Here is a 56828-nt window from a genome sequence, read left to right as displayed (position 1 = left end):
CAACAAATTACGTTACCGGGGAGGTATACGGCTACACCCACTCAAGCAGCAACGCAAACCGTTAATAATTATGGTGAAATTACCAGCGTAACGAATTTCCTTGGTTACACAACGAGTTACAGCTATGATGCCATCGGTCGACTGGCTTCTATTACTCCCCCCTCACCGTGGGCACCGACAACAATAAGCTACAGCAATCAGAGTGGTCGTTTTATTCAAACGATAAGGCGCGGCGCCTATGAAAAGCGCATCGAAATGGATGCGTTATTCAGGCCATTGTTAACTCGTGAGCGTGATACAGCGCGTAATATTAATGTGTACGTACGTCAGCAGTTTGATGCCTATAACCAGCCCGTATTTAAGTCGTTTCCAAGTGAAAATGATTATGAATCAAATGGTCAGGCAACCCTGTACGATGGGTTGCAACGGGTTAAGCGGCAGTACTCCACCGTCGATAATACGGGGGTTGATTATTATTATTTAACGAACAATCGTGTAGAAACAGTTGATGCGTTAGGTAACCGTACCACTACCACCTATCGAGCATTTGGTTCGCCAGAGCAAAAACTCCCCTCGCTTATCAGTCAACCTGAGAATGTCACAACAACAATTAGCTATAACGTGTTCGACAATGTCTCAAGTATTGTTCAGGGTGGCGTAACAGAGTCACGCTACTACAATGCGCAGCAGCGGCTATGCCGTCTGTACCGTCCGGATGTTGGAGCAACGGCATACGATTATAATGCGGTTGGCGATATTCTTTGGGAAGCAAAAGGGGCGTCCGGTGCCAATAACACCTGTGCTACGGCGAGTGTGCTCGCGAGTGAGAAAACCAGTTTTAGCTATGACAATATCGGCAATATTCGGCAAATTACCTATCCGGATAGTAGCGGCAATAGCCTTTATACCTACGATGCGCAGGGTAACCTGAGTAGTCTGACTTCAGGAAGTACTGCGTGGGAGTATCAATACAATTCACTTGGCCTGATAGAGAAAGAATTACTTAATGTCGACAACCTAACCTTTGTGCTAGACCCTGGATACAATGCACTGGGGCAGTTAACGTCCTTAAGTTATCCATCTGGCAGAAGTGTGACCTTTACCGTTGATGCCTTAGGTCGAACACTCAGCAGTGGTAGTTATGCGACCAATGCCCAGTACTTCCCAAATGGCCAACTTAAAAGCTTCAACTATGGCAACGCATTAACCTTTACACAAACACTAGATAGTCAGCAACGACCAGAGCAGCGCCGGGTAAGTCTATCGGCTAACTTACTGTCACAGCAGTACAGTTATGATGCTAACAGTAATCTTACCTCGATAACCGATTCAGTCTCGCCGTCCAATAGTGTTACCAACATGACATATGACGGACTTGGCCGCTTAAAAACCGCGAACGGTTTTTGGGGTGCCGGCAGCTTTAACTATGACGCTCTTGGCAATATCACGCGTAAAACGTTGGGTACCCAGGATATCAGTTACACCTACAATAGCAGTAACCGACTTACTAGCATCAGTGGCAGTTTTAGCCAGAGCTTTAGCTACGACAGTCGTGGAAATGTCATTAATAATGGGGTAAGAGCCTTTACATTTAACAGGGCAAACCGTTTAGCCAGCTCGGGTATTAATAGCTATGTTTATGATGGCCATGGTCGGCGGATAATCAAAAACAAAAACGGCGCAAAAACCTATAGTCTGTATAACAGCGCTGGTGTTTTGATGAGTACGTACGAAAGCAATGGTTATACCGACTATTACTACTTAGGCAGCCAGCTCGTAGCCAAGTATGCAGATCCTCGGACTCAATCGGATGAGCCAGGTTATACCGGCCATGTAGAAGATAATGACCTGCAGTTAACCTATATGCAGCAGCGGTATTATGATCCAATTATTGGTCGGTTTTACAGCAATGACCCGGTAGATTTTCTGGGGCATATGCAACGTGGTAATCTGGCTATGGGGTTTAATCGGTATGCTTATGCCAATAATAATCCATATAAATATGTTGATCCTGATGGCGAATTTGTAAACTTTGCTATAGGAGCATTGATCGGGGCTGCTGCAGAAATCGCTGTTCAAGTTATGGTTGAGGGAAAAGGCTTTTCTCAGTTAGATCCGGGAAGAATTGGTCAGTCTGCCGCTATTGGTGCTGTTTCTGGTGGAGTGGGAGGAGCAGCTTCTAGACTAGCATCCGCTGCAGGAAATGCAGCTGTTAGAGGTACGGGCACTGCTTTAAGCTCACCTGCTTCAAGAGTTCTCACTGAAGGTGGGAAAGGACTAGTTTCAGGGGCTGCTTCAGGTGCCACTTCCAGCGCTCTGACACAGTATGCAGATACAGGCGCTGTTGATGGAGGAAAACTTTTGAAGGATACTGCTGCCGGTGCGGTTATCGGAGGAGTTGCTGGCGGAGTAAATGGTGCAGTGCAAGCGGATGCTGCTCAAAGAATTTTAGGGGATAGCCGAGCGAATGCTATTTTCGGCTCGCAGCCAGGAGCGAGCGTAGGTGCTGCTGCAGGTGTAGCAACAGAGGCATCAATTACAATAGCGACAGATTTATATGAAAAACAAAATTAATGATAGAAGTATGAGCTCTTTAAGAGCCCTTCTCAGATTTATATTGTATTGCGCTTTCGGAAGCGTAATTGGCACCTTACTTCTCAGCGTTATTTATAGTTGGGATTTGAGTATGAGCTATTATTATTTCTGGGTGTTACTTTTCGTTCTGCTTTTCATAGTAGTGCTAGTTAACTTAAGACTGTTCATATATTTATTTATTGATCTAATAAAAGGGATAAATAAAAAAGGCAGCTGATCACTAGAGGCTGTTGATCTTTGCTCAAACTTTATTCAGCAATGCATTGGTAGCCAGACCATGACAAAGGCTAACGCGACATTACTGGCGTAGTTTCTTGCCAGTTTGTCGTAGCGAGTAGCAATAGCCCGATATTTTTTAATCTTTAAAACGGCGTTCTCAACCAAGTGCCGGTACTTATAAAGGCACCAGTCCATATGGCCATTCCCTGTTTTGCTGTTCTCTTTCCTCGGAATATTGGCCACGCAACCTTGAGCTTCAATAAATGCTCGTAAACTATAAATTAAACAAATGGACACCCATAAACCGGTGTCCTTTTTTCTATCCAACATGTGCAAAACCAACAGCTGCCTGGTCAGTGAATTTCAGTAGAAGTGATCAGTCATCACCAGCAGGGCTGTCAATGTGGTGCAGCGCCAGCAACCAAACCTAACTGTACTTATTTCAACAACCGCTGAAATAAGCGCTTTAATGCTGCTGGCTTTAACGGTTTTAGTAAAAAGTAATAACCGCTATTTAGCGCTAACTCGCGGATCTGTTGGTCATGATCGGCAGAGTGGATAATCACCGGTGCGGTTAAAGCTAAATGGGCGCTGAGTTGATTGGCGACCTCGATGCCGGTGGCGTTATTGTCCAAATGGTAGTCAAATAAACACAGGTCCGGGACAAAGCCCTGTTGCAGTGCCGTCAGCGCCTCGGCGGGTTGGCTTACGGCCTTTACTTCGCAGTGCCAGCTTTGCAGCAGACTCTGTACGGCCTTTAATAGCTGGGGTTCGTTATCCAGCAGCAGGATCTTTTTATCAGAAAAGCTGGCGCTGACTTCATTTGGCAGCAGGGCACTGCTGGCGGCGGTCTGGCTGGCTGCGCTGAGCGGCACCGCGACACTAAAGCAGCTGCCATGGCCTTCTATCGACTGCAGCTGTAACGGATGCTGCAGCATGGTACTAATCCGATGCGCAATGGCCAGCCCTAAGCCGAGGCCCTTTTGGTCGGGTTGGCTGCCTTGCTGGAATTCTTCAAAAATACGCTGCTGATCGGCAGCGGCAATGCCAACACCGGTATCCAGCACACAAATTCTGAGCTGGCCGCCGCTACGTTTCACCCCCAGTACCACCCGGCCGCTTGGCGTATAACGAATCGCATTGGCCAGCAGGTTTTGCAGCACCCGCTTTAGCAGCTTGCGGTCGGTATTAACCGTTAGCTTGCTGCTATGTAACCTGAAACTCAGCCCTTTGCGCTCGGCCAACACTGCAGCGTCACGCGCCAGATCCTGCAGCAGTTGCGTGACCGCTACCGGCTGATAATGCGGTTTCACAATACCGGAGTCGAGCTTGGTCAGATCGAGAATGGCCGTCAGTAATTCTTCAGCTGAGTCCAGTGACTGACTAAGGTTACTGCTTAGCTGCTGCAGCTCAGGCTCTGTACACTTTTGCCGCAATAAGCTGGCAAAGAGGGCGGCGGCATTAAAAGGCTGCATCAAATCATGGCTGGCAGCAGCAAAAAAGCGGGTCTTGGCCTGGGTACTGGCCTCGAGCTGGCGCTGGGTTTTTTGCAGCTGATTATTCAGCTGCTGCAGCTCGCTGGTGCGCTCCGTTACCCGTTGTTCCAGCAACTGGTTACTTTGCTCCAGCTGTTGCTGTACGGCAATAAAGGAGCTGACATCGGTATAGGTAGTGACAAAGCCGCCACCGGGCAGCGGGTTACCCTGAATTTCCAGCACCCGGCCATCCTGCTGCTGCCGCTGCACCTTATAGGGGCTGCCCTGGCGTAAATAGCCGATACGTTTTTGAATTTCAGCTTCAATATCGGCGCTGTCGATCAGGCCGCGCTGCAAATTAAAGCGGATCAGCTCGGCAACGGGTTTGCCGACTTCGACCATACCGGCCGGGTAGTCAAACATCTCAATATAGCGCCGGTTCCAGGCGATCAGCCGCTGCTCGGCATCCACCACAGCAATGCCCTGGCTGATATTGTCGATGGTTGATAACAGCAAATTTTGGTTAAAGCGAAACACCTGACTGGCCTCATCGACAAAGCGTTCGACCGTTTCCATCGGCAGCGGATGATGGCGGCTCACCGCATCTATTACCAGACGCATCGAGGCTCCACCCAGCACCGCTGCGAGGCTGCGCTCGGTGGCCTGGATCAGATTAGCCGGCGCCTGGCGCTGCAGCTCAGTTGCCGGTTGTTTAAGATTGCGCTGTAACAGCCGCTGCGCTTCGCGCTCGCCGGCAAAGCGCCTGACCAGTAAAACACACTCCTCGCTGGTCAGCTGTAACTGCGGTTTAGTGCCACTGGCACGGCTATGGCGTAAAAAGCGGCTGCCCTGCAGATATTCGCCTAAACCGGTTTTGCTAAACTGGCTCACCAGCAGAATCATCAGACAGTTTACACTCAGGCTTAACACCACCCCCAGCGTAATGCTGTCGCTCTGCCAGCCGAATAATTGCTGCGGTGCCAGCAGGCCGATACCAAAAGGCCCTTGCTGCAGCAAATCACTGTGGAAAACACCGGCTCGTACCAGTTCGGGCAGCAGCAGGATATAGGCCCAGATCAGCGCACCGCTAATCAGGCCGGCAATGGCGCCGCTGCGGTTAATGCGCCGCGATAACAGTCCCAGGATCAGTACCGGTGCCAGTTGGGCGACCAGGGCAAAGGCCATTAAACCCAGCTGTGCCAGCGCCGTGCCACTGCCGACGGCGCGGTAATAAATAAAGCCGATTAACAACACCAGTAGCATTGATAGCCGGCGCAGGGTGGCAATTTTAATCGGGTTCTGGTGAGTTTCGGTCAGCCGGCGGCGCCGGAATAACAGCGGCACCAGTAATTCGTTGGTGATCAGGATCCCCAATACAACCGACGCCACCACCACCATACTGGTCGCTGCCGAAAAGCCGCCCAGATAGGCCAGCAGCGCAATATCAGTGCGGTTAGCCGCCAGCGGCAGTTGTAATACCACCAAATCAATATTGGCCTGACTGCCCAGTAACATTACCCCGGCCAGCCCCAGCGGAAGCGTAAAGATCCCCATTAGGAGCAGATAGAGCGGAAATAGCCAGCGCGCGCTGCGTAAATGGCTCAGGCGCTGGTTTTCGACAAAGCTGACGTGAAACTGCCGCGGTAAACAGAGGGTGGCGGCAAAACCGAGCAGCACATGCACCCAATAGGTATGTGCCGGCAGCGCACGCTGTTGCACCTGCTGCACGGCTTCGCTGTCGGCCGCGCGCTGGAAAATATCGGCAAAGCCATCAAACATGCCCCAAACCACAAAGGCCCCAATGGCCAGCAATGCCAGTAACTTGACCAAAGACTCAAAAGCAATGGCGGTCATCAGGCCGGGGTTAGGCTGGTGTGCCTTGGCACTTTTGCTGACAAACAACATCGCAAATACCGCCATCCACAGGCACACATAGAGCCCGGTATCGGTATACCAATGCTCACCGGTTTCGCTGCCCACCAGCGTATTAATACTGGTGGCCACCGCCTGCAACTGCAGTGCGACATAGGGCATCACCGCCAAAAACAGGATCACGGTGGTTAATACTGCCAGCAGCCGGGAATGACCAAAGCGGGTGGCGATAAAGTCAGCAATGGAGGTAATGCGGTAGCGGCGACAGGCAATGGCGATACGCGCCACCAACTTAAAGCCAAACCAGAACAGGATAAAAGAGCCGATATAGGTTGGCGGCAGCCACCAGCCATTAACCACTGCCTGTGCGGTCACGCCATAGAACGCCCAGGAGGTGCAGTAAATCGACAGTGCTAAACTAAAAACCCAGGGCGCCAGCGGATGGCCGGCACTGACCCGGCGGCCAAATAAGCCCACCGAATACAGCACCAGTAAATACAGCAATGAGATGGCAGCAAGGGTCGCCAGACCGATGCCGCTGGCATTTTGAATCATTTCAGCCGCAGCTTGCATAAAAGATTAAGCTGATTGTGCCGAAGAAGTGGGCAACTTGCTAGCGCGCCGTCCAGCCACCGTCCAATACCAGCGTTTGCGCGGTGATATGTTTGGCGGCGTCCTGGCATAAAAACAGCGCGGTCTGAGCAATTTCACTGACATCAATAAAGGCTTTTTGCGGCATTGGTGCTAGCATAATCTGCTCCACGACCTGTTGTTCGGTCAGATTATGCTCCTTGGCCTGGGCGGCGATCTGTTTTTCTACCAGTGGCGTTTTGACATAAGCCGGACAGATCGTATTGATCGTCAAATTACAGTCAGCATTCTCCAGCGCCACCACCTTACTAAAGCCCAGCAGGCCGTGTTTAGCAGCGACATAGGCCGATTTAAACGGCGAGGCGACCAGCGCATGAATAGAGCCAATATTAATTATCCGACCAAAGTTGTTGGCGCGCATCTGCGGTAGCATGGCGCGGGTCAGCATCGCCGGGCCGGTCAGCATCACGTCAATTAGCAGCTGCCACTTTTCCGGTGGAAAGTCTTCCAGCCGCGCCACATGCTGAATACCGGCATTATTGACCAGAATATCGGCCGGAAAACGCGCGGCACAGGCCGCAATGTGCTCGGCATTGGTCACATCCAGCACGCAGCAGTCGGCCTGATAGCCACGGCTGCGCAACAACAACGCCTTGGTGTTGAGCAAGCCTTCATCCAAATCGGCCAGTACCACCTGATAGCCGGCGGCGGCAAAGGCCTCCGCGACCGCAAAGCCAATACCACCTGTTGCTCCTGTAATCAGTACCCGCATTTTCTCTCTCCGGCAAAGGGTTATGCTGCGATACTAGAAAAGCGTGGCCGCTTCCTCAACGGTACTTTAGTGCTATAACCCGCAGTTTGGTGCTGCTGCCGGCAGGCTAAAGCGCCGGTCAGCTGCGGCAGCGCGCCTTTGCTAAGGCGGCGTCTTATGATAACTTTAGCCACTTTATATAATAATCGGGCCTGGTTGCGCCATGACAAACTGTCGGCATTAGCTTGCTGAGCGTTGTTGTCCACTAAAAACCAGAGCCAGAACAAAGGCCTGCCAAGACAGTGCCTACCGCAGACCAAGAGGATACACCTATGACAACTACCAGCAGGACGCCGCAAGGCGCCCCGGAACAACGTGGCTGGTTTACCCGCTTTCTCGATACCGTAGAATTTTTAGGTAATTTATTACCGCATCCGGTTACGCTGTTTGCCTGCTTTGCGCTGGCTGTGGTGATTGGCAGCGGTATTGCCGGTTACTTTGATTTCAGTGCTGTCGATCCTCGCCCAGAAGGCACTGCCGGTCGCGCCGCCGATGGCATGATCCGGGTAGTCAGCCTGATGAATGTAGATGGCTTGCAGCGTATTGTCTCGAATCTGGTCACCAACTTTACCAACTTCCCGCCACTGGGCGTGGTGCTGGTTGCGTTACTGGGGGTCAGTATTGCCGAACATTCCGGTCTGATTTCTGCCGCCATGCGCGGCCTGGTGATGAATGCCTCTAAGCGCATGGTCACAGTGACTATAGTCTTTGCCGGTATTATCTCGAATACCGCTTCTGAGCTGGGCTATGTGGTACTGATCCCGATGGCGGCAGTAATTTTCCACTCGCTGGGGCGCCATCCGCTGGCGGGTTTAGCGGCGGCCTTTGCCGGCGTATCCGGTGGCTACAGCGCTAACCTCTTTATCGGCACTGTCGATCCGTTACTGGCCGGCTTTACCACCTCGGCAGCGAATCTGATTGACCCGAACTATGTAGTCGGCCCGGAAGCAAACTGGTTCTTTATGATTGTCAGCACCTTTGTTATTGCTGGCCTGGGTGCCTTTGTCACTGAAAAAATTGTTGAGCCGAAACTGGGCAAATATAACGTGAGTGAAGCTGCCGTCGATTTGGGCGAACAAAAGCTGGAGCAGCTTAGCGCGCAGGAGCGTAAGGGTTTAAAGCTGGCCGGTTTAGCTTTTCTCGGTATTTGTTTGCTATTGGCACTTAGCGTGGTGCCGGCCGATGGTGTGCTGCGCCACCCGGATACCGGCTTAGTCGCCGATTCGCCTTTCTTAAAAGGCATAGTGGTGTTTATCTTTGTGTCCTTTGCGATTCCGGGCTTTGTTTATGGCAAGGTGGTCGGCACCATGCAAACCGACCGCGATGTGATTAATGCGATGGCGAAAAGCATCAGCTCGATGGGGCTCTATATCGTGCTGGTATTTTTTGCGGCGCAGTTTGTGGCCTTTTTTGGCTGGTCGAATCTGGGGGCCATTCTGGCGGTGAAAGGCGCGAACTTACTGCAGGATATCGGTTTAACCGGCCCGATGCTGTTTGTGTTCTTTATTGCGATGTGCGCCATTGTTAACCTGTCGCTGGGCTCGGCCTCGGCACAGTGGGCAATTTTTGCGCCCATCTTCGTACCGATGCTAATGATTGTCGGCTACTCGCCCGAAGTGATCCAGGCTGCTTACCGCATTGGCGATTCGGTAACCAACCTGATCACCCCGATGATGAGCTATTTTGGCTTGATCCTGGCGGTGGCTGCCCGCTATAAGAAAGACCTAGGCATAGGTACCCTGATTGCTACCATGCTGCCCTATACCATGATTTTCTTTATCGGTTGGGTGGTGCTGTTTTATATCTGGGTGTTTTTACTGGGGCTGCCGGTTGGTCCGGGCTCACCGACCTATTATGAATTCACGCAGTAATAGGCAACAGGGTCTTACTGTGGTCATAAAGCTGTGATATAACACGGGCAGATTGCGCGGTCAGCTGCTCGCTAAACTGGCCGAAAGCGCTGCCGATCTGCTACAGGTGCCCGCGACCGGCGGGCAATTAGAGAAAAAATTCAGAGAACAGAGTCGTTTATGGAACAGAATAAAGTTGTAGGGCTGCATAAAGAAAAACACGCGAAAACCAAAATCAGCTCAGTGCGGCCGTTAAGTCATATCGCGCAGGAACATATGCTGCCGGTAGTAGTACATGAATTTGTAGTAGCCGGTGCTGAGTTCCCGGTGGTGTTTGTTAAAGACCAACAATCTGAACGCTTCCAACCAGTAGTCTTATTAGGCCTGGCGGCACAACAGAATTTGATCCTGAAAGATGATAAGTGGGGGGCATTGTATGTGCCACGAGTCGTCCGTAACTATCCATTAGTGCTGGTTCAAGACGCACCTGATAGTGATCGTTTAATTGTCGCCATTGATGAAACTTCAGAGCGGGTAAATGAAACCGAAGGTTTCCCGCTGTTTAACGACGATGGCAGCGAGAGCGAGTTTTTAACTGCACGTAAGCAGCAAATGGGTGAGTATGTTGATTATTCCCAGATGACGCAAGTGTTTATGGAAAAACTGAAAAGCCTGGACTTACTGAAAGAGCAGGTACTAACAGTTACCATTAACGGTGAAAAACGCAATATCAACGGCATCCATATGGTTGACGATCAAAAGCTGAATGAGCTGAGCGACGAAACCTTCCTGGAACTGCGTAAGCTGGGTTATCTGACGGCAATTTATGCGCACCTGATGTCACTGCAGCATACGCAGAAGCTGGTACAAAAACTGGCTGAGCGCGAAGAAGCCGCTAAGGCCTAAGCGTTATCGGCAAACAGCAACGGCAGCCTCGGCTGCCGTTTTGCGTTTGATGGCTACCACATACTGTTAAACGCGGCTAAGCGTGACTAAGCGCGGCCAAACTTTGCCAGTAAGGCCTGTTTCACATGCTCGGGGACAAAGCTGGCGACATCGCCGCCATGCCGGCATACTTCTTTGACCAGCGTCGACGAGATAAAGGTATTTTTCTCCGACGGCGTCATAAAAATACTGTCCAGCTCCGGATTTAGCGAGCGGTTCATGCTGGCCAGCTGAAACTCATACTCATAGTCGGCTACCGCCCGTACGCCGCGGATCAGCACCTGCGCCTGTTGGCTTTTGGCAAAATCAGCCAGCAGACCAGAAAACCCAATTACTGACACATTCTGGCAGTCGGCAAAGGCCTGCCGGGCCAGCGCGACCCGCTCATCCAGGCTAAATAACGGCTGTTTGCTGGGGTTAGCCGCTACCGCAACAATTACGGTTTCAAATAGCCGGGCGGCACGCAGTACAATATCAGCGTGGCCATTGGTTAAAGGATCAAAGGTACCGGGGTAAATCGCACGAATATGCATCAAAAGCAGTTCCTGTCAGGGCCAGCGCAGAGCTTGCTGGCATTTAACGTCAATTTGGCGTTACTATAGCAAAATAACCGCCTAAAAAAAGAAGCCTGCAGTTCGCAATGGAAAAGAAGCTCAGAACCAAAGACCGGATTATTCAAGCCAGTATTGCGTTATTTAATGAGGTTGGTGAGCGTCAGGTTACCACTAACCATATTGCAGCCCATCTGGGCATCAGCCCCGGCAACCTGTATTACCACTTCCGCAATAAAGAAGACATTATCCGGCATATTTTCCGTGAATATACCAAGCTGCTGGAAACCCGGATTAAACCGCCTTCAGCCCAGGCCAAGCCGCTGGATGCCCTGACTGATTATCTGGATATCGTATTTGAGCTGATGTGGCGGTTTCATTTTTTCTACGCCAATCTGCCGGATATCCTGTCACGGGATCCGGCGTTGCAACAGGATTACCTGCAGGTGCAGCAGGGCGTACTGGCGCGGGTGATGACGGTAATTAAAGCCTTAAAAGCCCAGGGCGTCATCGCAGTTGATGAAGCCGATATCCGCGATCTGGCGCACAATATCAAACTGCTGGTTACCTTTTGGATCAGCTATCTGAAAACCCAGGCGCCACAGGCTGAAGTGAATCAGGCCAACCTGTACCGTGGCGTACTAAAAGTACTGCTGTTATTTAAGCCCTATGCCACCGCTGCCGCCCGCGCCGATATGCTGCAACTGCAGCACTACTATAGTCAGCTGGTCGGAACAGATCAGGCAGCGGCCGATTTGTAGCCAATTCTTTACAAGCGGGGCAGGCAAGCCCCGCTAATCTTCGGTATAATCGCTGCAGCAAGGGCCGCTAAAAAGTACAATAGCGCGTCAAATCAACTTACCCGCCTACATTGCCAGAGGAGGCTTTATGCGCAATGGCGCTTTTCTGCACCATCTACAACAACAAATCGAAGAGGTGAAAGCAGAAGGTCTGTACAAAGCAGAACGTATTATCAGCTCACAACAACAAGCCAGCGTTACCGTTGGCAGCGAGCAGGTACTAAACTTTTGTGCCAATAACTATCTGGGCCTGGCCAATAACCCCGAACTGATTGCTGTCGCGCAGCAGGGCCTGCAAAGCCACGGCTTTGGTGTCGCCTCAGTGCGGTTTATCTGTGGTACCCAGGATATCCATAAACAGCTGGAAGCGAAAATCAGTGCCTTTTTAGGTACCGAAGATACCATCCTGTACTCTTCCTGCTTTGATGCCAATGGCGGTTTGTTTGAAACCATCCTCGGTGCTGAAGATGCGGTGATCTCGGATGCACTGAATCATGCCTCTATTATTGACGGCGTGCGGCTGTGTAAAGCCAAACGCTACCGTTATGCCAATAACAATATGGCCGAGCTGGAAGCCCAGCTGCAGCAGGCCGATGCCGATGGCGCCCGTTTTAAGCTGATTGCCACTGATGGCGTGTTCTCGATGGATGGCGTGATTGCCGACTTAAAAGCGGTGTGTGATCTGGCCGATAAATACAACGCCATGGTAATGGTTGACGATAGCCATGCCGTGGGTTTTGTGGGTAAAAATGGCCGTGGTACCCACGAATACTGTGAGGTGATGGACAGAGTCGATATTATTACCGGTACCCTGGGCAAGGCGCTGGGCGGTGCCTCCGGTGGTTATACCTCAGGTAAAAAAGAAATTATCGAATGGCTGCGGCAGCGTTCACGGCCTTATCTGTTCTCGAACTCGTTAGCGCCTTCTATTGTTACTGCGTCAATCAAGGTGCTGGAGATGCTGGAGCAGGGCGGCGCGCTGCGGGAAAAGCTGTGGCAAAACGCCAATTATTTCCGCGAGCAGATGACGGCCGCCGGCTTTACGCTGGCCGGTAAAGATCATGCCATTATTCCGGTGATGCTGGGTGATGCCAAGGTGGCCGCCGAAATGGCGAAACGCATGCTGGCCGAGGGCATCTATGTGGTTGGCTTCTCCTTTCCGGTGGTACCGAAAGGGCAGGCGCGGATCCGCACCCAGATTTCGGCGGCACATACAAAAGAGCAGCTGGATAAAGCCATTGCGGCCTTTATCCGCATTGGTAAAGACATGGGCGTGATCGCATAAGGCGGGGCGTAATAATGAAAGCATTAGCAAAATTAAAAGCAGAACCGGGCATCTGGCAAACCGAGGTTGAGAAACCGGAAGTGGGGCCAAACGATGTGCTGATCCGGATTAAAAAAACCGCCATCTGTGGCACAGACGTGCATATCTACAAATGGGATGAATGGGCGCAAAATACCATTCCGCATGGCATGGTGGTTGGTCATGAATATGTCGGCGTCATTGAAGGCATGGGCTCAGAAGTGCGCGGCTTTAAAGTGGGTGACCGTGTCTCCGGCGAAGGCCATATTACCTGCGGCTACTGCCGTAACTGCCGCGCCGGCCGCGTGCATTTATGCCGTAATACCATTGGCGTAGGGGTAAACCGTACCGGCTCTTTTGCTGAATATCTGGTGATCCCGGCTTATAACGCCTTTAAGCTGCCGGACAATATCCCGGATAATATCGCGGCGATCTTTGACCCCTTTGGCAATGCCGTACATACCGCCCTGTCTTTTGATCTGGTGGGTGAAGATGTGCTGATCACCGGGGCCGGCCCTATCGGTATTATGGCAGCCGCGGTAGCGCGCCATGTTGGTGCCCGGCATGTGGTGGTAACAGACGTTAACCCGTACCGGCTTGAGCTGGCGCTAAAAATGGGCGCCAGACGCGCCGTTGATGTCAGCAAACAGAACCTGAAAGACGTGATGCAGGAGCTGGGCATGACCGAGGGCTTTGATGTTGGGTTGGAGATGTCTGGCGTACCGGCAGCCTTTAACAGCATGCTGGATACCATGAACCATGGCGGTAAGATTGCGATGCTGGGCATTCCGCCGTCGACCATGGCGATTGACTGGAATAAGGTCATCTTTAAAGGCCTGGTAATTAAAGGCATTTACGGCCGGGAAATGTTTGAAACCTGGTATAAGATGGCGAGCTTAATTCAGTCTGGTCTGGATTTAAGCCCGATTATTACCCACGAAATGCCAATGGAAAACTATCAAGAAGGCTTTGAGATTATGTGCTCAGGCCAGTCGGGTAAGGTGATCCTAAACTGGTCTTAAGCTAAGGCTGGTTTTAACGAGGGCGTGTTGATAGCTGCAAAAACAAGCAGCAAACATCAACACGCCCTGGCCCCGTCCGCTGTGGCGGGGCAGTACACCTGATTACGTCCCTGCTGTTTGGCCTGATACATAGCTGCATCGGCAGCTGCCAGCAAGGCACTGAGATCATAACCCGCCTGCTGACTGTCGCTAATGCCAAAGCTGGCCGTAACCTTAAATTTTGGCTGATAACCACTGGTATCAATATCTGCCAGTGCGGTACGACAAATATCAGCCAGCATCACCGCCTGCTCGGCCGTGCAGTCTGTCAGCAGGATCACAAACTCTTCGCCACCAATACGGCCAAAAATATCGCTATGCCGGATAAAGTTGCGGCAACTTAGCACCACTTGTTGCAAGGTCCAGTCGCCGGCGGCATGACCAAAGCGGTCATTAATTTGTTTAAAGTGGTCCAAATCAAACAGGATCAGCGCTACCGGCCGCTGCGCCCGGATACAATGGGCAATTTCCCGCTGCGCCTGCTCAGTAAAATGATAACGGTTGCTAATGCCGGTAAGTTGGTCAAACTCGGCCATTTTGCGATAACGCTTACTGCGGGTCAGGCCACGGTAGGTCAGTAAGCCAAGGATTAAACTCAGGCTACCAATCAGTAATAGCATTAAATAGCGATTTTCCGCCTGCTGCTGATATAAATTACGTTCCAGCGTAAGCAGTTCATTATCTTTATCCAATAGCTGGATCCGTTGCTCTTTCAGACGGGCTTCGCCACTGGCCAGCTGGTAAGCCAATTGCTGCGAGGCTTTTTCTCTGGCAATCGCCAGCTCGGTATCACGGCGTTTTTCGCTATAACGCAGCAGGTTGTCAAAGTTACGCTCCGCCTGCGCCAGCAGCGTTAGTACCCGGTAGGTACTCAGCACCGCCGGGTCATTCCGATCACCCGGTAAACTTTGCTCAGCGCGCTGCGCCAGCTCACTGGCTGCAGCCAACTCGCCCTGTTGTAAAAGCGCTTCTGCGGCGGCGGCGTTAAAACCGGCGGTTAAAATCGGATAATTAATCTGTTCAACCTGAGAATAATACTGCTGATAAAACGCCAGGGCAGCAGCGGCTTGCTGTTGTTCCAGTAAATAGAACATATGGTTGCGGATAATTAGTAAATTAAACATTGCCTCTGTAGTGGCCTCGCATAATTCACTTATCTCATTAAATGTCTGTTGATATTCATTAAAAGGCACTGAGTGATACAGGCTTTGTAATCCCAGTGCCTGGAGACGACAGCGCAGAGTCGTATCGCGGGTAATCTTTAAACCATGGCTAATTAATTGTTGGATCTGCTCATAACGCTCAATTTTGCTGTAAAGCAGAATGACTTGCCCGATAGTCTGATAGTAAAGATGCTCATCGTTTATCGATACAGCATAACTGAGCAGTTTCTCAACGCCAGCAAAGGCGTCGATATACTTAAAACTAAGGGTATGAATATTTACAATTAAACTCGAAGCTCTAATGGCCAGTTGTCTATCTGCGCGCTGTTCAATTCCTTCAGCAAGTTGGAGCGCTTGATTGAAGTCGCCTTTTATTACCAGATCCCATGCTGATAATAGTGAAAGTTTATGTTTGTCATGCTCGCTAATTTGCTGATCATTTGTGCTCGCTTTCAAAGAGGCAAGCCTGTCAGTAAACTCAGTACGATTTTTCAGGCGCAGCTCATCAAGCTCTCTGAGCTGTTCTGAAATACTGTTTACGTTAGCCTGTACTGATAGAACCACCAAACTAAACAGAGCTGAGAGTATCGCCTTAGCGAGCGTCATTATCGACCCTGTTTACCCTGCGCGCCGCATCACCGATACAGCAGCAATCGTCAACTTCTCTTCATCAGGTTCTGGTTTATCAGGTTCAGGTTGCTCTGGTTTTTCGGGCTCTTCTGGCTCTGGTGTGAGTACAAAACAGATAATCTTTTCCCGCAATAATGCCTGCTCTGCCGTATTAAGCGTAGCCAGTAGCGCAGCATTATCGGATTCGACGCTGGGTTGCCAGACCGGCGTAAGTGCCAGGCTTAGTAGTTGCTCGGATAAAGAAGGCATTAGCAGGGCTCGGTAATTAAAAGTCGATATGCCTAATGTAGGCAGTTTTTATGACAGCAGCAAGGGGCCTTTGGTTTTATTTTCGGGATTCTTCCGCCGGGTTCAGCTTAAGTGGCCGGCTTAGCCGTAAAAAACCATCCGCTAGTTCGGCACTGACCTTAAACCCCAGCTTGGCTGCCGAATGCAGGGCGGCGAGATTTTGCTGCTGGATCCTTTTGCTCAGGGTTTCAATTCCGCCCAGACTCCCGGCCTGCGCAATCAACAATCGGCTAAGTTGGGTGCCGAGCCCCTGCTGTTGCCAGGCAGGTAACAACATACGGCCAAGCTCAGCCTCGCTGACATTGGCGCCCGGTAATAACATCGCCAGCCCGATAGCGCCCACTCCGGCCAGTTGTACCTGAAAATACGCTGCCGGCCAGCTGGTGGTTGTCGCTGTGGTCACAGGCAAAGAGGCAGGCTGCTGCAGGTGCTGTAGCAGCGTATTAAAACGCGCCCGCGCCTGCGTTATGCTTAGTGCCGGACCGATATGCCGCATTACCTGGGGTTCGCAAAATAACGCCAGAAATAGTGGCTCGGCCGCAGGGTCAAGAGCCTGTAACGTCAGGCCGGGTTGGCTGGTGCCGTTAACGGCTAACATCTGTTGTCTGATCCAGTGCGGCCAATTGTTGCAGCAGTTCCGTATTGGCCTGTAGCGCGCTGCAGGGCGGGATCACCAGTGTGGTTTTACCGCTGACAGTGGCCTGTGCCAGCTCTGATAGAGGCAAATGCTCAATGCGGGCTTGCTGGGTCGGCAGGCTGGCCGCTTCATACAGGGTAACCTGATGTGCCGGCGGATAAAAACGGCATAAATAGTCGCTTAACAGCTGCCGGTATTGGCCGGGGGTGGCAAAGCGTGCCAGACTGCGGTCGCCGGCAACACCCAGTTGCCATAAAATAAGGTAGGCGGCGGTATCGATAGTGCGCTGATAAAACATAAACTGGCTGCATTCGTACAGCTGGCAACCATAGCGGCCCGGATCAATCCCCAGATCGGCATACAGACAGTCTTCGGCTGAGATCGCCGGTAGCATCCGGCTAAAATAGCCTTGTTGCTGTGCCTGCTTCACTGCCTGATGCGGTACCCAGGCAAAGACCCCCGGATGACCATAAAAGGCGCCAACCACCTTCTTACCGGCCGCGACTTCAGCCAGCATCGCCTCAACCATTAGCTGATAGCTATGCTGGCGTGAAGGCCCCTGATGATAATAAGGCTGCAGTGAGCGGGCGTCCGGGTGCATCTCCAGTAACCATTGCTCGGTTAACGCATCGGCCATTAGCACAAAGACCACATCGGCAGCAGCGATATAGTTGCGGCTAAGCGGGTCCAGATGGGCACCCAGCATAATGCCGGTACCCAGGCAAATCAGACTGCCCTGCGTCATGTGGTCTCCTAGTCGCTGCGTTGTTGCTCAAGTAACTGCAAAATATCCCGGCTTTTGGTCAGTAAGCGCAGCTGGCTAAATAACTGCTGCGCCTCGGGGTATTGCAGTTTCAGGTAACTAAACCATTGCTTTACCCGGTTAGCGTAATATTTGCCTTTATCGCCGGCAATTTCAAATTCGGAATAGTGCATCAATAACGCCAGCACCTCTGGCCAGGGCAGTGGAGCGGCCTGATCCCGGATATGCCGCGCCAGATTGGGCATCGCCAGCGCGCCGCGGCCAAGCATAATATCCTGGCATTGACTTTGCTGCTGACAGAGCAGCGCTTGTTCGGCATTCCAGATCTCGCCATTAGCAACCAGCGGTATTTTTACCTGCTGCTTTATTTTGGCAATCCAGGGCCAATACGCCGGTGGCCGGTACCCATCGCTTTTGGTGCGGGCATGGATCGCCAGGCTGCTGGCGCCGGCCTCGGCAATGGCTTTAGCATTGTCAAGCGCCAGACTGGTATCGTCATAACCGAGCCGAATTTTGGCGCTGACCGGGAACTGCGCCGGTACGGCGTCGCGCACGGCTTTTACGATCCGATACAGGGTCTCGGTTTCTTTTAACAGCACGGCGCCGCCGCGGCTCTTATTCACTGCTTTTGCCGGGCAACCAAAATTCAGATCGACGCCGGGTGAGCCCAGTTCCACCGCCCGCGCTGCATTTTCGGCCAGCCAGTGTGGTTCCTGCCCCAATAATTGCACCCGTACCGGGGTGCCGGCGCGGGTTTTACCACCTTGCAGCAGTTCCGGGCACAGCCGGGTAAACACCCGGGCCGGCAGTTTTTGGTCCACCACCCGCACAAATTCGGTAATACACAAGTCATAGCCGCCAATTTGCGTCAGCATTTCGCGCATCAGGTGATCAACCACGCCCTCCATCGGGGCCAGTACGATTTTCATTTAGTTACTGTTTTGCTTCATTTAGTTGCTGTCTTGCGGCGAGGTGGCGTGCGCATGCTGGCGTTGCCGGCGGCAGCGCTCGGAGCAGTAGCGCACGTCATCCCAGTTACGCTGCCACTTTTTGCGCCAGCTAAAAGCTAACTGGCACACCGGGCAGATTTTTTGCGGCAGGGTGGTTTTGTGGTGGGCCATAAAGCCGCCTTAAACGCTATAGATGGTGCGCAGTTCCTGGCGGTGCAACAGCTCGGCCAGCTCCGGTAATTGCAGCGGCTCCAGCTCCAGCACATCCAGAATACGGCTTTGATGCAGCTGCCATTCCGGATCCAGATTAACCTGAAACAGCTGCCGGCTTTCACCACTGAAAAATTCGGCAATTTTTAAAATGGCAAAGCGCTGATGTTCGGTTTGGTTATCGGTTTCCAGCAACAGCGCCGGGCTGTGGTGATAGGCAATAATATTACACAGTGTCTGGGTCAGACCCCAGGATTCGGCAATCAGATAGCCCAGCACTTCATGGCTGGTATGAAAATGCTGCTCTTCAATACTGCTGACCGCCTGCTGTTGCAGCAAACCTTGCTGCAGCACAGTGGCATATTGCGGCGCCTGTTGGCTAATCAGTGCCATGCCGGCGTTGCGAAATAGCCCCAGTGAGTAACAATCGTCCTGGCACTGCTGATCAAAATTCAGCTGTTTCGCCAGTGTCATCGCCAGGGTGGCGGTATGCAGGGCATTGGTCCAGAGCTTGCGGCTAAACTCATCCTGGCGGCCTTCTTCCAGCGTAAAGCGCAGCAGTACACTGCGTACCAGCATGACTACCCGGTTTAATCCCAGATAGCGGCAGGCTTGCTCCACCGAGGTAATTTTATTGCGCAGCCCAAAGTAGGCCGAGTTGACTACCTTGAGCGTAAAGCCGGCAATACCGATATCCAGCGCAATCAGCGAAGCAATACGGTTTAAGTCCGGTTCGGCAGCATTCAGTTGTTGCTGGATATGCCGCAGTACCTGGGGTTGTGGCGGAATGGTAAAGCCCTGCAGCGCATGCTCAACCAGGCTCATATCGATTGCTTTTACCATCTGCTTTACTCCCGGTTGTGCACTTTTGGGTATGCCTTTTGTCGTGCGCCGCTAATCAGAACTAAGGATTTACGAATCGAGGTAAGGCCGGCCCAGCATTAATTGCTGTGCCAGTTGCGTTTCTGCCTGCTGATCAGTGAGCTGCAGGTCGAGAAACTGCACATCAAATTGCAGCAGGTCGTCGTCTGCTAAATGCACCGCCACCAGCTTATCCGGTACCTGATGCACCTGACGGTAGGCATTAATCGCCACCTGGGCGGCTTGCTCCATTAAGGCGAGAAAATGCCCGAGCGGATAGCGCTGAAATACCGGATCATCCAGATGCGCCCAGCCTAATAAGTCACCGCTGATGCTGCCATCGGCATGATCGGTAAACAGCATTGAAACAGCGGCGCAGCTGGGGTTTTCACCCGGGGTAAATTGTTCGGCATCCTGCTCGGAAAACAGCAGCACATAGCCAAAACCCGGGCAGCCTTCGGCATCCATTTCGTCGAACGACGGATCGTACAACAGGAACAAACGATTATCAGACATGGCGACCCCGGCTTGCTAAACAAGCGGCTATTCTACCTGAGGTCGGAGCTGCACTAAAGCCCTCTGGCCGGATCTTGTAGCGATTTAACCGCAATTGCCGGCCCGGCTAGTGGAAATCCGCTGTCAGCGGCACCGGCAGCTCCAGCAGTAACGCCAGCAGGTTAAGTAAGCCCTGCTCTGCGGCCGTTGCCGCCTGATCGGCAGAAACTGCTGCCAGGATGCTCTGCCAGACCTGTTGTTTGATTGCCGGAGCCGCACTCAGTAGCGGCCGCAGTGCCTGATCCAGGCGGCTAAAGTCTACCGGTGGTGCCGTGGTATCCGCCGGCAGTTGCAGCGCATTTAGCGCGGCCTGCCAGGCTTGCTGCTGCTTGTTGCTGTCGCCGGCGGCGCTGGCAACGGCGCTGAGCAAGGGCAGCAGGGCGGGCAACAGGTCGGCCAGGCTTTGGCGGTTATACTGGCGAACCAGTTCTTTGCTGTCGAATTCACTGGCCACCACATGCTCCAGCAAACTTAAGCTAAGCCACTGTGACAGATCCGGCGTGTTACCGGCCAGTTGTCGCAGTAACTTATCAAAGGCACGGAATTCTGACTCACTCAGCTGCTTTAACGCTGGCACCGACATTTGCAACAACTGCACCTGCTGTGGCAGGGCCAGGCGTTGTACCGCATCGGAGAGTTGATCAACTTCGGCCAGCAGTTGGCTGCCGCCATAGGCTTTAATCTGGGCCAGTTGGTTGGCCAGCTGCTCAGTTCTGAGCAATAACGCACAGGCGATAGCCTGTGCCGGACGGGTTTGATGGCTGCTTTGGCTTAGCAGCAGCGGGATAGCGGCCAGCATGGCGCGACGCTGGCGCTCCTGCGGTTGTTCCGGGGTCTGGGATACAGTGGGTTTGACTGGCTGTTGGCTGCTCGGATAACGGCCGTTCCAGCTTGGATCCAGCCGGCGAATGCGTTTTTCAAGCGGCGGATGGGTAGCGAAGATCGCCACCCAGCGGCTTAGCGCTTCGCCAAAAAACAAATGGCTGACTTCATCGGCATTGGCGTGTTGTACTTTGGCGCCGTATTGATGGCCACCGATGCGCTTTAAGGCGCCGGCAATACCGCTTGGATTACGGCTAAACTGTACCGCCGAAGCATCGGCCAGATACTCGCGCTGTCGGCTGACGGCAGCCTTAATCAGATTACCAAAAAACGAACCGAGATAGCCGATCACGACCAGGCCAAGACCCAGCAGCATAATGGCGCCGGCACCATCATTATTATTGCGTCTGGAGCGGGCATAGCTGGCGCCACGACCGGCGCGTAACAGGTAATAACCAAGATGGCCGATAAATAAAATGCCATTCAGCACCGCGATCAGCCGGATATTCATGCGCATATCGCCGTTCAGAATATGGCTGAATTCATGGGCGATCACGCCCTGCAGTTCGTCGCGGCTAAGTTGCTCCAGCGCGCCCTGCGTGACGCCAATAACCGCATCGGCCGGGCTGTAACCGGCAGCAAAGGCGTTAATGCCGCGTTCGGCCAGCAGATAAACCGGTGGCACCGGCAGGTTAGCTGCCAGCGCCATCTCCTCTACCACATTCAGTAACCGGCGCTGCAGCGGATCTTGTGCATCCGGTTTCAGACGCACCCCGCCAAGCGCTTCGGCTACACTGCGGCCACCCAGTTTCAGTTGCTGCCACTTGGCCATAATCGCCAGGCCCACCACGGCAAGGACCACCAGGCTGATGCTGCTGATCACTTCCCACGGCAGTTGTACCGGGCCACCCTGAAACAGGCTGAAACTCAGCATCACCAGCAGATTGGTCAGGATGATCAGCGCCAGCACCGCTAAAGCGAACAGCGTGATCAGGACCCGGGTATTGCGCCGGGCCAGATCCTGTTGCTGGAAGAAATTGCTCGCCATTGCTTAAAAGCTGACTTTGGGTGCCTGTTGAATTTGCGCGCTTTCAGCGAATTCCAGCAGCTTGGCATCCTGTTTGTGGCCAAAGCTGGCGGCAAAGAACATCGGCGGGAAGCTTTGTTTATAGGTGTTATATTCGGTTACCGCATCATTAAAAGCCTGACGGGCAAAAGCAACACGATTCTCGGTGCTGGTCAGCTCTTCCGACAGCTGCTGCATATTGGCGCTGGCTTTCAGGTCCGGATAAGCTTCCATCACCATACTAAAGCGGCTCATTGCACCTTGCAGGGCGCCTTCGGCCTGGGCTAACTGGCTGATGGCACCGGCATCGCCCGGATTATTGGCGGCCACTTTCAGCCCGGCCAACGCGGCATTACGGGCGGCGATCACAGCTTCCAGCGTTTCGCGTTCATGCTGCATATAGGCTTTGGCAGTTTCCACCAGGTTGGGGATCAGATCATAACGGCGCTTAAGTTGTACTTCGATTTGTGCAAAAGCATTCTGAAAACGGTTTTTCAGTTTAACCAGCTGGTTAAAAATGCTGATCAGGTAAAATACCACCGCCGCCAGCAAGGCCAGAATTATCAGTAACGTCATTTTAAGCTCCTTACAGGATATTAACGCCTATTGTTAATGAAAGTTTAACCTTCTGTCCAGTGTCTGCGGCCGGATTTCGCCGGATTAGTACTAAAGTGCGGCAACCTGCGGTATGATAACGGCCTTGTACCGGGAGTAGTTATGAGTGATTTTAAACGTATTTCAGTGGCAGAAACGCTGGAGTTATTAGCCCAGCAGGCAGTAATTGCCGATATCCGCGACGAGCAAAGCTTTGCCAGTGGTCATATGGCGGGCGCCTTTCATTTGACCAACACCAGCCTGGGCCAGTTTATGCGCCAGGTGCCATTTGAACAGCCGGTGGTCGTAGTCTGTTATCACGGTAATTCCAGTCAGGGCGCGGCGCGTTATCTGGCAGAGCAGGGCTACGAACAGGTGTACAGTATGGATGGCGGCGTTGAGAGCTGGCGCACGCAACAGCCTGTTGTCAGCGGGCACAGTGACGCCTGATGCTGACTAAGGTTGCGGAGTTTCGCGCCCAGCCGGCGGCGCTGTTATTTGCCGATTACTGCACCAGTCAGGGGCTGACGGTGCAGCTGCAGCTGGAAGGCGAGCTGACACTGCTGCTGGCCGACAGCGCGCAGTTGCCGCAAGTGGAAGCCCTGTTGACGGAATTTATCCGTGAGCCGGATCATCCGCGCTATCAGGCAGCAGCCTGGCAACAGAGTAACAGTGTGCAACTGGAGCCATCGATCCGGCTGCCGTCCAAGCAGCTATGGCGCCAACTGCCGCTAACCCTGCTGCTGGTTGCGCTGACGCTGGCGGTCTATGGCTGGCAACAGCTGGATTTTCGCGCGGCCGCTCAGGCACTGCTGTTAACCAATAATGCAGAGCTCTGGCGTTGGCTAACTCCGATATTGCTGCATTTCTCACTGACGCATCTGGTGTTTAATCTGGCCTGGTGGGGCTTGTTGGGCGCCAAAATCGAACGCTTCAGAGGCAGTGGCTTTTTATTGCAACTGACCCTGAGCAGTGCGGTGATTTCCAATGGCTTGCAACTGGCACTGGCCGGTCCCAATTTTGGTGGCTTATCCGGGGTGGTGTATGCGCTGGTGGGCTATTGCTACCTGAGTGATGTATTAAGCGGTCGTCAGCGCTATCAGTTGGGGCATGGTCTGTTTGGCTTTATGTTGCTGTGGTTGCTGCTGGGCTTCTTCGATCTGCTGTGGGTTAATATGGCGAACTGGGCGCATCTGGGCGGCTTGGGCTGTGGCTTACTCTGGGCCTGGTTAAGCCGGGACCGGCGGCATCAATAATTCAGCTGGCAGTAACGGCAGGCTCTGCCGTTACTGATACAGATATTTGGTAAACAACACATCCTGCACCATCGGCTGTCCGGTTTCCCGGCGTAGCACCTGTTGCAGCTGTTCCAGAATAATCAGTCGGATCTCTTCGCGCCCATGCAGGGATTTGACCTTCTCTTCCGATTGCTTACTCAGAATGCCAATAATGGTATCCAGGATCAGTGGCTCATGGTACTCGATGGTTTTCAGCATATCCCGGCTGGGTAACATCAGCTCGACTGACACCCGCAAGTAACCCAGGGTGCGGCGGTTTTCGGTGACATAGTTGGTGACGATATCCGGGTCAAAGCCGTAATACACCACCTCAGGCACATTTTGCTGTGCTTGGGCAGGCAGCGCTGTTAATAACAGTAGCGGTGCAAAGATCAGGGGCAGTAATGCGCGCAAGGTTAGCTTTCCTCATCGGAGCGGGTTTCTGATAATCATATCAGTAGTCTCTTAGTTAGGCGAATGGCCGACTAAAAATAGTTAGGCTAATTGCCGCTTAAAAAAATTCCTACCCTTGCTATAATGCGGCAATTTTTGCATTCTGAACCCGACTAACTGATGACAGCAGTATTTTCGCTGGCGGCCTGTGCCGAACCCTGGCAACAGGCTGATGCCAGTAAGGCACCGGCTACCCTGTTACCCTGGCTGTTGGAGCCGGCGTCACTGACCGCCCGTTTAAAAGCGCACTGTCAGCAATTCCGGCTGCAGTTGCTGGCGGAACAATCTTTGCCACTGCCGCAGACCTTACAGTCGCTGCTGCCGGCCAGTAGCCTTTGTACCCGCCGCGAGGTGTTAATGTGGTGCGATCAACAAGCGGCCGTCTATGCCCAGAGTTGGATCCCGCAGTCCAGCCAACAACGCTTGCAGCAGCTGGCTGCCCTCGGGGAACAGCCATTGGGCGAGTTGTTGTTTCAGTATCCGGATTTGCAACGCAGTCCGATTGAAATTGCCCGGCTTAGCCTGCCGTGGCCAAGCGCAGAGATCGCTGCGGGTGAATATTGGGCCAGACGCTCCGTGTTTTCGGTAGCCGGTGCGCCCTTATTAGTGGCAGAGGTTTTTCTGCCGGTGGTGGAGACGCTATGACAACGCTAAGCTGGCAACGACGCCAGGCCTACTGGCAATTGATGCGGCTGGATAAGCCGATCGGCACCTATCTGCTGCTATGGCCTACCTGGTGGGCATTATGGCTTGCTGCGGATGGGATCCCGCCTCTCGATTACTGGCTGATCTTTAGCCTCGGCGTGCTGTTAATGCGCTCAGCAGGTTGTGTGATCAATGATTATGCCGATCGCCATTTTGATGGTCAGGTTAGCCGCACTAAAGCCCGGCCGCTGGCCAGTGGCCAGCTGCAGCCAGTTGAAGCGCTGCAGCTGTTTCTGCTGTTGCTGTTACTGGCCGCCAGCTTATTGCTGTTCTTAAACCGGCAAACCCAACTGCTTGCGCTGGTGGCCGTGCTGCTGGCCAGCAGCTATCCCTTTATGAAACGCTACACCCATCTGCCACAGCTGGTATTGGGTGCGGCCTATAGCTGGGGGATCCCGATGGCCTTTATGGCGCTGCAGGGCGAGGTACCGCTGTATGCCTGGTGGCTGTATCTGGCGAATCTGCTGTGGACAGTGGCCTATGATACCTTTTATGCGCTGGTCGACCGTGACGATGATCTCAAGGCGGGTATTAAATCGACGGCGGTGTTGTTTGGCCGCTATGCCCAGCCGGTGATTGCGCTGTTGCAACTCGGCTTTTTGGGCCTGTTGGCATTGCTTGGGCAAACGCTGGCACTGGGCTGGCCGTTCTTTTTAGCCCTGGCGCTCTGTGTGCCGGCTTTTGCCTGGCAGCACTACCGGGCGACGAAGGGGCCTCAGGGCGCCTTTGCCGCGTTCCTGGATAACCATTATGTTGGTATGCTGCTGTTTGTCGGGGTGGCGGTGGGAGTATAGTGCTCTTTCCAGTTAATTATGACGTGTTCAGCGTTTGCCCGGGCTTTCAAGGCAAGGCGACTCGTCGAAGGCATAGTGGCGCTCTGTCAAGACGAGACAACGCGGCATTGGAAGCCCGGGCAAACGCCCGCAGGGTCGGTTTAAAATGCCCTCAGACGTCGTTGCTTGTTTTTGATTTAGCGCCACTAAACCTGCAAACAAGCGCCTAGCCTGAGGGCATTTTAATTCCGACTGAATCATTCATAATTAACTGGAAAGAGCACTGATATGAAAGCCTATTTACTCAGTTTACTGCTGTTAGCGGGTTGCAGCAGCGTGCAGGCAGAGCCGCCGTTTGGCAGGGCCCAGATCGCCTTTGCCGGGCAGCAAGTTGCGGTGCAACTGGCCGATACACCGGCGTTACGAGCCCGCGGTCTGATGTTTCAGCAAAGTGCCGAGCCTGGTATGCTGCTGTTATACACGGTGCCGGAGCCAATAAGTTTGTGGATGCGCAATACCGGCCTGGAGCTGGATGTCGCCTTTATTGATGCCAACTGGCAGATCCAGAGTATTAAGCCACTTGAGCCTTATGATGAAAGCATTGTCAGCTCGGAAGGCCCGGTGATTGCCGCCCTGGAGAAACCGCGCGGCTGGTTTGCCGCCCGCGGCTTGACGGTCGGCAGTCAGCTCAGCTTAGTTCGCGACTGACAGCCGGCTAGCGGCTGGGATCAATCAGGCCATTCAGGCTGTTATTGCGCCGAAACCAGCCGGCGATGCTAAAGCGCGGGCTGCTGGCCGGCAACACTTCATGTGGAAAGCGCTCACTCTCAAATACAATTAACCCGCCGGCTGCTGGCTGAAACTGCCGGATCAACTGATCCTGCTCGTCATACAATGCCAGAGCGCCACCTTCTCTGACGCTGTTAAGATAGGTAACCGTGGTCAGCACCCGATTGGAGCGGCCCTGAAAGGCGTCCAGATGCTTCTGATAAAAGTCACCGCTTTGATAACGCGCATAATGGCATTCAAAATCAAACAGGCCGAGCAGACAGCGTTGATTAAATACCTGCTGCAACTGCTGCATCAGTGCCAGATACTGCTGTTGTGCCGGCGTACTGCCGTCCAGCCAGGCGGTGTGGTCGCGCCGGATCTGTTGATCCTGCAAATGCGCGGCCTGACGGCCCACGCCTGCCGCGCGTAGCGGTTGCTGCTGTAAATCCTCCAATAACGCAGAGGTTAGCGGTTCGGGTAAAAAAGTGGGTAGCCAAACCCAGCCCTGCTGATAGAAGGGGGTGATAATGCTGTCCCAGTCGGTTGCGGTTGGCGCTGACATAATGACTCCAAAAGCGGTAACGGACATAGTTTGCCATAGCAGTGAGCCAGCTCATAGCGACTCGCGTATCAGCAACATAAGAAACAGGAGGAATGACCATGCGCATCGCTTTACTTGCGGCGACACTGCTGCTGACCGCTTGCAGCAAAACTGTACTGGACTACCGGCAACAAACGCCGGTATTAAAACTGGATGAGTTTTTCGCCGGCAGTGGCCGCGCCTATGGCGTGCTACACGACTGGCGTGGCCGCCAGACGCTACGCTTTACGGCGGATCTGTGTGGCGAATGGCAACAAGGCCGTGGCGACCTGTACGAGGTGTTCTATTTTAGTGACGGCCGTATTGAGCAGCGGCACTGGCGGTTGCAGCAAGACAGTTCAGGCAAAATCAGTGGTACGGCCGGTGACGTGGTAGGGGAAGCCAGCGGCCAACTGGCCGGTAATGCGTTGTATTGGCAATATGTATTGCGCATCCCTTACGACGGTAGCACCCTGGATGTGACAGTTAAAGACTGGCTATATCTGATTGATCCGCAAAATCTGATTAACCGCACAACGATGCATAAGTTTGGGTTGAAGGTGGCGGAGTTGACGTTATCGATCCAGCAAACCGATAGCAGTGCAGACTGTACGCCATTAAAGCAGCAGGTTGCTGAGCTGGCAGCCAAGTTGTAGCAGGATCGGGTGTTGCACTGTTGAGCCCGCTGTGGGCTCAACAATGTTGAATACATTTAGCGGCGGCTTGGAAACTGCTGAAAAATATGATTGACGACCCGCGCAGTGGACTCGCGTGGTTGCTGCAGATCCTGCTGGCTTAATACACCCTCGGCAATCCCTTCCCACACCAGCTGCTTACGGCTGGCATCCACTAAATCAATATTTACGGTGCCAACGCGGTAATGTACCGTTTCGACATCGGTTTGATAATAGGGGAAAGGCGCATACAGACCACGGCGATAATAATAGTAGCTGTACGGATGCAGACTGGGTGAAGTGGTACTGCGCACTTCTGAACGCTGAGCCACGTTAGAGTTAAAGTTAATCAACAGCTGTGGCTCATCGCTTAGCCGGTAACCGCGCGCCGTCATCTCCGCCGTAATAGCGGCTTTCAGGTGCTGGGTCACCAGGCTGGTATAGCCGGCGCGATCAGTTGCCAATTCGGACATAAAGCCAAAGGTTTGATAACTACTCAGGTCGACGTTCGGCGCCTGATCGGTCCGCACTTTAGGGCCTGAGGCACAGGCTGTTAACCACAAGGCTGAGGCGAGCAGAATGCCGCGCCAGAGCCAGGAAGAATGCTGCTTATTCATAACTACCGCCATCTCAATCAACTTAGCCTTGATATCTTACTATACTGCGCCAGCCATTTCTGCGATCAACCCGGCTGCGACTTGCATATTTTGACGCTGGCAAGCAAACTAAGTTCCGGCTGGCACAGCAAATTACCCGGCCAGACAGGAGTCACTGACTTTGTGCTGCTAAGAAGTTAGCATTGCATGCGCGCTGCTATTACACTTAGCATAGTGTATTGCCAGCCTGTAACGGCAGATTTTACGAGATAATAATGAAAACAAAGGATAAAACGCCAACCAGAGCTGAACCTGAAGCAGTCAGTCAACAGGCCTCAGCCGCCCTGTCTGATGCACTGGCCAGCTTTGCCACCCAGTTACAGCAACAGCAGCAACTCTGGCTGCAACAAATGCAAACTGCGCTGGATGCCCAATGGCAACAGCGGCTTATCGCCCACGAACAGGCTTATCAGAAACTGTATAAAGATTGGCAACAAAGCCGGCAGCAGCTGGAGTTGGCTGTGCCGGCACCTGCTGCCGATCCGCGGCTGTTACAGGAACAGGAACGGCAAAATCAGCAATTACGGCAAAGACTGCAGCAATTAGAAGCGCAGTTAGCCGGGTTGCAGCAACAACAAGCCAGTGCGGTAGAACAACACGCCTCAGAACAGCAAATGGCTGGTCAGTTTCAGCAACAGTTAGCCGAGCTGCAACAGGCAATGCAGGTGCAGCAGGAGGCACTGACCGTGGCCGATACCGCTTATGCAGCGGAGCGGCAAAAGGTGGCAGAGCTGGAGCAGCAGCTGGCTGCAGCCAGTGTCGGCACTGCCAGTACGCTAAGTGCTGAACAGCAAAAAGTAACCGAGCTGCAACAACAACTAGCACAGACCACCGCGCAGCTGCAGCAACACGAACAACAGGCTGCCAAGGCCCGGGTAGAAGCCGAACAGAAACTGGCGGCGCTTAGCGAGCAGTTACAGCAGCGCGAACAGCAGGTTACCGCCACCCAGGCAGACGCTGAGCAGAAACTGGTGGAATTAACCGAACAGCTACAGCAGCGTGAGCAGCAAGCGGTAGCCGCCCAGGCAGGCGCTGAGCAGAAACTGGCGGAGTTAACCGAACAGCTACAACAGCGTGAACAGCAAGCGGCAGCCGCCCAGGCAGAAGCCGAACAGAAACTGACCGAACTGACCGAACAGCTGCAGCAACACAAACAACAAGCGGCAGCAGCTGTTGCCGCTGAACAACAAAAGGCTGACGAGCTGGCGGCTCAGGGGGCGTCATTACAGCAGCAACTGGAGCTGGTACAGGCTGAGTTTGAGTCACAACGCCAGCAGATACAGCAATTGACTGAGCAGCAGACAGAGCTGGGGCAGAAACTGCAGTTTAAGCAGCAGATGTATCTGCAATTGCAGGAAGAAAATCAGGTGCTGAATCAGCAACAAAGCGAGCAGCTTGCCCAATTACAGCAACTGGCCGCCAGTGAGCAGCAATTACGGGAACAGCTGGAGCGGCAGGATTTACTGCTGCAACAGGCCCGCTTGCGGCTGGAGGTCACAGTCGAGAAACAGCAGTTGGAAGCGGATCAGGCCCGGGAGACCATTCGGGTGCTGCGGCAGGAATTAGCCAAAGGCCAGGAAGAGCATCAGGCGACCTTATCCGATCTGCAAAGCCGGCTGACCGAATATAAGCTGAAATTTGAATATGCACAGCGTCAGCTGTCGACTATGCCATAATAGGCGCCAAAGCAGGCCGGCTAGCCTGCTATTTTTTTGACAGGAATACTCTTTTTTAGGAATGCTATGAAACAAAAAGCCAATAACTTTCAGCAGATGCGCGAACTTAATCTGGCGCAGCAGGCGGCAATTGCTGCCAGTTTGCTGGAGCGGATGTTACCGAATTATCAACTGTTTAGCGAAGTCAGTCAGTTCGGCGATCCGGTGTTGGTGCGCAAAATTCTTGATCTGTGCTGGGAGTGGCTGACGGTACCGAAAGCGAAAATCAATTTCGAGCGCCTGGCGGAAGAACTGGAGCTGGCGACGCCTGAGGTCAATCATTACGATATGTTCGGGGTCTATCCGGCGGTTGATTGCGCCACGGCGCTGGATATGATGCTCAATGGCATCCGCGAACAGGATGCCGCCGAATTTATTAATGTGGCGAAGATTTCGCAGGCCACCGTGGCCCGGCTGATTGAATATGAAGCGGAAGACGCGGATATTACCACCGAAGCTGAGCTGAAAAAGCTGGTGCGGGATCACCCCTTGATGCAATACGAGATGGAGTGTCTGGCGGAGCTAATCGAACTGGTCAAACCTATGACGCGGATCGGCCGCGAACAAATGCAGCAGTTAAAAGCCTGGGTCAAAGAGCAGGGGCTAACTAACCTCGGTATGGAGCTTAGCCCGGAGACTGAGTAACCCTATTTAGCGGCTACTCTGGCGCAGAAAGAGGCGATAGGCCAGCTGGCCGGCAACCTTTTCCTTTAGCAGCTGCCAGTTGGCGGGTATGGTTCCTAATGCCAGTTCTTTCTCGGTTTCCAGATAGATCAGGGCGCTGTCTGTCAGCCAGCCCTGTTGCTCTAACGCCAGACAGCAAGGCAGTGCCAAGCCCTGCCGGAATGGCGGGTCGATCAACACCAGATTATATTGCCGCTGTGCCGGGCGCTGCAGCCATTGCAGACAATCGGCATTGACGACCTCAGCATTGCTCGCTGCTAACGCTTTCAGATGTTGCTGCAGCTGCCGCGCCAATGCCGGCGCTTTTTCTACCAGTGTCAGATAAGCAGCGTAGCGTGACAGTGCCTCTAAACCCAGGCTACCGCTACCGGCAAAACAATCCAGCACCGTACTTTGTGCCGTATCCTGCATCAGCCAGTTAAACAGGGTTTCCTTAACGCGATCGGTCGTGGGTCTGAGGCCCGCGGCATCGGTTACCGGCAGCTTTTTACCCCGCCATTTACCACTGATGATTCTGACGAAACCGCTGGGGCCGCCTGCGCTACCACGACTGCTCGATTGTTTCATTGATTCGTTTTTGCCTGACAGATAAAGGTGTTAGTATAAGGCCAATTTTATCCTAGTTTTCAGCTCTGACCTAACTGCATATGACAAAACAGAATAAACTCTTTTCCTGGCTTGGTTTTGGTAAGAAGCCATCAGACGCACCCGACACGGCAACTCAGCCCGAGTCTACAGCCGCTAACGCGACAGCAACAACGGAAACCCCAGCCGCTGCTACGCCGGTTGCAGATGCTGCGGTAACGGCAGCGCCAGTAACGGATGCGCCTGCGGCCGACGTGCCGGTCCAGGAGAATCCGGCCGCCGCACAGCAGGCAGACAGCAGTCCGGCGCTGGTTACCGCTGCACCAGCGCCAGCAGCACCGACAGAGGCCGCAGCACCCAAGGTTAACCCGATCTTGGATAACCCGAAAAAGCCAGGTCTGTTTGCCCGCTTAAAGCAGGGACTGGCGAAAACCAGTCTGAATCTGGGGGCTGGTTTAGCCTCACTGTTCGTTGGCAAGAAAATTGATGACGAGCTGTACGAAGAGCTGGAAACGCAGTTACTGCTGGCTGACGTCGGTATGGATACGACCCAGAAGCTGATTAAACAGTTAACCAGCCATGCTGATCGCAAGGCACTGAAAGACGCCGGTCTGCTGTATGAAAAACTGCAGCAGGATATGGCCGAGTTGTTGCAGCACGTGGAACAGCCGCTGCAACCTGAAGCCAGTGACGGCCCCTTTGTGATCCTGATGGTCGGGGTAAACGGTGTTGGTAAAACCACGACTATCGGTAAGATGGCACAGCAGTTTAAGCAGCAGGGCAAAACCGTGATGCTGGCGGCTGGCGATACCTTCCGGGCCGCCGCGGTGGAGCAGCTGCAGGTGTGGGGCGAACGTAATCAGATCCCGGTGATTGCCCAGCATACCGGCGCAGATAGCGCCTCAGTGATTTTTGATGCCTATCAGGCGGCCAAAGCCCGTAAAGTCGATGTGCTGATCGCTGATACCGCCGGCCGCTTACAAAATAAAGCGCATTTGATGGAAGAGCTGAAGAAGATTGTCCGGGTATTGCAAAAGATTGAGCCGGCGGCACCGCACGAAGTGATGCTGACGCTGGATGCCGGTACCGGCCAGAATGCGCTGAGTCAGGCCAAACTTTTTAACGAAGCGGTCCCCCTGACCGGTATTAGTTTGACCAAGCTGGATGGTACTGCCAAAGGCGGGGTGATCTTTGCGATTGCCGATCAGTTTAAGGTGCCGATCCGTTTTATCGGGGTGGGGGAAGCCATCGATGACCTGCGGCAGTTCCAGGCCCAGGACTTTATCCGGGCACTGTTTAACAAGGAATAACCGCTATGCTGCAGTTTGATCAGGTAAGTAAAAGCTATCCGGGTGGCTTTGTAGCACTGGAGCGGATTAACTTTCGCATCGCGAAAGGCGAAATGGTGTTTCTGACCGGCCACTCCGGCGCAGGTAAAAGTACTATCCTGAAACTGATCAGCATGATTGAACGCCCCAGCACTGGCCGGGTGATGATTAACAATATCGATCTTAGCCGCTTAAAACGCAGTCAAATTCCTTATGTCCGGCGCGATGTCGGCATTATTTACCAGAATCACCGGCTGCTAATGAACCATACCGTATTTGATAATGTGGCTTTGCCGCTGGTGATTGAAGGTTTTACCGGTAAGGAAATGGTAAAACGGGTGCACGCCGCGCTGGATAAGGTCGGTTTACTGGATAAGCAGCGTTGTTTACCACAGACCTTATCAGGCGGTGAGCAGCAGCGGGTTGGTATTGCCCGCGCCGTGGTTAATAAGCCGCCGTTACTACTGGCTGACGAGCCAACCGGTAACCTGGATCCGGAACTATCACGTGACATTATGCGGGTGTTTGAAGCCTTTAATCAGGTTGGCGTCTCGGTGCTGGTGGCAACCCATGATTTGGGACTGATCGCCCGGATGCGTTACCGCACCCTGACGTTAAAGCAGGGCCGGATGATTAATGACGGCCTGATGCCTGCTCCGGGGGTGTTATGAGTATTTTGTTCAGTAGTCGGGCCAGTGGCGCTAAAGCTAGCCGGGTCAATCCCATACAGCGTTTTGTGATGTTTTTTGTGCACCATATCCGTCAGGCGGTATTTAGTTTGGGGGAGCTTTGGCGTACCCCGGGTTCCTCACTGATGACGATAGCGGTACTGGGATTGAGTCTGACGCTGCCAACGACGCTGCACCTGCTGGTCAAGAATGTGCAGCAGATCAGTGGTGGCTTTGCCAAGGCTGCAGAAATCAATTTATTTATCCGTGATACTGCGACACCACAGCAAGTGCAGAGCCTGAAAACCATTCTCGAAGCAGATAGCCAGATCGCCGGCGTACGGCATATCAGTAAAGAGGCGGCGATGGCAGAATTTCGCGAGGCGTCCGGCTTTGGCGCTGCGCTAAATTATCTGACCGACAACCCGCTGCCGGATGTGCTGGTGGTGCTACCGGTGCATACTGAGCCCGCAGCCGCCCGTCAGTTACAACAGCAGCTGGAAAAAGAGCGGATAGTCGAGTTTGCCAAGCTGGATCTGGAATGGCTGCAACGGCTGGATGCGCTGGTGCTGCTGTTACAGCAAGCGGTGGTGGCCATTGGTCTGCTGTTACTCAGTGCCGTGTTACTGATTGTCAGCAATACCATCCGCTTATCAATTATTAATAAACGCGATGAAATTGAAGTGATGAAGCTGGTCGGCGCGACCGATGCTTTTATTCAGCGACCTTTTCTTTACACCGGGCTTTGGTTCGGCGTCTTTGGTGGGCTATTGGCCTTTCTGGTTACCGAAGCCTTACTCTGGTGGTTGCGCGGCGCCATTGCCAGTATCAGCAGCCTGTACCAGAGCGATTTTCAGTTACAGGCAATGAGTCTGCATGAGTTCGGCGGCTTGCTGTTACTGGCGATCCTACTCGGAGTAATGGGATCCTATCTGTCGGTACGCCGTCATTTACGGGCCATTGAGCCGTCCTGAGCCAGTTGCCGCTAAGCTGACAGCTGGTTATAAAAATTGCTTATCTTATAAAAACCAGATCTATAAAGAGTTGCAACTAGTATTAGCACTCTCAGTCAAAGAGTGCTAATATCAGCTCACTTAGTTCAACACAGGATAAGCAATACCATGACGAAATCAGCTTACATGCCCCTTACGGTAGCAGCCAGCGGTAGTCTGGAGGCTTACACCCATGCCGTCAGTACTATCCCGATGCTGAGCGCTGAAGAAGAGCGCGGTCTGGCCGAACGCCTGCAGCAAGACGGTGATTTAGAAGCGGCGCGCCAGTTGATTATGTCGCATCTGCGTTTTGTGGTGCATATCGCCCGCAGCTATGCCGGTTATGGCCTGCCAATCAGCGATTTAATTCAGGAAGGTAATATTGGCCTGATGAAAGCGGTAAAGCGCTTTGATCCGGCGGTAGGCGTGCGCCTGGTGTCTTTCGCCGTGCACTGGATTAAAGCCGAAATTCATGAATATGTGCTAAAAAACTGGCGCATCGTTAAAATTGCCACTACCAAGGCACAGCGTAAACTGTTCTTTAATCTGCGTAAGGCCAAAAAGCATCTGGGCTGGTTTAATCAGCAGGAAGTACAGCAGGTCGCTGAATCACTGGGTGTGGCCGAGCACGAAGTGCGTGAAATGGAAGCGCGGATGAGCAACTATGATATGCCATTCGATGCGCCGGATGAGGACGACGAGCAGGCCTATACGGCGCCGGTATACTATCTGGAAGATAAAAGTTCTGATCTGGCGGCGCAGGTTGCCGATGATCAGTGGGATACCGCAGCAGTGGATCGGCTACAGGCAGCGATTCGCACCCTGGATGATCGCAGCCAGGATATCGTACGCGCCCGTTGGCTGGATAACCAGAAGCTGACCCTGCAGGAGCTGGCCGATCGCTATCAGGTCTCAGCTGAGCGGGTGCGGCAGCTGGAGAAAAATGCGATGAAAAAGCTGCAGCAGGCATTGCAGCACTAATAGTCAAAACAGACTGACAAAAAACGGCGCCGCAGCGCCGTTTTTGCTTATTCCCTTCGTCTTTCAAGATGCACGGGTGTTGGCTGCGTCCGTCCACTGGAACGCCAGCCCGGCCCAATCACTTAGTAAAGCTAAGCTCATGGGGTCGGACTGGCGCTCCAGTGAACGAACTTGCCGCCTACGTGCATCTTGAAATCCATTGGGTATAATAAGCGGTGATTATTCTTCTTGTGGTGCCGCGATCGCCGGTGCGGTCACACCTGCCGCTATCACCTGATGTTCCTGTGGCAGTAATGCTGAGATCCCCACCAGCTCAATGCCTTCTGCCTGCAACTGCGGCAAGCGGCGTTTGAGAAAGCGATAGGTTTCCGGGTACGGATGACCAATCGCAATCGCGACCTGATGGCGGCGGGCAATTTGCAGTAATTGTTTAAACTGCCGCTCCAGCGCCGCTTCGCTTAACTCATTGTCTAAAAATACATGCCGCGACAGCAGCGTCACGCCATGCTGGCTGGCGTACTTTTTGGCGGTACTTTGTGGGGTGGTCAGGCTGTCGACAAAGAACAACCGGCGCTGCTGCAGGTACTCCATGGTCCAGTCCATTGGCTGCTCCAGCGCGGTAAACAGACTTCCCATATGGTTGTTAATGCCAATGGCGTATGGGATATCTGCCAGCGCCTGCTGCAGGGTATGATGAATTTGCTGGCGGCTCATATTGCGGGTCAGCGCGCCTGGCCCCAGCGCATTTTGCTGGCTGGCTTCCATCGGCATATGCAGCATCACATCTTTTTTCGCCTGAGCGGCTTGTCTGGCGGCTTGCCGGCCATAGGGAGTATGCGGCAGAACGGCATAGGTTAGCGCATGCGGCAGCTCCACCATCTTCAGATCGGCGCGTTGATAACCAATATCATCGATAATGATCGCAATCCGGGGGCTGGCCAGTAGCGGTAAACTCAGACAGCACAGGCTCAGACATAACAGACGCAGCAGTCGCACTAGGATTCCTTTTATTGCTCCGGTTTTCCGCTTGTCATGCGCAGCATACTGAAAAACCTGATATTAACCTCACCCATTCAGGTTATAGGACAGCCTTAGTCGGGTGCAAGTTTTTTATTGTGCGCCCAGCCAATTTAACGGGTTAACCGCTTCGCCTTTTTCCCGGATCTCAAAGTACAGTGCCGGATCAGCCTGGCCGCCGCTGGCACCGACCTGGGCAATGGCATCACCGGCACGCACATTGTCACCGGGCTGCTTCAGTAAACTCTGGTTATGACCATACAGGCTCATAAAGCCTTTACCATGGTCAACCACAATCACCCAGCCATAGCCTTTTAGCCAGTCGGCGTAGATCACCCGGCCATCCGCGATGCTCTGCACATTAGCACCGCTTACCCCCTGGATCAGGATACCGCGTGAGGCCAGGCCACCTTGGCGGTTTTGCCCAAAACGCTGCAATACCCGGCCACGCAGTGGCCAGGGGTACTTGCCCCGACCTGCGGTCAGCCCTGACAGATCGCGATTACGCTCCGCCAGACGACGTAGCTCGTTGATGGTATTTTGCAGCGTGGTTTCGTTTTGCCGCAGATAACTAAGCTGATTACCCTGCTGCTTTAACAGCGCCTGCAATTCATTGACGGACGCCTGCTGGCTACCGCGGGCTTCGCTCAGTTGTTGTTGCTGTTGTTGCAGGGCACTGAGTTCGGTTTGTAACTGCTGCTGTTGATTGGCCAGTTGCTGTTTAACCTGCTCCAGTTCACTGACGGTATGATTAATTTGAGCTAGCTGACGTAATCTGGCCTGATTAAAGTACTGATAATAGGTCAGCACCCGTTCCAGCTTGCCGGTATCCTGTTGGTTTAACAGCAAGCGCGAGTAATCGTGCTGACCCAGGCTGTAGGCACTTTTTAGTTGTTCAGCCAATAATTGCTGCTGCTCTGCCAGTTGTTGCTGCAATTGCTGTTGCTGCCGGTTCAGGTTAGCACTTTCCCGCTCCAGCCGTTGCTGACGGCCCTGAGTGTCCCTGAGTTTACGAGCGGCTTCCGCCAGGGCTTTGTCTGCGGCCTGTAATCGCTGCTCCGCCTGTTGCAACTGCCGGCGTTGTTGCCGGACTTGCTGCTCGGTTTGCTTGATTTGTTGCTGTAGCTGCTGTAATTCCCGCTCAGCCTGCGGCGTCTGCTGGGCAGACGCGGCCGTGGACAGCAGGCTGAGCCAGAAACAGCCTGCAAACAGGTAAGGCAAGCGCTTTGACATTAACGCAATTGCATCAGGACTTTGCCGGTCATCTCGGCGGGGATCGGCATACCCATCAGCTGCAGCATGGTCGGGGCGATATCACTGAGGATGCCACCTTCCACTGCTGTAGCCGGACGACCGACATAGATCAGCGGCACTGGATCACTGGTATGGGCGGTATGGGCCTGGCCAGAATCCGGATCCTGCATTTGTTCAGCATTACCGTGATCTGCGGTGATCAGGCACTCACCACCAACCTGTTGTAAGGCGGCAACCACCCGGCCAATACTACGGTCAACTGCTTCGACGGCCTTGATGGCGGCTGACATAATGCCGGTATGACCGACCATATCGCCGTTCGGATAGTTACAGATAATCACATCAAACTTACCGCTGTGAATGGCGGCGACTAACTTGTCAGTCAGTTCTTCCGAGCTCATTTCCGGTTGCAGGTCATAGGTGGCGACCTGTGGCGACGGCACCAGGATCCGCTCTTCGCCGGCAAACAGCTCTTCGCGACCGCCACTGAAAAAGAAGGTCACATGCGCATATTTTTCGGTTTCGGAGATCCGCAGCTGGGTTTTCTGATGCTTAGCCAGCCATTCACCCAGCACATTGTTCAGACTTTCCGGCGGGTAAGCACAGGGCGCCGCAATATCAGCAGCATATTCGGTCAGCATCACAAACTGGCATAACTTCGGTTGTGCCTGGCGGACAAAGCCATTGAAATCGGCATCGACAAAGGCGCGGGTAAACTGGCGGGCCCGGTCAGCGCGGAAATTCATAAAAATCAACGCATCGCCGTCCTGTAAGTGAATAGGTTCGCCGGCAGCATTCAAAATGGCAGAGGCTTTGACAAACTCATCGTTCTCATCACGCTGATAGGCGGCTTGCAAGGCGTCACTGGCCGAGTTAAAGCGATACGCGGCCTGACCTTGCGTCAGCAGATTATAGGCTTGTTCTACCCGGTCCCAACGTTTGTCACGGTCCATCGCGTAGTAACGGCCGATAATGGACGCGATCTGACCTTTACCACTTTGCGCAAAATGTTGTTCAAACAGTGCCAGCGAGGCGGCGGCACTGCGCGGTGGAGTGTCGCGGCCATCCAAAAAGGCATGCAGATACACCTGGGTCGCGCCACGTTGCTCGGCCAGTTGCACCATTGCCAATAAGTGTTCTTCATGGCTATGCACACCACCCGGTGACAGCAAGCCCATCAGATGCACGGCTTTGCCCTGACTAACTGCGGCATCTACCGCCTGCACCAGCACTGGATTCTGATAAAAATCACCATCAGCGATGGCTTTGGTAATGCGGGTAAAGTCCTGATAGACCACCCGGCCCGAGCCAAGATTGACATGGCCAACCTCGGAGTTACCCATTTGCCCGTCAGGCAAACCGACATCCAGGCCAGAGCCGGAAATCAGGGTGTGTGGATACTGTTGCCATAAGGCATCCATGACTGGAGTGTTGGCCTGGGCGATCGCATTATGCTGTTGTTCCTCACGGTAGCCCCATCCATCCAGAATTAATAAAACCAGGGGTTTTTTCGGTGCGGACATAGCATCTCCCTTAACAGATTACAAAGGTGGCGGAATAATGCGCTTATCTTACCGTTTTTTTGCTTTTGCACCAGTGATGATTCGCCGTTAGCCGCCGGTACTAACCGGCTGAGCGGTTTTTTAGCTGTCGATTTTCGATAAAATCGGTATACTCAGCGCTGTTTTTAATCTCAACCAGAAGAAATTTTGCCCTATGGACCAAATGATCGAATTTATTGGAAATCATCTGCTGCTCAGCATGATCTGGCTGGTGTTAGTGGTACTGATTATCGGTGGCTGGTTAAAGTCGAAATTGTCACCGGTGAAAGCGGTCAGCCCGACCGAACTGACGTTAAAAGTGAACCGTGAAAATGCCGTGCTACTGGATATTCGCAGTGAGGACGATTTCCGCAAGGGGCATATTACCGACGCCCGGAACGTTAAGCAGGAGCAAATTGCTAATCTGCAGTTGTCTGGCCTTGAAAAGCAAAAAGATACGCCCATTATAGTAGTGTGTCAGATGGGTGTCAGTGCGCAAAAAGCCGCGGCAACCCTGTCTAAGCAAGGTTTTACTCAGGTTTCAGTGCTGCAGGGCGGTATGAATGCCTGGACCGGTGCCAGTTTGCCGGTTGTTAAAGCAAAGAGGTAAGCATGGCAGACGTTGTTATTTACACTAAAGCATATTGCCCCTACTGTGTCAGAGCGGTAGGCTTATTGCGTGAGAAGCAGGTGCCTTATCAGGAGATCCGCATCGATCTGCACCCTGAGCGCCGGGATGAGATGATTAGCCGGGCGAATGGCCGCACCACAGTGCCGCAGATCTTTATTGGTGAACAGCACATTGGTGGCTGTGACGATATGGTTGCTCTGGATAACCAGGGTAAACTCGATTCATTATTACAAGCATAACTAAACAGGATTTATCATGGCAGAACAACAAGCCAATGGCATCGCAGCAGAACAGGCTGCACAGGGTTTACAGTTTGCAATTCAACGCATCTTCGTAAAAGACATTTCTTTTGAAGCGCCAAATGCCCCTGCGATTTTCCGCAAAGAGTGGAAGCCGGAAGTTAAACTGGATTTAGATACCCGCAGCGAAAAGCTGGAAGACAATGTCTATCAGGTTATCCTGTCACTGACCGTGACTACTACTGTTGGTGAAGAAACTGCCTTCCTGTGTGAAGTACAACAAGCAGGTATTTTCTCTATCGGTGCTTTAGAAGAGCCGCAAATGGCGCATATGCTGGCGGCATTCTGTCCGAACATTCTGTTCCCGTACGCACGGGAAGCGGTGTCTAACCTGGTTAACCGTGGTACCTTCCCACAGCTGAATCTGGCACCGGTTAACTTTGACGCCTTATTTGCACAGTATCTGCAACAGCGTCAGGCCGAAACTCAGCAACTGAACGCTTAATGAGCAGCGCTTCTGCGATCACGGTATTAGGGGCAGGGTCTTACGGCACTGCCCTTGCCATTTGTCTGGCCCGCAATGGTAACCCTATTACGCTGTGGGGCCGCAATGCTGCCGAAATGGCGCAGATGCAGCAGCAACGGCTGAATCAGAAATACCTGCCGGATATTCCACTGCCGCCAACCCTGGAAGTGACAGCGGATTTGGCGCATGCCGTGCAACAAAGCCGCGATATTCTGGTAGTGGTGCCCAGCCACGCCTTTGCTGAAACCCTGCGACAGATTAAGCCGTTACTGGCTGCGGATGCCAGGGTGGCCTGGGCAACCAAAGGTCTGGAGCCGGAAACCGGTCGTTTATTACAGGATGTTGCTCGTGAGATCCTTGGTGAACAGGTAGCACTGGCGGTACTGTCCGGGCCCACCTTTGCCAAAGAAATGGCTGCTGGTTTACCCACTGCTATCTCGTTATCTTCTGCCGATCCGGCTTTTATCAAACAGCTGTCTGATCTGCTACATTGTGCCCGTACTTTCCGCGTCTATACCAATAGCGACTTTATTGGTGTGCAACTGGGGGGCGCGGTGAAGAACGTGATCGCCATTGGTGCTGGTATGGCCGATGGTATTGGTTTTGGTGCTAATGCCCGCACAGCCCTGATCACCCGGGGGCTGGCTGAAATGTGTCGTCTTGGTTGTGCCATGGGCGCGCAAAAGGATACCTTTATGGGCATGGCCGGGCTGGGTGATCTGGTATTAACCTGTACTGATAACCAGTCACGTAACCGCCGCTTTGGCTTGCTGTTGGGGCAGGGCAAAGGGGTCGAAGAGGCGATGCAGGCGATCGGTCAGGTGGTGGAAGGTTTCCGTAACGCCAAAGAGGTGTTTAATCTGGCGCAGCGGGTTGGCGTTGAAATGCCGATCACTGAGCAGATCTATCAGGTGTTATATCAAGGGAAAAACGTCAAGCTGGCAGCCCAGGATCTATTGGGCCGCGAGCGTAAAGACGAGATCAGTTAGCCAGCTGCCGCTGATTATTCAGCAGCTGATTTTCTTTTAGTAATAGTTGTCCGATATCCTCAGCCGGCACCGCCCGGCTGAAGCGATGTCCTTGCTGACAGTCGCAGCCCATCACATGCAGCAGATACGCCTGCATTTCAGTTTCGATATTGGTAGCCGTCACATCAAGTTCCATGTAACCAATTAAACGGATTAGGGTGGCACAGATATTTCGCTGTTGTTCCTGCTGCTCAATATATTTGACTAAGGCTGGGGCCAGTTTCACCCCATGAAGAGGAAAAAGGCGTAACTGCGTAATTGAGGATATGCCATCACCAAAATTGTCCAGAATCAGCTTAAACCCCAGGCGTTCTAAACTGTGCAAACGTTCTCTTAGCCAAATCGTCGGGTGATTAAAGATGCTCTCGGGCAATTCCAATTCGAATAAGCTGGCAGCGAGTTCAAACTCAGTCAGAGTATCTTGCAGATAGCGCAGAAAATCTCGCTGCGTAAAGTGTTGGATGGAGATATTCAGCGCCAATCTACCACGCATCAGGCCTGTTTGTTGCCAATAGCTGACTTGCTGGCAGGCTTTACGGAATACCAGCCGATCTAAGTTAATAATTAAACCGGTTTCTTCTACCAACGGCATAAAAGTTGGGGGGGGCAACATGCCTCGCTTGGGGCTTGGCCAACGCAGAAGCGCCTCGAAGCCGACAATTCTATTGCTACTAATACTAAATTTGGGCTGAAAATATAAATCAAATTCACCATGAGCCGCACTGCGATAGAGCTCGGCTTCCATAGCCAAAAAATCGGGTGCTTGTTGTTGATTAGCACTATCTGCAAAACAAAGGGCACTATCGCTTTGTTCACTCGCCCGATTTGCCGCCTTCAGGGCGCTGTTCAATAACAGGTCTACATTATCACCGTCATTCGGGCTAATACTAATCCCGATATAAATCCTTAGCGGAGAACGCATGCCTTGGCTATCGACCTGATTAAAACCAGCAATCAGTTTATGAGCAAGCTGATTTAAAAAAATAGTGTTGTACTGTTTGCATAAATGCGGCGGCACTAAAATGCTAAAGATATTGTGTTGGAAGCGGGCCAGCAGCAAGGTTTCTGGCACCAATAATTTTAAATTCGTTGCGATATCCAGTATTTGCTGCTCGTTCAATCGGACTTCTCGCTCACTCTGGCTAGCAACAACAAAATCCAGGATTAACAGGGCTGCTGATGGATAGTGCTCATCACAACTGGCTATCGCTTGCCGGACTTGTTCAATAAAAAGCAACTGATTGGGTAGCAGGGTAGTGTCATCACGCAATTGCTGTTGCTGTTGATGTGCTGCCAGTTGCCTAAATTTCGTGATATTTTGACCAAACAGAATATAGGTGCTTGTTTTGCCCTGATGACTCGATAAATTATGCACACTGATTTTAAAGGCTTCACAGTGATGCTCGTTTTTAAGCCAGACCTCACCGTGCCAAATACCTTGTTGTTTTAGCTGTTGTCTGATTTCCGGTAGTAAATCGATACTGCCATTTGCATCAGCAAATAGTGGTACGGGGATAGCCAGTGTACTGTGATCTTGCTCCGTAACCAGGCTTTTTAGCGAGCTGCTCGCATTAATAAGTAATAAATTTTTATCCAAAATCGCTATAATGCCGGGGGTTTCAGCTAAAAGCCGCTGAAAACTCTGCTTTTGGCGAGAAAGTTTGGCGTTGCGGCGAGCTAGACTTCGGAGCGTAAGAATTAACGCCAGTGCCATTACGCTCAAGGCAGCCGCAGTGAGCAATAACCCGCCTTCCAGCAGGTTCTGCTCCGCATAAGCAGGAGCACTAAGCGCTACCAGCAAAAAAAGTACACCGGACGTTAGGTAAAACATGCCTGAAACTTTCCCTGTATAATAAATGTACAATCTTGAATATAGTTGCAGTTGCTGATTGGACACAAGGCTGGGTCGAAAAAAAAGTCTGTGCTGCCGGATTTAGTACTGTAGTCATAGCTGCGTAAGGTATTTTTGATGTTGCATATTGCACTATTTGAACCACAAATCGCCCCCAATACCGGCAATATCATCCGTCTGGCCGCTAATAATGGCTGCCGCTTGCATATTATCGAGCCGATGGGTTTTGATTTTGAAGAAAAAAAGTTGCGGCGGGCCGGGCTGGATTACCATGATTTGGCCAATGTCAGCCGTTATCCGGATTATCCGCAGTTTTTAAGCGCCATGCAGGGTCGGCGGATTTTTGCGATCACTACCAAGGGGACGCGCTTTTATCATCAGGTTAGCTTTCAGCCGGACGATGTCTTGCTGTTTGGCTCGGAAACCAGCGGCTTACCGGACAGTGTACGCGATAGCCTGCCGACAGAGCAGAAATTGCGGATCCCGATGCAAGCGGGCGCCCGCAGTCTGAATCTGTCGAACAGTGTGGCTATTGTCAGCTATGAGGCGTGGCGGCAGCTGGGATATCCGGGCGGACTTTAAAGGGCCCTTTCGCTGCCATGACTTAGTTGCTGTAAAAACTGATTAATGGCCGCCAGCACCTGTTGGCGGATCGCATCCTGCTCCATTAACAGCTCATGCCTGCCGCCATTCAGGCTATACAGCGCCTTGGGTAAAGCGGCGGGCAGTGCATCGAACCACTGCCGTTGTGCACCATTGGCCACCACCTTATCGGCACTGCCCTGTAGCAATAACAGCGGGGTCTGGCAATGTACTACATCCCGCCTGAGCTGGCGCATGGCCAGGATCGCCTGCACCAGCCACTGGCAACTGACACCGCCCAGTTGCAACTCTGGCTCACGCTGATAGCAATCGCGCAGCGCCTGATAGCGCGCCGGGCTGGAGGTTAAATCATTACCGGCAAAAGGCTTGGCCTGATAGGCTTGCTGGCCTGGGAAATAGCCAGCCTGAGCTGCTGGCTCAGCTCTGAGCTTGCGGCAATAAGCCAGCGCCAGGCCTTCAGCGACCCGGGTTGGCACAGGTCCGCTATGGATCCCCAACATCGGAGAGCAGAAGACCGCCGCATCAAAAAAACGCCACCAGCGCTGCCAGGGCTCAGCAGTGAGTAAACCCGCTGCGATGGCACAGCCCATAGAGTGGCCGAGCAGCAGATGCCGCTGATGGCCGCCAGGTTCAACGATTTGCTGTAAAAACTGTGCCAGATCCTGCTGATAATGCGCAAAGCTCTCGACATAACCGGGTTGCGGATCGGCCAGTAAGCGGCCAGAGCGGCCCTGACCGCGGTGATCGATGATATAAACACTGTAACCGGCGTTAACCAGTTCCAGCATCAATTCACTGTATTTAATCGCCGTTTCAATGCGGCCACTGCTGATCACCCAGGCCGTGCTGGCGGCGGGGTTACGATGATAGCTATAGGCCAGTGGCACATCGCCGCTACCGCTTAAAACGCCATGCTGCAGCTGCTGCCAGAATGGCAGCAAGCGGCTTTGCCAGTGCTCACTGAGGTCGGTTTCAGTGGCCAGTTGCTGAATATCGGGAAAAGCTTGAGTCATCGGCAGACAGGGTAACGGCTTGGTTCAGGTAAGGGGCAGTGTAACATTAATCTGCAAACCGCCACTACTGACATTGCTGGCGCTGACCTGCCCCTGATGCTGGCGGATGATCTGGGCCACAATAGCCAGCCCCAGACCAGTACCGCCGGTTTGGCTATCGCGGCTGTGGCTAACGCGGTAAAACGGCTGAAAAATTTGCTCCAGTTGGTCACTGGCCAAGCCCGGGCCCTGATCGCTGATACTCAGCTGTGCCTGAGTGTCATGCACCTTTATGGTGCAATTAATCTGGCTGCCGGACGGACTGTATTTCATCGCATTACGGACAATATTCTCCAGTGCCCGGCCCAGCAAACGGCTGTCGCCTTCCAGCCATAGCTGTTCGGGAGCCTGTAGCACCAGCTGTTGTTGTTTGGCATCGGCTTCCAGCTGATTAATACTCAGTACTTCCTCGGCCAGAGCGACCAAATCCAGCGGGTGGCGCTCCAGTTGATACTGGCCGGCGTCCAGCTTACTGAAGGTCAGTAATTCATCCAGCATGGCTTCCAGCCGTTCCAATTCGCTTTTTAAGCGCGGCAACTGCTGCAGATCCTGCTGGCGTTCACTCAGCGCTATTGCCAGTTGGGCTCTGGCCAGCGGCGAACGCAACTCATGCGAGATATCCCGCATCAGCCGCTGCTGATTATGTAGCAGAGCACTGATTTGTTCAGCCATGGTATTAAAGCTACGGCCCAGTTGTCCCAATTCATCCGGGCGTCTGGCCAGCCGCTGCACCCGGCTATCGAGTTTGCCGCTGGCAAATTGCAGGTTTTGTTGCACCAGCTCGCGCAGTGGCCGCGAGATTGAAATGGCTAACGCAAAGCTGGCGGCCGCGGAGATCAGTACCAGCAGCAGGATCAGCAGCGGCTGTGACAGGCTGCTCAGGCGCCACCAGGGCTGCGCCGGCCGTTGTCGCAGCTGATATAGCGCCAGTTGCTGTTCGCCAAGCTGCAGCATAAAGGGGCCGGCCAGATGAGTATTATTGTGGCGTAGCAAGCGTGGCCGGTTCAGCTGATTTAGCTCAGCCAGCCAGTTCTGGTTAAAGTTGCGCGGTAGCAGTGTCGGCGTCAGCACTTGATTATCCGCCGTTTGCACCACCACCCAGCGTGCTTCGCCGTGCGCGGCCAGGCGCTGTAGCAGCTCAGCAGCGGATTGACTTTGCCGCAAGGGCTGTAGCTGTTGCTGCAGTTGCTGGATCACCCCGGGTGGTAGCCGCCGGATCTCGGTATCTTCCATCAGCTGGCGCGACAGCACTAAAGTTAAAGCCACGGTCAACAGCAATACCAGCCAGAACCAGAGGAAGATCCGGCCGGCCAGCGAGTTTAACGGGTTTAAGTGTTGCCAGTTCATGCGTTACCCTGCGTCAGAAATAAATAGCCACTGCCACGCAGGGTCTGGATTTTTTCGCTGTCGCTATGTTGCGCCAGCTTTTTGCGGATATTACTGATATGCATATCCAGACTGCGATCATACTGCTGCAGCCGCCGCCCCAGCACCAGGCGGCTTAATTCATCCTTACTGACAATTTCGCCGGCGCGGCGCATCAGCTGCTCCAAAATCTGAAATTCCGTCGCGGTGAGTGTGACCGGCTGCTGATTACAGCTGACCTGACGGTTCTGACTATTGAGTTTAACGGCATTCAGCTCCAACACGCTGGCTTGCTGCGGCGCGTCTTGCTGTAATAATTCGATCCGGCGCAGAATGGCTTTGATCCGGGCTACCAGTTCGCGTGGATTAAAGGGCTTAGCCAGGTAGTCATCGGCTCCCAACTCTAAACCGAGGATGCGATCAATATCGTCACCGCGTGCCGTTAACATTAGTACCGGGCAGTAGGGGCCCTGGCGTAGCGCTTTCAGAACGGACAAGCCATCCAGTTTGGGTAACATCACATCCAGCAGGATCAGGTCGCAACCGGCACTGGCGGCCTGTTGCAGGCCCTGCTCGCCGTCATGCACTGCCAGAAACTCGAAGCCATCTAATGCCAGATACTCCGCCACTAAGCGGGTCAGCTCAACATCGTCGTCAATCATCAGAATTTTCGGCATCTTATACCTCAAAGGTGATCACAATTGCAGTTTACGTGCTTGACTGGGCAATGTCAGGGCCTTTACAGAACCTTTACGCTGGCTTTGCGTTGCTTTGCAATAGCGGCGCTAAACTGAAAGCGTCAACCAAGCGGAGTGCAGATGATGAAAACGAATACCTTAATTTTGACCTTAAGTACTGTATTACTGTTAAGCAGCCCACTGGCGCTGGCGCATCCTGGCAAAGGCTGGCAGGGTGAGGGACAGCGGCATGAGCGAACTATGCTGCCATTAAAGCAATTGGATCTGAGTGCTGAACAGCGGGCACAAATCCAGAGTTTGATGCAGCAACATCGCGAAGCCCGGCAACAACAGCGTAATCCAGAAGCCATGCAACAGCTGCTGGACGCGCCACAGTTTGACGAGCTGGCGGCGCAACAACTGCTGGCACAGCGTGCAGAGCAACGTGAGCAGCACCAGTTAGCGCGCTTAAAGTTACAGCATCAAATCCATCAGCTGTTAACGCCGGAACAACGGCAGCAATTGGCAGAGCTGCGTAGTCAACGCCAAAGCGGCGAGGGCAAACCATGGCGTCAGCATTCGGGCGAGCGAAAAGAACGCAAAGCCCGGCAGCCGGCGAACGCGGGCTAAACGTCAACCAGCTCAGGTAGCTATTCTACCCCCAGCTCTTTCAGCTTGCGGGTTAACGTATTGCGGCCCCAACCCAGTTTGCGGGCCGCTTCCTGTTTATGGCCGTGTGTATAACGCAGCGCCTGTTCCAGCACAATTTTCTCAAAGGCTGGTGCGGCTTCGTCAAGGATATTATCCTGACCGGCTGCCAGGCGCTCGCTGACCCAGGCCGCCAATAAACTTTGCCAATCGGTATGGCCCTCAGCGCTACTCAGTTTCGGCTGAGCTTTCGGTTGCTGCAGTAATTCTGGCGGCAAGTCCGCCACCACGATATGCTTGCCACTGGCCATCACGGTTAACCAGCGACAGGTATTTTCCAGTTGCCGCACATTGCCCGGCCAGTCAAGCCGGGTCAGCACCTGCTCGGCTTCCTTACTTAGCGTTTTGGCTTCCACATTCAGTTCGGTTGCTGCTTGCTGTAAAAAGTGCCGCGCGAGTTTACCGATATCTTCGCGGCGATCTTTCAGGGACGGCAGATGAATACGGATCACATTTAAGCGGTGGAATAAGTCTTCCCGGAACTTGCCCTGCGCCGCCAGTTGCTCTAAATCCTGGTGTGTCGCGGCAATGATCCGCACATCGACGTTTACCGGTTGATGGCCACCGACCCGGTAAAACTGGCCATCGGCCAGCACCCGCAGCAGCCGGGTTTGTACGTCCAGCGGCATATCGCCGATTTCATCCAGAAACAGGGTGCCACCATCGGCCTGCTCAAAGCGGCCTTTACGGGCATTCTGAGCACCGGTAAAGGCACCCTTTTCATGGCCAAAGAGTTCAGACTCGATCAGATCCTTCGGGATTGCGGCCATATTCAGCGCAATAAAAGGCTGTTCATGGCGTGGACTGTGTTTATGCAGTGCCCGCGCCACCAGCTCTTTACCGGTACCGGACTGGCCATTAATCAGCACACTGATACTGGAGCGGGCCAGGCGGCCGATGGCTCGAAACACTTCCTGCATCGCCGGCGCTTCACCAATAATTTCGGTACTGAGCAGCGGTGCTGCCGGCTGCTGTTTGGCGCGCCGGTTTTTGCTATGCTCCAGCGCGCGGCTGATCAGGCTGACGGCATCGTTCACGTCAAAGGGTTTCGGCAGATACTCGAAGGCGCCCCGTTTAAAGGCGTTGACCGCACTGTCCAGATCCGAATGCGCCGTCATAATGATCACCGGCAATTCCGGACTTAGTTGCTGTAAACGGCTCAACAGCTCCATACCATCGGTACCCGGCATCCGGATATCGGATACCACGACCGCCGGCTGTTCATATTCCAGCCGCTGTAACATCAGATCGGCTGAGGCAAAACTTTCGCAGTCAATGGCACTGCGGCTCAGCGCCTTTTCCAGTACCCAGCGAATAGAATTATCATCGTCAATGATCCAGACATCCTGTTTCATGGTGCTTCCTCATAGTCTGAAATTGGCAGATAAAGCATAAAGGCGGTGTGACCGGGCCAGCTTTCGCAGTCGATCCAGCCACGTTGTTGATGGATCAGGGTTTGCGCGATGGACAGACCAAGGCCGGTGCCGCCGGCTTTGCCACTGACCATCGGATAGAATAGGGTATCGCGGATCTCCGCCGGGATCCCCGGCCCGTTATCAATCACTTTAATACAGGCGACCAGTTTGTATCTTTTGCCGTGCAGGGTGTGCTGCGACAGAATACGGCTTTGCAACGTAATATCGCCGCCGTCCTGCAATGCTTGCTGGGCATTACGCACGATATTCAGCAGCGCCTGCTGTAACAGCTCAGGGTCAAAGTAAAAATCCGGAATACTGGGATCATAGTCGCGGTGAAAACGGATCGGCGCCGGATTATCAATTTGCGCCAGTTGCAGTACCTGCTCGGCCATCTGATGTAAATTGCTCAGGATACGCTGCGGTGGCCGGTACGGGCCCAGTAAGCGGTCCACCAGATTGCGCAAGCGATCGGCCTGAGCAATGATGAGCTGGGTGTACTCTTTTTGTTCGTCATTCAGCGACTCTTCCAGCAATTGTGCCGCGCCACGCAGGCCGCCGAGCGGGTTTTTAATTTCATGTGCCAGATTGCGCACCAGCTCGCGGGCAGCCAGATGCTGATGTTGTTGCAGATTTTCCATACTAATCTTGCGCTGCTGCTCGACTTGTCTCAGTTCCAGCAACAACTGCGGCTGTTCCTGCTCCAGCAGGGTTACCGCAATATCCAGCAGTAACAGGCGGCCGTCGATAGTCACCGCCTGCACATCGCCAACACTAAAGGATTGGCGGTGCAATAAAGCATTGTGTAAGTGGCTTGCTTTTAAATCCAGATGCTGGAATAAGGCCGGAAAATAATGTTGCGCCAGACGTTTTTCGCCCAGCCCTAATACCGCACAGCTGGCGGTATTGAAATAACAAATCTGTAACTGGCTATCCAACACCAGTACTGCAGTGGTGAGCTGCTCGGTCAAGCCCTGGCTGCTTGCGTGTGCTGTCATACCCCTCCTTTGCACCAAATCGGTGCTTGTGAGCGGCAGTTTAGCCCGACTGAAGTCGGATTACACTGGCTTTGCACTAATTTGGTGAAATTACGCTGGCCCGATGCAAATAAAAGGTTGTGACAGGACTTATTGCAATTAGCTTGCCGTTTTGGTCGATAAGTTCGAGTTGGATAGTATGAGCGCCGCGGTCGATATCCCGAAGCACGAAAACCGTAGTATTTTGAGGTTCGCCATAAGCTAAGCCGTCAAAGACTAAACGGACGCGAAAGCCTCGCTGGAAACGAGGTTGAATGCGACCCTCGATATAAACTGAGCCCGTATTATCTCGTACGGTCGCTTGGTCCAGAGGCTGAGTTATTTCAACTTTAAATGCTTCAGGCGCGGGAGCTTTTTTCTCTATTGGTCGTACTTCGGTTGCTTCCATCAGATTAGGACGCACCGTAAGCGTTATTTCCTCTGCACCGGGGGATGGGCTATCTGAAAAGATTACTACGCCATTAGCGTCACGGCTGACATAGATACGCTTTTCCTGGGCTAATGCCGGGAATGATAATGAATATAAGATAACTACTATTAAAAAATGGCGCATCTACCCTTATTCCCATGCTATGTCTTCCTGACGTCGTTTTATAACTTTAGCCGGAAAATGTTAAATTTTCTACAAAAAAAAGCTCACCGAAGTGAGCTTTGTGTTCTAACCATTTATTACTAGTCAGATCAAGATTTAAACGCTGTAGTACAGTTCGAATTCCAGTGGATGTACTGCCATCGATACTTTGCGGGCTTCGGCGCGCTTGATAGCGATGTAAGCATCAATCATATCGTCTGACATTACGCCGCCCTTGGTGAAGATGGCGCGGTTTTTATCCAGCTCGTTCAGGGCCTCATCCAGCGAGGTAGCAACCTGTGGAATGTTAGCTGCTTCTTCTGCTGGCAGATCGTACAGATCTTTATCCATCGCATCGCCTGGGTGGATCTTATTCTGAATACCGTCAATACCGGCCATTAACTGGGCAGCAAAGGCCAGATATGGGTTAGCGGCCGGATCCGGGAAACGACACTCAATACGACGGGCTTTGGCGCTTGGTACCAGCGGGATCCGGATTGACGCAGAACGGTTACGGGCAGAGTAAGCCAGCATCACCGGGGCTTCAAAGTGCGGAACCAGACGCTTGTACGAGTTGGTTGACGGGTTAGTAAAGGCGTTCAGCGCTTTAGCGTGTTTGATAATACCGCCAATGTAGTACAGCGCCAGCTCAGATAAACCGGCATATTTATCACCAGCAAACAGGTTGACGCCGTCTTTAGCCAGTGACTGGTGACAGTGCATACCTGAACCGTTATCGCCAACCAGTGGTTTTGGCATAAAGGTAACAGTTTTGCCATACAGGTGTGCCACGTTATGGATCACATACTTTAACTGCTGAATTTCATCGGCTTTTTTGGTTAAGGTATTGAAACGGGTCGCGATTTCGTTCTGACCGGCAGTGGCGACTTCATGGTGGTGAGCTTCGACTACCTGACCCATTTCTTCCAGCACCATACACATGGCGCTACGGATGTCATGGCCTGAGTCTACCGGTGGTAACGGGAAGTAACCGCCTTTAACGCCCGGACGGTGGCCTTTGTTACCCTCTTCGTAAGCGGTACCTGAGTTCCAGGCGGCTTCCGTAGAGTTAATTTTAAAGAATGAGCCCGACATATTGGTTTCGAAACGAATATCGTCGAACATAAAGAATTCTGGTTCCGGGCCAAACAGCACGGTATCGGCAATACCGGTTGACTTCAGATAGTCTTCGGCACGTTTGGCGATAGAACGTGGATCGCGGTCATAACCTTGCATAGTGCTTGGTTCAATGACGTCGCAGGTGATATTCAGCGTGGTTTCTTCAAAAAACGGGTCCAGCACGGCAGTGGTTGGGTCCGGTAACAGGATCATGTCTGAGTCATTGATACCTTTCCAGCCCATGATAGAAGAACCATCAAACATCTTGCCGTCTTCAAAGGTGCTCTCTGAGATCTGGCTGACCGGTACCGTTACATGCTGCTCTTTACCTTTAGTATCGGTAAAACGCAGGTCAACAAATTTAACCTCGTTCTCTTTGATTAATTTCAGTACGTTTTCTACAGACATGTATTCCTCCAAGTGACCCATTTTGAGCAAATATCCGGTTGGTTGCCCTGTTAAATGCCAGATATATGCCAATATCTTAAGGTGTTGTATTTAATTGGTTTAATTTGCAAGGCTGCTGCGCCAAGCCTTAGTGTTGCACCAACTTGGTGCGCAACTGCTTCATAATGGTGCTAAAGCTAACCCGTTTCAGTGTAGTCAATTATCGGCGGCGAAAAGGGGCTGCCGAAAAAAAATACCGAAATGCTTGCAGGAGTTTTTTGTTTCGGCGCGAAAACAGAGTAGAATATGCGCCCTTTAGTTTTTATTTGCGTTCGCCTGGTGGTCATTCTGGTCATCTAGTGCCACACAGAGGATAGTTATTCATGAGCGTCACAGCGTCATCCATCGACAAGCTTCGTAATATTGCCATTATCGCCCACGTTGACCACGGTAAAACTACTATGGTTGATAAGCTGTTGCAGCAATCCGGTACCCTGGATTCGCGCGCCAAGCTGCAGGAGCGGATCATGGACTCCAATGCTCAGGAATCTGAGCGGGGTATTACCATCCTGGCAAAAAATACGTCTGTACGCTGGAATGGCTATCAGATCAATATCCTGGATACCCCTGGCCACGCCGACTTCGGTGGTGAGGTAGAGCGGGTACTCTCTATGGCAGACTCGGTATTACTGCTGGTTGATGCCGTTGAAGGCCCAATGCCACAAACCCGCTTTGTGACGCAAAAAGCCTTTGCCCACGGTTTAAAGCCAATCGTAGTCATCAACAAAGTTGATAAGCCGGGTGCACGGGTCAACTGGGTTATCGATCAAGTATTCGATCTGTTCGACAATCTGGGTGCTTCAGATGAGCAACTGGATTTCCCAATCGTGTATGCCTCAGGCTTAAACGGCTGGGCATCGTTAGAAGCCGATGTGAAGAAAGACGATATTACGGATCTGTTCGAAGCCATCGTGAAATACGTTGAGCCACCGAAAGTTGAGCTGGAGGGCGAAACTCAGGTGCAGGTATCGCAACTGGATTACTCCAGCTACCTAGGTATTATTGGTATCGGCCGGATTAAACGCGGTACTTTAAAGCCAAACCAACAGGTCACCATTGTTGGCGCGGACGGTAGCAAGCGTAACGGTAAGGTTGGTCAGGTATTCGGTTATTTAGGCTTAGAACGGCATGAAACGCTGGAAGCCACCGCTGGGGATATCGTGGCTTTTACCGGTTTAGGTGAGCTGAAAATCTCTGATACCATCTGTGCCCCAAGTAAGGTTGAAGCTTTACCGGCGTTACAGGTTGATGAACCGACCGTAACCATGACCTTCCAGGTCAATACCTCGCCGTTTGCTGGTAAAGAAGGTAAGTTTGTCACTTCGCGCCAAATTTTGGAGCGCCTGAACAACGAGCTGAAGCATAACGTGGCACTGCGAGTAGAAGAAACCGAAGACGGCGATAAATTCCGGGTTTCAGGCCGCGGTGAACTGCACCTGGGCGTATTAATTGAAAATATGCGTCGCGAAGGCTTTGAATTAGCGGTATCACGGCCGGAAGTGATCATGAAAATGGTCGATGGCGTGAAGCAGGAACCGTTTGAAGTAGTGACCATCGACGTGGAAGAGCAGCATCAGGGCTCAATCATGGAGAAGATGGGTGAGCGTAAGGCCGAAATGACCGATATGCAACCGGATGGCAAAGGCCGGATCCGGATGGACTTCGTGATGCCAAGCCGCGGTTTAATCGGTTTCCGTACCGAGTTTATGACGCTGACTTCTGGCACCGGTTTGATGTACCACACCTTTGATCACTACGGTGACTTTAAAGGCGGTAACATCGGTCAGCGTAACAACGGCGTACTGATCTCTAACGCTACCGGTAAAGCGCTGGCTTATGCGCTGTTTACGCTGCAGGAGCGTGGTCGCTTGTTTACCAGCCATGCTGACGAAGTGTACGAAGGCCAGATTATCGGTATTCATAGCCGCAGCAATGACCTGACCGTTAACTGTTTAAAAGGTAAGCAGCTGACCAACATCCGGGCTGCCGGTACCGACGAAGCCTTAACCCTGACGCCACCGATCAAGCTGACGCTAGAAAGCGCACTGGAATTTATCGATGACGACGAACTGGTTGAAGTGACGCCAAAATCGATCCGCATTCGCAAAAAGCACCTGACCGAGAACGAGCGTAAACGCGCCAGCCGTCAGTCAGAGTAAGCGCTTTGCTGTGACATAACAAAGCCCCGCTTAACGCGGGGCTTTGTTTTATCGGCGCTAACAACAAGGCTTTAAGGTGCCACCATCCGCAGTAACAGGCCACACAGATAGGCGCCATAGGTACCCAGGCCATAACCGAGGATCGCCAATAGTACGCCCACCGGCGCCAAAGATGGATGAAAGGCGGCAGCGACCACCGGTGCCGACGCGGCGCCACCGACATTCGCCTGGCTACCTACCGCCATATAAAACAGCGGTGCCTTAATCAATTTCGCCACCAGTAACATCAGGCCGGCATGAAAGGCCATCCAGACGATACCGACTACAAACATCAGGGGATAGTCTAAAATGGCGGTCACATCCATATGCATACCGATAGTCGCTACCAGGATATACAAAAAAGCACTGCCGACTTTAGAGGCGCCTACTGCCTCGAGTTGTCTGACCCGGGTTGCGGACAGGATCAGGCCAACGGTGGTGGCTACCACCACCAGCCAGAAGAAGGTACTGGCCAGGCTATAGTCTGCCAGCACCGGTGCTTCGCGGCCAATCCAGGGCGCAACGATATCGGCAATTAAATGTGAAAAACCGGTCACGCCAAAGGCGACGGCAAAGATCAGCATCAGATCATGCATGGTCGGAATGCGCGCATGCTGAGCCTGATAATTCTCGATCTTCTGTTGTAGATGACGAATAGCACTGGTGTCGGCACCGGTTTTCTGGTCGAAATAGCTGGCGCGACTGGCCATCAGCAACAGCACCGCCATCCAGACATTAGCCACTATGACATCCACGGTAATCATCACCGAGAAAATGCTGCCATCAACTTCAAACACTTCTTTCATCGCGGCCTGATTGGCGCCACCACCAATCCAGCTACCGGCGATAGTACTCATGCCACGCCAGATATCACCGCCCAGTGCTTCGGGGTACAGGCTACCCAGCATCAAAAGTGCCAGTGGACCGCCAATAATAATCCCCAGGGTGCCGGTAAGAAACATAATCAGCGCTTTCGGGCCAAGGCCAATAATGGCTTTAAAGTCGACACTCAGCGTCAGCAATACCAGACTGGCCGGTAATAAATAGCGCGATGCCATCTTGTACAGGGCCGAGCCTTCCCCATCAATAATGCCAAAGCTGTTTAGCAGTGACGGAATAAAGTAGCAAAGCAGCAGGGCAGGTACATAACGATAAAAAGCTTTACAGTAGCGGTTAGCACTGTGACTGGTATAAAACACCAGCCCCAGGATCAGCGCCAGCAGGCCAAGAACGACGGCATCGTTGGTGATCAAAACAGTGGTTTCTTGCATATATTATTCTTATAAGTCAGAAGTGGGCGCCAGAGCGAGTTCAGGCGCTGGGGTGTTGCTAGTGTGCCGTAAAAAGGCCACAGCTGGCAATCTTTCTGCCGCGTAGCTGTCCCGCCTGGTCGCAGCCCGGGCCATTGTCTGCTACCCTACACCGGGTATCGCTATAGCTGTTATGGTTAAAAAGCCGAACTTAAGTTGATACTTATCAAATCCGCAAAGACGGATCCTCAGTATGATAATCAGGGCAGACCAGCGTTAGCCGGCAACGGCCAGCGGCCCTTACTACAATGCAGGAGTGTTCGAATGAATAATATTAACCGTCGTAACTTTTTCAAAATCTCAGCCGGTACCGTCATTGGTATGACGCTGGGCGGTGTCACGCTCAGAGCCTTTGCCGCTGAGCAATTAAAGCTGGATGACCCTTTAGCGGCAGCCATGCGCTATACCCACAAGTCGGAAGTGGAAGGTCAGAAATGCAGTAACTGTAACCTGATCCAGGGTGAAGATGGCCAGGAATGGCGGCCTTGCGCCATTTTCCCGGGCAAATTAGTCGCCTCAGAAGGCTGGTGTGCTGCCTGGGTGAAAAAGGTTTAAGCTAACGCCTTGAGGATAAACGCCGGCCTGCTGCCGGCGTTTTTGTGGTGCGCCGGGCATGGCGCGCAGCGCCTTGACCGGCGCTATCTGCTGACTGTGGTGGTTAGCAGGTGACTTGGAGGTGAAAGTCCTCTACACACCCGGCAAGGGGAAGTGTTAGCTGAACGGCAAGGGTGCCTATCGTGAGGTAGGATCTGAAGGAAGCTGAAAGCAAAATGCTGGCCTGACG

At 52.9% G+C, this 56828-nt stretch carries 55 protein-coding genes and 1 pseudogene (1 of these 56 running past the window's edge); 26 read left to right on the top strand and 30 right to left on the bottom strand.

Going from position 1 to position 56828, the window contains the following annotated elements; translation table 11 throughout:
• On the top strand, positions 1 to 2574 hold the 3' portion of the coding sequence (locus AJE_RS18755) for an RHS repeat domain-containing protein (protein WP_083835097.1). The gene continues 2226 nt to the left of window position 1, outside the view; 2574 of the gene's 4800 nt are visible here — the last part of the coding sequence; its start codon lies beyond the left edge, outside the window; the stop codon is at positions 2572 to 2574.
• Between the two features lie 273 nt (positions 2575 to 2847).
• Here AJE_RS18755 and AJE_RS06135 read toward each other — a convergent pair.
• From AJE_RS06135 to AJE_RS06125, 3 genes and pseudogenes are all read right to left on the bottom strand, one after another.
• Positions 2848 to 3048 (bottom strand): annotated as a pseudogene (locus tag AJE_RS06135) (IS5 family transposase); the annotation flags it as partial.
• Between the two features lie 203 nt (positions 3049 to 3251).
• Positions 3252 to 6734 carry a hybrid sensor histidine kinase/response regulator gene (locus AJE_RS06130; RefSeq protein WP_008950121.1) on the bottom strand — a complete coding sequence of 1161 codons (3483 nt, stop codon included), beginning with the start codon at positions 6732 to 6734 and terminating at the stop codon, positions 3252 to 3254.
• Positions 6735 to 6774: 40 nt separating this feature from the next.
• Complete coding sequence (locus AJE_RS06125) at positions 6775 to 7524, bottom strand: 3-hydroxybutyrate dehydrogenase (protein ID WP_008950120.1); 750 nt, start codon at positions 7522 to 7524, stop codon at positions 6775 to 6777.
• 311 nt (positions 7525 to 7835) lie between these two features.
• Here AJE_RS06125 and AJE_RS06115 point away from each other — a divergent pair, with 311 nt between their 5' ends.
• Together AJE_RS06115 and AJE_RS06110 are read left to right on the top strand one after the other, a co-directional pair.
• Positions 7836 to 9434 carry an AbgT family transporter gene (locus AJE_RS06115; RefSeq protein ID WP_008950118.1) on the top strand — a complete coding sequence of 533 codons (1599 nt, stop codon included), beginning with the start codon at positions 7836 to 7838 and terminating at the stop codon, positions 9432 to 9434.
• Between the two features lie 159 nt (positions 9435 to 9593).
• Positions 9594 to 10319: a SapC family protein gene (locus AJE_RS06110; RefSeq protein ID WP_008950117.1), complete on the top strand. Its 726-nt coding sequence runs from the start codon at positions 9594 to 9596 to the stop codon at positions 10317 to 10319.
• A gap of 86 nt (positions 10320 to 10405) precedes the next feature.
• On the opposite strand, the gene coaD is transcribed toward AJE_RS06110, so the two are convergent.
• The gene (gene coaD, locus AJE_RS06105) at positions 10406 to 10891 is read right to left on the bottom strand and encodes a pantetheine-phosphate adenylyltransferase (RefSeq protein ID WP_008606923.1); all 486 of its coding nucleotides are present in this window, start codon (positions 10889 to 10891) and stop codon (positions 10406 to 10408) included.
• A 107-nt stretch (positions 10892 to 10998) separates the two neighbouring features.
• Here coaD and AJE_RS06100 point away from each other — a divergent pair, with 107 nt between their 5' ends.
• From AJE_RS06100 to tdh, 3 genes are all read left to right on the top strand, one after another.
• Positions 10999 to 11670, top strand: coding sequence for a TetR/AcrR family transcriptional regulator (locus AJE_RS06100; protein WP_008950116.1), 672 nt, complete (start codon positions 10999 to 11001; stop codon positions 11668 to 11670).
• 127 nt (positions 11671 to 11797) lie between these two features.
• Positions 11798 to 12994 carry a glycine C-acetyltransferase gene (locus AJE_RS06095; protein ID WP_008950115.1) on the top strand — a complete coding sequence of 399 codons (1197 nt, stop codon included), beginning with the start codon at positions 11798 to 11800 and terminating at the stop codon, positions 12992 to 12994.
• Between the two features lie 14 nt (positions 12995 to 13008).
• Positions 13009 to 14034, top strand: a complete 1026-nt coding sequence (tdh, locus tag AJE_RS06090; protein WP_008950114.1) for an L-threonine 3-dehydrogenase — start codon at positions 13009 to 13011, stop codon at positions 14032 to 14034.
• A 56-nt stretch (positions 14035 to 14090) separates the two neighbouring features.
• Here the strand turns inward: tdh and AJE_RS18750 are convergent, their stop codons facing one another.
• The 10 genes from AJE_RS18750 to AJE_RS06045 all read right to left on the bottom strand — a co-directional run bounded on the left by AJE_RS18750 (position 14091) and on the right by AJE_RS06045 (position 22594).
• Positions 14091 to 15842, bottom strand: coding sequence for a GGDEF domain-containing protein (locus tag AJE_RS18750; protein WP_008950113.1), 1752 nt, complete (start codon positions 15840 to 15842; stop codon positions 14091 to 14093).
• Positions 15843 to 15854: 12 nt separating this feature from the next.
• Positions 15855 to 16115: a hypothetical protein gene (locus AJE_RS06080; protein ID WP_008950112.1), complete on the bottom strand. Its 261-nt coding sequence runs from the start codon at positions 16113 to 16115 to the stop codon at positions 15855 to 15857.
• Positions 16116 to 16191: 76 nt separating this feature from the next.
• Positions 16192 to 16752, bottom strand: coding sequence for a GNAT family N-acetyltransferase (locus AJE_RS06075; RefSeq protein ID WP_008950111.1), 561 nt, complete (start codon positions 16750 to 16752; stop codon positions 16192 to 16194).
• Positions 16739 to 17536, bottom strand: a complete 798-nt coding sequence (locus AJE_RS06070) for an SAM-dependent methyltransferase (RefSeq protein ID WP_008950110.1) — start codon at positions 17534 to 17536, stop codon at positions 16739 to 16741. The genes AJE_RS06075 and AJE_RS06070 overlap by 14 nt, the downstream gene beginning before the upstream one ends.
• A gap of 8 nt (positions 17537 to 17544) precedes the next feature.
• Positions 17545 to 18483, bottom strand: coding sequence for a tRNA dihydrouridine(16) synthase DusC (dusC, locus tag AJE_RS06065; protein ID WP_008950109.1), 939 nt, complete (start codon positions 18481 to 18483; stop codon positions 17545 to 17547).
• Between the two features lie 21 nt (positions 18484 to 18504).
• Positions 18505 to 18675, bottom strand: a complete 171-nt coding sequence (locus AJE_RS18090) for a DUF2256 domain-containing protein (protein ID WP_008950108.1) — start codon at positions 18673 to 18675, stop codon at positions 18505 to 18507.
• A 9-nt stretch (positions 18676 to 18684) separates the two neighbouring features.
• Positions 18685 to 19557 carry an HDOD domain-containing protein gene (locus tag AJE_RS06060; RefSeq protein ID WP_008950107.1) on the bottom strand — a complete coding sequence of 291 codons (873 nt, stop codon included), beginning with the start codon at positions 19555 to 19557 and terminating at the stop codon, positions 18685 to 18687.
• Positions 19558 to 19626: 69 nt separating this feature from the next.
• Positions 19627 to 20091, bottom strand: a complete 465-nt coding sequence (locus AJE_RS06055; RefSeq protein WP_008606942.1) for a hypothetical protein — start codon at positions 20089 to 20091, stop codon at positions 19627 to 19629.
• 106 nt (positions 20092 to 20197) lie between these two features.
• Positions 20198 to 22000: a M48 family metallopeptidase gene (locus AJE_RS06050; protein WP_008950106.1), complete on the bottom strand. Its 1803-nt coding sequence runs from the start codon at positions 21998 to 22000 to the stop codon at positions 20198 to 20200.
• A 3-nt stretch (positions 22001 to 22003) separates the two neighbouring features.
• Positions 22004 to 22594 carry a LemA family protein gene (locus tag AJE_RS06045; RefSeq protein ID WP_008950105.1) on the bottom strand — a complete coding sequence of 197 codons (591 nt, stop codon included), beginning with the start codon at positions 22592 to 22594 and terminating at the stop codon, positions 22004 to 22006.
• 141 nt (positions 22595 to 22735) lie between these two features.
• Between AJE_RS06045 and glpE the strand changes: the two genes are divergently transcribed.
• Positions 22736 to 23062, top strand: a complete 327-nt coding sequence (gene glpE / locus AJE_RS06040) for a thiosulfate sulfurtransferase GlpE (protein WP_008950104.1) — start codon at positions 22736 to 22738, stop codon at positions 23060 to 23062.
• Positions 23062 to 23868 (top strand): rhomboid family intramembrane serine protease GlpG, encoded by an 807-nt coding sequence (glpG, locus tag AJE_RS06035; protein WP_008606947.1) that lies wholly within the window; start codon positions 23062 to 23064, stop codon positions 23866 to 23868. Before glpE ends, glpG begins: the two co-directional genes overlap by 1 nt.
• Before the next feature lie 30 nt (positions 23869 to 23898).
• Here glpG and AJE_RS06030 read toward each other — a convergent pair whose 3' ends face one another.
• On the bottom strand, positions 23899 to 24303 hold the full coding sequence (locus tag AJE_RS06030; RefSeq protein ID WP_008950103.1) for a flagellar basal body-associated FliL family protein: 405 nt from the start codon (positions 24301 to 24303) through the stop codon (positions 23899 to 23901).
• 159 nt (positions 24304 to 24462) lie between these two features.
• Here AJE_RS06030 and AJE_RS06025 point away from each other — a divergent pair, with 159 nt between their 5' ends.
• The 3 genes from AJE_RS06025 (at position 24463) to AJE_RS06015 (ending at position 26528) form a co-directional block, all read left to right on the top strand.
• Entirely contained in the window at positions 24463 to 24987 is a 525-nt protein-coding gene (locus AJE_RS06025) for a chorismate--pyruvate lyase family protein (RefSeq protein WP_008950102.1), read from the top strand.
• Entirely contained in the window at positions 24984 to 25841 is an 858-nt protein-coding gene (gene ubiA, locus AJE_RS06020; RefSeq protein ID WP_008606950.1) for a 4-hydroxybenzoate octaprenyltransferase, read from the top strand. Before AJE_RS06025 ends, ubiA begins: the two co-directional genes overlap by 4 nt.
• Positions 25842 to 26108: 267 nt before the next feature.
• Complete coding sequence (locus tag AJE_RS06015; RefSeq protein ID WP_008950101.1) at positions 26109 to 26528, top strand: DUF192 domain-containing protein; 420 nt, start codon at positions 26109 to 26111, stop codon at positions 26526 to 26528.
• Positions 26529 to 26535: 7 nt separating this feature from the next.
• Here the strand turns inward: AJE_RS06015 and AJE_RS06010 are convergent, their stop codons facing one another.
• On the bottom strand, positions 26536 to 27153 hold the full coding sequence (locus AJE_RS06010) for a 2OG-Fe(II) oxygenase (protein ID WP_008950100.1): 618 nt from the start codon (positions 27151 to 27153) through the stop codon (positions 26536 to 26538).
• A 98-nt stretch (positions 27154 to 27251) separates the two neighbouring features.
• Between AJE_RS06010 and AJE_RS06005 the strand changes: the two genes are divergently transcribed.
• Positions 27252 to 27827 (top strand): DUF3833 family protein, encoded by a 576-nt coding sequence (locus AJE_RS06005; protein WP_008950099.1) that lies wholly within the window; start codon positions 27252 to 27254, stop codon positions 27825 to 27827.
• A gap of 56 nt (positions 27828 to 27883) precedes the next feature.
• Here the strand turns inward: AJE_RS06005 and AJE_RS06000 are convergent, their stop codons facing one another.
• Positions 27884 to 28462 carry a DUF4136 domain-containing protein gene (locus AJE_RS06000; protein ID WP_138984201.1) on the bottom strand — a complete coding sequence of 193 codons (579 nt, stop codon included), beginning with the start codon at positions 28460 to 28462 and terminating at the stop codon, positions 27884 to 27886.
• Between the two features lie 254 nt (positions 28463 to 28716).
• Between AJE_RS06000 and AJE_RS05990 the strand changes: the two genes are divergently transcribed.
• Positions 28717 to 30177, top strand: a complete 1461-nt coding sequence (locus AJE_RS05990) for a coiled-coil domain-containing protein (RefSeq protein WP_008950097.1) — start codon at positions 28717 to 28719, stop codon at positions 30175 to 30177.
• A gap of 66 nt (positions 30178 to 30243) precedes the next feature.
• Complete coding sequence (locus AJE_RS05985; protein ID WP_008950096.1) at positions 30244 to 30861, top strand: YjaG family protein; 618 nt, start codon at positions 30244 to 30246, stop codon at positions 30859 to 30861.
• 6 nt (positions 30862 to 30867) lie between these two features.
• Here the strand turns inward: AJE_RS05985 and rsmD are convergent, their stop codons facing one another.
• On the bottom strand, positions 30868 to 31467 hold the full coding sequence (gene rsmD / locus AJE_RS05980) for a 16S rRNA (guanine(966)-N(2))-methyltransferase RsmD (protein ID WP_008950095.1): 600 nt from the start codon (positions 31465 to 31467) through the stop codon (positions 30868 to 30870).
• A gap of 80 nt (positions 31468 to 31547) precedes the next feature.
• Between rsmD and ftsY the strand changes: the two genes are divergently transcribed.
• The 4 genes from ftsY (at position 31548) to rpoH (ending at position 35454) form a co-directional block, all read left to right on the top strand.
• Complete coding sequence (gene ftsY / locus AJE_RS05975) at positions 31548 to 32795, top strand: signal recognition particle-docking protein FtsY (protein WP_008950094.1); 1248 nt, start codon at positions 31548 to 31550, stop codon at positions 32793 to 32795.
• 5 nt (positions 32796 to 32800) lie between these two features.
• A complete protein-coding gene (gene ftsE / locus AJE_RS05970; RefSeq protein WP_008950093.1) occupies positions 32801 to 33484 on the top strand; it encodes a cell division ATP-binding protein FtsE in 684 nt (227 codons plus the stop codon).
• Positions 33481 to 34455, top strand: coding sequence for a permease-like cell division protein FtsX (gene ftsX, locus AJE_RS05965; protein ID WP_008950092.1), 975 nt, complete (start codon positions 33481 to 33483; stop codon positions 34453 to 34455). Before ftsE ends, ftsX begins: the two co-directional genes overlap by 4 nt.
• Before the next feature lie 147 nt (positions 34456 to 34602).
• Positions 34603 to 35454, top strand: coding sequence for an RNA polymerase sigma factor RpoH (gene rpoH, locus AJE_RS05960; RefSeq protein WP_008950091.1), 852 nt, complete (start codon positions 34603 to 34605; stop codon positions 35452 to 35454).
• Positions 35455 to 35673: 219 nt separating this feature from the next.
• Here rpoH and AJE_RS05955 read toward each other — a convergent pair whose 3' ends face one another.
• From AJE_RS05955 to gpmM, 3 genes are all read right to left on the bottom strand, one after another.
• On the bottom strand, positions 35674 to 36450 hold the full coding sequence (locus AJE_RS05955; RefSeq protein WP_008950090.1) for a divergent polysaccharide deacetylase family protein: 777 nt from the start codon (positions 36448 to 36450) through the stop codon (positions 35674 to 35676).
• A gap of 114 nt (positions 36451 to 36564) precedes the next feature.
• The gene (locus tag AJE_RS05950; RefSeq protein WP_008950089.1) at positions 36565 to 37704 is read right to left on the bottom strand and encodes a murein hydrolase activator EnvC family protein; all 1140 of its coding nucleotides are present in this window, start codon (positions 37702 to 37704) and stop codon (positions 36565 to 36567) included.
• Positions 37704 to 39248, bottom strand: a complete 1545-nt coding sequence (gene gpmM, locus AJE_RS05945; protein ID WP_008950088.1) for a 2,3-bisphosphoglycerate-independent phosphoglycerate mutase — start codon at positions 39246 to 39248, stop codon at positions 37704 to 37706. Before gpmM ends, AJE_RS05950 begins: the two co-directional genes overlap by 1 nt.
• Before the next feature lie 193 nt (positions 39249 to 39441).
• Here gpmM and AJE_RS05940 point away from each other — a divergent pair, with 193 nt between their 5' ends.
• From AJE_RS05940 to gpsA, 4 genes are read left to right on the top strand one after another with little or no spacing between them, the layout of a single operon-like run.
• Positions 39442 to 39876 carry a rhodanese-like domain-containing protein gene (locus AJE_RS05940; protein ID WP_008606974.1) on the top strand — a complete coding sequence of 145 codons (435 nt, stop codon included), beginning with the start codon at positions 39442 to 39444 and terminating at the stop codon, positions 39874 to 39876.
• 2 nt (positions 39877 to 39878) lie between these two features.
• A complete protein-coding gene (grxC, locus tag AJE_RS05935; protein ID WP_008950087.1) occupies positions 39879 to 40136 on the top strand; it encodes a glutaredoxin 3 in 258 nt (85 codons plus the stop codon).
• A gap of 16 nt (positions 40137 to 40152) precedes the next feature.
• Complete coding sequence (gene secB, locus AJE_RS05930) at positions 40153 to 40641, top strand: protein-export chaperone SecB (RefSeq protein ID WP_008606977.1); 489 nt, start codon at positions 40153 to 40155, stop codon at positions 40639 to 40641.
• A complete protein-coding gene (gene gpsA, locus AJE_RS05925; protein ID WP_008950086.1) occupies positions 40641 to 41651 on the top strand; it encodes an NAD(P)H-dependent glycerol-3-phosphate dehydrogenase in 1011 nt (336 codons plus the stop codon). Before secB ends, gpsA begins: the two co-directional genes overlap by 1 nt.
• On the opposite strand, the gene AJE_RS05920 is transcribed toward gpsA, so the two are convergent.
• Complete coding sequence (locus tag AJE_RS05920; RefSeq protein WP_008950085.1) at positions 41644 to 43521, bottom strand: GGDEF domain-containing phosphodiesterase; 1878 nt, start codon at positions 43519 to 43521, stop codon at positions 41644 to 41646. The genes gpsA and AJE_RS05920 overlap by 8 nt on opposite strands.
• Positions 43522 to 43659: 138 nt before the next feature.
• Here AJE_RS05920 and AJE_RS05915 point away from each other — a divergent pair, with 138 nt between their 5' ends.
• The gene (locus tag AJE_RS05915) at positions 43660 to 44124 is read left to right on the top strand and encodes a tRNA (cytidine(34)-2'-O)-methyltransferase (protein ID WP_008950084.1); all 465 of its coding nucleotides are present in this window, start codon (positions 43660 to 43662) and stop codon (positions 44122 to 44124) included.
• Here AJE_RS05915 and AJE_RS05910 read toward each other — a convergent pair.
• From AJE_RS05910 to AJE_RS05900, 3 genes are read right to left on the bottom strand one after another with little or no spacing between them, the layout of a single operon-like run.
• Positions 44121 to 45158 carry an alpha/beta fold hydrolase gene (locus tag AJE_RS05910; RefSeq protein ID WP_008950083.1) on the bottom strand — a complete coding sequence of 346 codons (1038 nt, stop codon included), beginning with the start codon at positions 45156 to 45158 and terminating at the stop codon, positions 44121 to 44123. The two genes, AJE_RS05915 and AJE_RS05910, sit on opposite strands and share 4 nt — an antisense overlap.
• 24 nt (positions 45159 to 45182) lie before the next feature.
• Positions 45183 to 46544 (bottom strand): ATP-binding protein, encoded by a 1362-nt coding sequence (locus AJE_RS05905; protein ID WP_008606982.1) that lies wholly within the window; start codon positions 46542 to 46544, stop codon positions 45183 to 45185.
• The gene (locus AJE_RS05900; RefSeq protein WP_008950082.1) at positions 46541 to 47239 is read right to left on the bottom strand and encodes a response regulator; all 699 of its coding nucleotides are present in this window, start codon (positions 47237 to 47239) and stop codon (positions 46541 to 46543) included. The genes AJE_RS05905 and AJE_RS05900 overlap by 4 nt, the downstream gene beginning before the upstream one ends.
• A 141-nt stretch (positions 47240 to 47380) precedes the next feature.
• Here AJE_RS05900 and AJE_RS05895 point away from each other — a divergent pair, with 141 nt between their 5' ends.
• Complete coding sequence (locus AJE_RS05895; protein WP_237709314.1) at positions 47381 to 47869, top strand: Spy/CpxP family protein refolding chaperone; 489 nt, start codon at positions 47381 to 47383, stop codon at positions 47867 to 47869.
• 20 nt (positions 47870 to 47889) lie between these two features.
• On the opposite strand, the gene glnG is transcribed toward AJE_RS05895, so the two are convergent.
• From glnG to glnA, 4 genes are all read right to left on the bottom strand, one after another.
• Positions 47890 to 49302, bottom strand: a complete 1413-nt coding sequence (glnG, locus tag AJE_RS05890) for a nitrogen regulation protein NR(I) (RefSeq protein WP_008950080.1) — start codon at positions 49300 to 49302, stop codon at positions 47890 to 47892.
• Complete coding sequence (gene glnL / locus AJE_RS05885) at positions 49299 to 50360, bottom strand: nitrogen regulation protein NR(II) (protein ID WP_008950079.1); 1062 nt, start codon at positions 50358 to 50360, stop codon at positions 49299 to 49301. Before glnL ends, glnG begins: the two co-directional genes overlap by 4 nt.
• 76 nt (positions 50361 to 50436) lie before the next feature.
• A complete protein-coding gene (locus tag AJE_RS05880) occupies positions 50437 to 50952 on the bottom strand; it encodes a DUF4124 domain-containing protein (protein WP_008950078.1) in 516 nt (171 codons plus the stop codon).
• A 135-nt stretch (positions 50953 to 51087) separates the two neighbouring features.
• Positions 51088 to 52497, bottom strand: coding sequence for a glutamate--ammonia ligase (glnA, locus tag AJE_RS05875; protein WP_008606990.1), 1410 nt, complete (start codon positions 52495 to 52497; stop codon positions 51088 to 51090).
• A gap of 362 nt (positions 52498 to 52859) precedes the next feature.
• Here glnA and typA point away from each other — a divergent pair, with 362 nt between their 5' ends.
• The gene (gene typA / locus AJE_RS05870; RefSeq protein WP_008606992.1) at positions 52860 to 54695 is read left to right on the top strand and encodes a translational GTPase TypA; all 1836 of its coding nucleotides are present in this window, start codon (positions 52860 to 52862) and stop codon (positions 54693 to 54695) included.
• A 71-nt stretch (positions 54696 to 54766) separates the two neighbouring features.
• On the opposite strand, the gene AJE_RS05865 is transcribed toward typA, so the two are convergent.
• Positions 54767 to 56005, bottom strand: coding sequence for a DUF819 family protein (locus tag AJE_RS05865; RefSeq protein WP_008606994.1), 1239 nt, complete (start codon positions 56003 to 56005; stop codon positions 54767 to 54769).
• A 303-nt stretch (positions 56006 to 56308) separates the two neighbouring features.
• Here AJE_RS05865 and AJE_RS05860 point away from each other — a divergent pair, with 303 nt between their 5' ends.
• Complete coding sequence (locus AJE_RS05860) at positions 56309 to 56599, top strand: high-potential iron-sulfur protein (protein ID WP_008606996.1); 291 nt, start codon at positions 56309 to 56311, stop codon at positions 56597 to 56599.
• Positions 56600 to 56828 lie beyond the last annotated feature (229 nt).

Origin of the sequence: Alishewanella jeotgali KCTC 22429 (genome assembly GCF_000245735.1) — a bacterium.
Lineage (GTDB): Bacteria > Pseudomonadota > Gammaproteobacteria > Enterobacterales > Alteromonadaceae > Alishewanella > Alishewanella jeotgali.
The sequence above is the reverse complement of the archived record's forward strand: the minus strand, read 5'-3'. Positions and strand labels throughout refer to the sequence as shown.

Coding starts and splice junctions, on each gene's coding strand:
- AJE_RS06130 (WP_008950121.1), bottom strand. CDS start 6,734: ATGCAAGCTGCGGCTGAAATGATTCAAAATGCCAGCGGCATCGGTCTG.
- AJE_RS06125 (WP_008950120.1), bottom strand. CDS start 7,524: ATGCGGGTACTGATTACAGGAGCAACAGGTGGTATTGGCTTTGCGGTC.
- AJE_RS06115 (WP_008950118.1), top strand. CDS start 7,836: ATGACAACTACCAGCAGGACGCCGCAAGGCGCCCCGGAACAACGTGGC.
- AJE_RS06110 (WP_008950117.1), top strand. CDS start 9,594: ATGGAACAGAATAAAGTTGTAGGGCTGCATAAAGAAAAACACGCGAAA.
- coaD (WP_008606923.1), bottom strand. CDS start 10,891: ATGCATATTCGTGCGATTTACCCCGGTACCTTTGATCCTTTAACCAAT.
- AJE_RS06100 (WP_008950116.1), top strand. CDS start 10,999: ATGGAAAAGAAGCTCAGAACCAAAGACCGGATTATTCAAGCCAGTATT.
- AJE_RS06095 (WP_008950115.1), top strand. CDS start 11,798: ATGCGCAATGGCGCTTTTCTGCACCATCTACAACAACAAATCGAAGAG.
- tdh (WP_008950114.1), top strand. CDS start 13,009: ATGAAAGCATTAGCAAAATTAAAAGCAGAACCGGGCATCTGGCAAACC.
- AJE_RS18750 (WP_008950113.1), bottom strand. CDS start 15,842: ATGACGCTCGCTAAGGCGATACTCTCAGCTCTGTTTAGTTTGGTGGTT.
- AJE_RS06080 (WP_008950112.1), bottom strand. CDS start 16,115: ATGCCTTCTTTATCCGAGCAACTACTAAGCCTGGCACTTACGCCGGTC.
- AJE_RS06075 (WP_008950111.1), bottom strand. CDS start 16,752: ATGTTAGCCGTTAACGGCACCAGCCAACCCGGCCTGACGTTACAGGCT.
- AJE_RS06070 (WP_008950110.1), bottom strand. CDS start 17,536: ATGACGCAGGGCAGTCTGATTTGCCTGGGTACCGGCATTATGCTGGGT.
- dusC (WP_008950109.1), bottom strand. CDS start 18,483: ATGAAAATCGTACTGGCCCCGATGGAGGGCGTGGTTGATCACCTGATG.
- AJE_RS18090 (WP_008950108.1), bottom strand. CDS start 18,675: ATGGCCCACCACAAAACCACCCTGCCGCAAAAAATCTGCCCGGTGTGC.
- AJE_RS06060 (WP_008950107.1), bottom strand. CDS start 19,557: ATGGTAAAAGCAATCGATATGAGCCTGGTTGAGCATGCGCTGCAGGGC.
- AJE_RS06055 (WP_008606942.1), bottom strand. CDS start 20,091: ATGTCTGATAATCGTTTGTTCCTGTTGTACGATCCGTCGTTCGACGAA.
- AJE_RS06050 (WP_008950106.1), bottom strand. CDS start 22,000: ATGGCGAGCAATTTCTTCCAGCAACAGGATCTGGCCCGGCGCAATACC.
- AJE_RS06045 (WP_008950105.1), bottom strand. CDS start 22,594: ATGACGTTACTGATAATTCTGGCCTTGCTGGCGGCGGTGGTATTTTAC.
- glpE (WP_008950104.1), top strand. CDS start 22,736: ATGAGTGATTTTAAACGTATTTCAGTGGCAGAAACGCTGGAGTTATTA.
- glpG (WP_008606947.1), top strand. CDS start 23,062: ATGCTGACTAAGGTTGCGGAGTTTCGCGCCCAGCCGGCGGCGCTGTTA.
- AJE_RS06025 (WP_008950102.1), top strand. CDS start 24,463: ATGACAGCAGTATTTTCGCTGGCGGCCTGTGCCGAACCCTGGCAACAG.
- ubiA (WP_008606950.1), top strand. CDS start 24,984: ATGACAACGCTAAGCTGGCAACGACGCCAGGCCTACTGGCAATTGATG.
- AJE_RS06015 (WP_008950101.1), top strand. CDS start 26,109: ATGAAAGCCTATTTACTCAGTTTACTGCTGTTAGCGGGTTGCAGCAGC.
- AJE_RS06010 (WP_008950100.1), bottom strand. CDS start 27,153: ATGTCAGCGCCAACCGCAACCGACTGGGACAGCATTATCACCCCCTTC.
- AJE_RS06005 (WP_008950099.1), top strand. CDS start 27,252: ATGCGCATCGCTTTACTTGCGGCGACACTGCTGCTGACCGCTTGCAGC.
- AJE_RS06000 (WP_138984201.1), bottom strand. CDS start 28,462: ATGAATAAGCAGCATTCTTCCTGGCTCTGGCGCGGCATTCTGCTCGCC.
- AJE_RS05990 (WP_008950097.1), top strand. CDS start 28,717: ATGAAAACAAAGGATAAAACGCCAACCAGAGCTGAACCTGAAGCAGTC.
- AJE_RS05985 (WP_008950096.1), top strand. CDS start 30,244: ATGAAACAAAAAGCCAATAACTTTCAGCAGATGCGCGAACTTAATCTG.
- rsmD (WP_008950095.1), bottom strand. CDS start 31,467: ATGAAACAATCGAGCAGTCGTGGTAGCGCAGGCGGCCCCAGCGGTTTC.
- ftsY (WP_008950094.1), top strand. CDS start 31,548: ATGACAAAACAGAATAAACTCTTTTCCTGGCTTGGTTTTGGTAAGAAG.
- ftsE (WP_008950093.1), top strand. CDS start 32,801: ATGCTGCAGTTTGATCAGGTAAGTAAAAGCTATCCGGGTGGCTTTGTA.
- ftsX (WP_008950092.1), top strand. CDS start 33,481: ATGAGTATTTTGTTCAGTAGTCGGGCCAGTGGCGCTAAAGCTAGCCGG.
- rpoH (WP_008950091.1), top strand. CDS start 34,603: ATGACGAAATCAGCTTACATGCCCCTTACGGTAGCAGCCAGCGGTAGT.
- AJE_RS05950 (WP_008950089.1), bottom strand. CDS start 37,704: ATGTCAAAGCGCTTGCCTTACCTGTTTGCAGGCTGTTTCTGGCTCAGC.
- gpmM (WP_008950088.1), bottom strand. CDS start 39,248: ATGTCCGCACCGAAAAAACCCCTGGTTTTATTAATTCTGGATGGATGG.
- AJE_RS05940 (WP_008606974.1), top strand. CDS start 39,442: ATGGACCAAATGATCGAATTTATTGGAAATCATCTGCTGCTCAGCATG.
- grxC (WP_008950087.1), top strand. CDS start 39,879: ATGGCAGACGTTGTTATTTACACTAAAGCATATTGCCCCTACTGTGTC.
- secB (WP_008606977.1), top strand. CDS start 40,153: ATGGCAGAACAACAAGCCAATGGCATCGCAGCAGAACAGGCTGCACAG.
- gpsA (WP_008950086.1), top strand. CDS start 40,641: ATGAGCAGCGCTTCTGCGATCACGGTATTAGGGGCAGGGTCTTACGGC.
- AJE_RS05920 (WP_008950085.1), bottom strand. CDS start 43,521: ATGTTTTACCTAACGTCCGGTGTACTTTTTTTGCTGGTAGCGCTTAGT.
- AJE_RS05915 (WP_008950084.1), top strand. CDS start 43,660: ATGTTGCATATTGCACTATTTGAACCACAAATCGCCCCCAATACCGGC.
- AJE_RS05910 (WP_008950083.1), bottom strand. CDS start 45,158: ATGACTCAAGCTTTTCCCGATATTCAGCAACTGGCCACTGAAACCGAC.
- AJE_RS05905 (WP_008606982.1), bottom strand. CDS start 46,544: ATGAACTGGCAACACTTAAACCCGTTAAACTCGCTGGCCGGCCGGATC.
- AJE_RS05900 (WP_008950082.1), bottom strand. CDS start 47,239: ATGCCGAAAATTCTGATGATTGACGACGATGTTGAGCTGACCCGCTTA.
- AJE_RS05895 (WP_237709314.1), top strand. CDS start 47,381: ATGATGAAAACGAATACCTTAATTTTGACCTTAAGTACTGTATTACTG.
- glnG (WP_008950080.1), bottom strand. CDS start 49,302: ATGAAACAGGATGTCTGGATCATTGACGATGATAATTCTATTCGCTGG.
- glnL (WP_008950079.1), bottom strand. CDS start 50,360: ATGACAGCACACGCAAGCAGCCAGGGCTTGACCGAGCAGCTCACCACT.
- AJE_RS05880 (WP_008950078.1), bottom strand. CDS start 50,952: ATGCGCCATTTTTTAATAGTAGTTATCTTATATTCATTATCATTCCCG.
- glnA (WP_008606990.1), bottom strand. CDS start 52,497: ATGTCTGTAGAAAACGTACTGAAATTAATCAAAGAGAACGAGGTTAAA.
- typA (WP_008606992.1), top strand. CDS start 52,860: ATGAGCGTCACAGCGTCATCCATCGACAAGCTTCGTAATATTGCCATT.
- AJE_RS05865 (WP_008606994.1), bottom strand. CDS start 56,005: ATGCAAGAAACCACTGTTTTGATCACCAACGATGCCGTCGTTCTTGGC.
- AJE_RS05860 (WP_008606996.1), top strand. CDS start 56,309: ATGAATAATATTAACCGTCGTAACTTTTTCAAAATCTCAGCCGGTACC.